General features: G+C 65.5%; 60 protein-coding genes and 1 pseudogene (1 of these 61 only partly in view). 31 read left to right on the plus strand and 30 right to left on the minus strand.

Annotated elements, in window-relative coordinates; all coding sequences use genetic code 11:
• Positions 1–96 precede the first annotated feature (96 nt).
• Positions 97–1,503: an amidase gene (locus CXY91_RS11680; RefSeq protein WP_100961446.1), complete on the minus strand. Its 1,407-nt coding sequence runs from the start codon at positions 1,501–1,503 to the stop codon at positions 97–99.
• A 105-nt stretch (positions 1,504–1,608) separates the two neighbouring features.
• Between CXY91_RS11680 and CXY91_RS11685 the strand changes: the two genes are divergently transcribed.
• Complete coding sequence (locus CXY91_RS11685) at positions 1,609–2,172, plus strand: TetR/AcrR family transcriptional regulator (protein WP_091843615.1); 564 nt, start codon at positions 1,609–1,611, stop codon at positions 2,170–2,172.
• A 67-nt stretch (positions 2,173–2,239) separates the two neighbouring features.
• On the opposite strand, the gene CXY91_RS11690 is transcribed toward CXY91_RS11685, so the two are convergent.
• Complete coding sequence (locus CXY91_RS11690; protein ID WP_100961447.1) at positions 2,240–3,145, minus strand: LysR family transcriptional regulator; 906 nt, start codon at positions 3,143–3,145, stop codon at positions 2,240–2,242.
• Between the two features lie 155 nt (positions 3,146–3,300).
• On the opposite strand from CXY91_RS11690, the gene CXY91_RS11695 reads away from it, so the two are divergent.
• The 7 genes from CXY91_RS11695 to CXY91_RS11725 are packed head-to-tail and all read left to right on the plus strand — an operon-like array spanning position 3,301 to position 9,878.
• On the plus strand, positions 3,301–3,879 hold the full coding sequence (locus CXY91_RS11695) for a VOC family protein (RefSeq protein WP_100961449.1): 579 nt from the start codon (positions 3,301–3,303) through the stop codon (positions 3,877–3,879).
• Positions 3,876–4,316 (plus strand): nuclear transport factor 2 family protein, encoded by a 441-nt coding sequence (locus CXY91_RS11700; protein WP_100961451.1) that lies wholly within the window; start codon positions 3,876–3,878, stop codon positions 4,314–4,316. Before CXY91_RS11695 ends, CXY91_RS11700 begins: the two co-directional genes overlap by 4 nt.
• A gap of 59 nt (positions 4,317–4,375) precedes the next feature.
• Positions 4,376–5,260, plus strand: a complete 885-nt coding sequence (locus tag CXY91_RS11705; protein ID WP_100961910.1) for a fumarylacetoacetate hydrolase family protein — start codon at positions 4,376–4,378, stop codon at positions 5,258–5,260.
• A gap of 26 nt (positions 5,261–5,286) precedes the next feature.
• Positions 5,287–6,948: an FAD-dependent monooxygenase gene (locus tag CXY91_RS11710; RefSeq protein ID WP_199777412.1), complete on the plus strand. Its 1,662-nt coding sequence runs from the start codon at positions 5,287–5,289 to the stop codon at positions 6,946–6,948.
• Between the two features lie 43 nt (positions 6,949–6,991).
• Positions 6,992–8,029, plus strand: a complete 1,038-nt coding sequence (locus tag CXY91_RS11715; RefSeq protein WP_100961455.1) for a TRAP transporter substrate-binding protein — start codon at positions 6,992–6,994, stop codon at positions 8,027–8,029.
• The gene (locus CXY91_RS11720) at positions 8,026–8,574 is read left to right on the plus strand and encodes a TRAP transporter small permease (protein WP_100961457.1); all 549 of its coding nucleotides are present in this window, start codon (positions 8,026–8,028) and stop codon (positions 8,572–8,574) included. Before CXY91_RS11715 ends, CXY91_RS11720 begins: the two co-directional genes overlap by 4 nt.
• A complete protein-coding gene (locus tag CXY91_RS11725; protein ID WP_100961459.1) occupies positions 8,571–9,878 on the plus strand; it encodes a TRAP transporter large permease in 1,308 nt (435 codons plus the stop codon). Before CXY91_RS11720 ends, CXY91_RS11725 begins: the two co-directional genes overlap by 4 nt.
• Positions 9,879–10,123: 245 nt before the next feature.
• On the opposite strand, the gene CXY91_RS11730 is transcribed toward CXY91_RS11725, so the two are convergent.
• From CXY91_RS11730 to CXY91_RS11760, 7 genes are all read right to left on the minus strand, one after another.
• Complete coding sequence (locus CXY91_RS11730) at positions 10,124–10,627, minus strand: YciE/YciF ferroxidase family protein (RefSeq protein ID WP_100961461.1); 504 nt, start codon at positions 10,625–10,627, stop codon at positions 10,124–10,126.
• Positions 10,628–10,717: 90 nt separating this feature from the next.
• On the minus strand, positions 10,718–10,969 hold the full coding sequence (locus CXY91_RS11735) for a hypothetical protein (RefSeq protein WP_100961463.1): 252 nt from the start codon (positions 10,967–10,969) through the stop codon (positions 10,718–10,720).
• 316 nt (positions 10,970–11,285) lie between these two features.
• Positions 11,286–11,816, minus strand: a complete 531-nt coding sequence (locus CXY91_RS11740; protein ID WP_100961465.1) for a general stress protein — start codon at positions 11,814–11,816, stop codon at positions 11,286–11,288.
• A gap of 36 nt (positions 11,817–11,852) precedes the next feature.
• On the minus strand, positions 11,853–12,152 hold the full coding sequence (locus tag CXY91_RS11745) for a PepSY domain-containing protein (RefSeq protein ID WP_100961467.1): 300 nt from the start codon (positions 12,150–12,152) through the stop codon (positions 11,853–11,855).
• A gap of 255 nt (positions 12,153–12,407) precedes the next feature.
• Positions 12,408–12,635 carry a DUF6894 family protein gene (locus CXY91_RS11750; protein ID WP_091843657.1) on the minus strand — a complete coding sequence of 76 codons (228 nt, stop codon included), beginning with the start codon at positions 12,633–12,635 and terminating at the stop codon, positions 12,408–12,410.
• A gap of 42 nt (positions 12,636–12,677) precedes the next feature.
• Complete coding sequence (locus CXY91_RS11755) at positions 12,678–13,418, minus strand: Crp/Fnr family transcriptional regulator (RefSeq protein ID WP_091843660.1); 741 nt, start codon at positions 13,416–13,418, stop codon at positions 12,678–12,680.
• A gap of 12 nt (positions 13,419–13,430) precedes the next feature.
• Positions 13,431–13,682, minus strand: a complete 252-nt coding sequence (locus tag CXY91_RS11760; RefSeq protein ID WP_248307471.1) for a SemiSWEET family sugar transporter — start codon at positions 13,680–13,682, stop codon at positions 13,431–13,433.
• Between CXY91_RS11760 and CXY91_RS30895 the strand changes: the two genes are divergently transcribed.
• Complete coding sequence (locus CXY91_RS30895) at positions 13,612–13,761, plus strand: hypothetical protein (protein WP_248307478.1); 150 nt, start codon at positions 13,612–13,614, stop codon at positions 13,759–13,761. The genes CXY91_RS11760 and CXY91_RS30895 overlap by 71 nt on opposite strands.
• A gap of 271 nt (positions 13,762–14,032) precedes the next feature.
• Here the strand turns inward: CXY91_RS30895 and CXY91_RS11765 are convergent, their stop codons facing one another.
• From CXY91_RS11765 to CXY91_RS11775, 3 genes are read right to left on the minus strand one after another with little or no spacing between them, the layout of a single operon-like run.
• A complete protein-coding gene (locus CXY91_RS11765; protein WP_100961471.1) occupies positions 14,033–15,079 on the minus strand; it encodes a sensor histidine kinase in 1,047 nt (348 codons plus the stop codon).
• Between the two features lie 22 nt (positions 15,080–15,101).
• Positions 15,102–15,515: a response regulator gene (locus CXY91_RS11770; RefSeq protein ID WP_091843740.1), complete on the minus strand. Its 414-nt coding sequence runs from the start codon at positions 15,513–15,515 to the stop codon at positions 15,102–15,104.
• Positions 15,516–15,541: 26 nt separating this feature from the next.
• Positions 15,542–16,897 (minus strand): sensor histidine kinase, encoded by a 1,356-nt coding sequence (locus tag CXY91_RS11775; RefSeq protein WP_158673383.1) that lies wholly within the window; start codon positions 16,895–16,897, stop codon positions 15,542–15,544.
• Positions 16,898–17,185: 288 nt separating this feature from the next.
• Between CXY91_RS11775 and CXY91_RS11780 the strand changes: the two genes are divergently transcribed.
• Positions 17,186–17,395 (plus strand): cold-shock protein, encoded by a 210-nt coding sequence (locus tag CXY91_RS11780; RefSeq protein WP_091843677.1) that lies wholly within the window; start codon positions 17,186–17,188, stop codon positions 17,393–17,395.
• Positions 17,396–17,502: 107 nt separating this feature from the next.
• On the plus strand, positions 17,503–17,739 hold the full coding sequence (locus CXY91_RS11785) for a hypothetical protein (protein WP_100961475.1): 237 nt from the start codon (positions 17,503–17,505) through the stop codon (positions 17,737–17,739).
• Between the two features lie 24 nt (positions 17,740–17,763).
• Here CXY91_RS11785 and CXY91_RS11790 read toward each other — a convergent pair whose 3' ends face one another.
• The 10 genes from CXY91_RS11790 to CXY91_RS11840 form a co-directional block, all read right to left on the minus strand.
• Positions 17,764–18,042 carry a hypothetical protein gene (locus tag CXY91_RS11790; protein WP_100961477.1) on the minus strand — a complete coding sequence of 93 codons (279 nt, stop codon included), beginning with the start codon at positions 18,040–18,042 and terminating at the stop codon, positions 17,764–17,766.
• A gap of 39 nt (positions 18,043–18,081) precedes the next feature.
• Complete coding sequence (locus tag CXY91_RS11795; RefSeq protein ID WP_100961479.1) at positions 18,082–18,573, minus strand: pyridoxamine 5'-phosphate oxidase family protein; 492 nt, start codon at positions 18,571–18,573, stop codon at positions 18,082–18,084.
• Positions 18,574–18,726: 153 nt separating this feature from the next.
• Positions 18,727–19,239, minus strand: a complete 513-nt coding sequence (locus CXY91_RS11800) for a cupin (protein ID WP_465246853.1) — start codon at positions 19,237–19,239, stop codon at positions 18,727–18,729.
• 52 nt (positions 19,240–19,291) lie between these two features.
• Positions 19,292–20,179, minus strand: coding sequence for a hypothetical protein (locus tag CXY91_RS11805; protein ID WP_100961481.1), 888 nt, complete (start codon positions 20,177–20,179; stop codon positions 19,292–19,294).
• A 419-nt stretch (positions 20,180–20,598) separates the two neighbouring features.
• Positions 20,599–20,898 carry a PRC-barrel domain-containing protein gene (locus tag CXY91_RS11815; protein WP_091843699.1) on the minus strand — a complete coding sequence of 100 codons (300 nt, stop codon included), beginning with the start codon at positions 20,896–20,898 and terminating at the stop codon, positions 20,599–20,601.
• A 417-nt stretch (positions 20,899–21,315) separates the two neighbouring features.
• The gene (locus CXY91_RS11820; protein ID WP_100961485.1) at positions 21,316–22,719 is read right to left on the minus strand and encodes a M24 family metallopeptidase; all 1,404 of its coding nucleotides are present in this window, start codon (positions 22,717–22,719) and stop codon (positions 21,316–21,318) included.
• A 44-nt stretch (positions 22,720–22,763) separates the two neighbouring features.
• Positions 22,764–23,579: an ABC transporter permease gene (locus CXY91_RS11825; RefSeq protein ID WP_100961487.1), complete on the minus strand. Its 816-nt coding sequence runs from the start codon at positions 23,577–23,579 to the stop codon at positions 22,764–22,766.
• On the minus strand, positions 23,572–24,402 hold the full coding sequence (locus CXY91_RS11830; protein ID WP_091843711.1) for an ABC transporter permease: 831 nt from the start codon (positions 24,400–24,402) through the stop codon (positions 23,572–23,574). The genes CXY91_RS11825 and CXY91_RS11830 overlap by 8 nt, the downstream gene beginning before the upstream one ends.
• A gap of 36 nt (positions 24,403–24,438) precedes the next feature.
• Positions 24,439–25,476, minus strand: coding sequence for an extracellular solute-binding protein (locus tag CXY91_RS11835; protein ID WP_100961489.1), 1,038 nt, complete (start codon positions 25,474–25,476; stop codon positions 24,439–24,441).
• A gap of 21 nt (positions 25,477–25,497) precedes the next feature.
• Positions 25,498–26,598: an ABC transporter ATP-binding protein gene (locus CXY91_RS11840; RefSeq protein WP_100961491.1), complete on the minus strand. Its 1,101-nt coding sequence runs from the start codon at positions 26,596–26,598 to the stop codon at positions 25,498–25,500.
• Between the two features lie 284 nt (positions 26,599–26,882).
• Here CXY91_RS11840 and CXY91_RS11845 point away from each other — a divergent pair, with 284 nt between their 5' ends.
• Positions 26,883–27,596, plus strand: coding sequence for a GntR family transcriptional regulator (locus CXY91_RS11845; RefSeq protein ID WP_248307447.1), 714 nt, complete (start codon positions 26,883–26,885; stop codon positions 27,594–27,596).
• Positions 27,597–27,839: 243 nt separating this feature from the next.
• Here CXY91_RS11845 and CXY91_RS11850 read toward each other — a convergent pair whose 3' ends face one another.
• A complete protein-coding gene (locus CXY91_RS11850; protein WP_100961495.1) occupies positions 27,840–28,775 on the minus strand; it encodes a LysR family transcriptional regulator in 936 nt (311 codons plus the stop codon).
• Between the two features lie 159 nt (positions 28,776–28,934).
• Here CXY91_RS11850 and CXY91_RS11855 point away from each other — a divergent pair, with 159 nt between their 5' ends.
• On the plus strand, positions 28,935–29,264 hold the full coding sequence (locus CXY91_RS11855; RefSeq protein WP_100961497.1) for a nuclear transport factor 2 family protein: 330 nt from the start codon (positions 28,935–28,937) through the stop codon (positions 29,262–29,264).
• Positions 29,261–30,040, plus strand: coding sequence for an SDR family oxidoreductase (locus CXY91_RS11860; protein ID WP_100961499.1), 780 nt, complete (start codon positions 29,261–29,263; stop codon positions 30,038–30,040). The genes CXY91_RS11855 and CXY91_RS11860 overlap by 4 nt, the downstream gene beginning before the upstream one ends.
• Positions 30,041–30,047: 7 nt before the next feature.
• Here the strand turns inward: CXY91_RS11860 and CXY91_RS11865 are convergent, their stop codons facing one another.
• Complete coding sequence (locus tag CXY91_RS11865; RefSeq protein WP_100961501.1) at positions 30,048–30,557, minus strand: MarR family winged helix-turn-helix transcriptional regulator; 510 nt, start codon at positions 30,555–30,557, stop codon at positions 30,048–30,050.
• A 145-nt stretch (positions 30,558–30,702) separates the two neighbouring features.
• Between CXY91_RS11865 and CXY91_RS11870 the strand changes: the two genes are divergently transcribed.
• The 6 genes from CXY91_RS11870 to CXY91_RS11895 all read left to right on the plus strand — a co-directional run bounded on the left by CXY91_RS11870 (position 30,703) and on the right by CXY91_RS11895 (position 36,772).
• Entirely contained in the window at positions 30,703–31,488 is a 786-nt protein-coding gene (locus tag CXY91_RS11870; RefSeq protein WP_100961509.1) for an alpha/beta fold hydrolase, read from the plus strand.
• A 378-nt stretch (positions 31,489–31,866) separates the two neighbouring features.
• Positions 31,867–32,637: an SDR family NAD(P)-dependent oxidoreductase gene (locus CXY91_RS11875; protein WP_100961511.1), complete on the plus strand. Its 771-nt coding sequence runs from the start codon at positions 31,867–31,869 to the stop codon at positions 32,635–32,637.
• A gap of 41 nt (positions 32,638–32,678) precedes the next feature.
• Positions 32,679–33,602: a 2-hydroxyacid dehydrogenase gene (locus tag CXY91_RS11880; RefSeq protein WP_100961513.1), complete on the plus strand. Its 924-nt coding sequence runs from the start codon at positions 32,679–32,681 to the stop codon at positions 33,600–33,602.
• Positions 33,599–34,918 (plus strand): NAD(P)/FAD-dependent oxidoreductase, encoded by a 1,320-nt coding sequence (locus tag CXY91_RS11885; RefSeq protein WP_100961515.1) that lies wholly within the window; start codon positions 33,599–33,601, stop codon positions 34,916–34,918. Before CXY91_RS11880 ends, CXY91_RS11885 begins: the two co-directional genes overlap by 4 nt.
• A gap of 10 nt (positions 34,919–34,928) precedes the next feature.
• Positions 34,929–35,720 (plus strand): 4-hydroxy-tetrahydrodipicolinate reductase, encoded by a 792-nt coding sequence (gene dapB / locus CXY91_RS11890; RefSeq protein WP_100961517.1) that lies wholly within the window; start codon positions 34,929–34,931, stop codon positions 35,718–35,720.
• The gene (locus tag CXY91_RS11895) at positions 35,717–36,772 is read left to right on the plus strand and encodes a threonine aldolase family protein (protein WP_100961519.1); all 1,056 of its coding nucleotides are present in this window, start codon (positions 35,717–35,719) and stop codon (positions 36,770–36,772) included. Before dapB ends, CXY91_RS11895 begins: the two co-directional genes overlap by 4 nt.
• A 29-nt stretch (positions 36,773–36,801) precedes the next feature.
• Here the strand turns inward: CXY91_RS11895 and CXY91_RS31295 are convergent.
• The 3 genes and pseudogenes from CXY91_RS31295 to CXY91_RS11910 form a co-directional block, all read right to left on the minus strand.
• Positions 36,802–37,898: pseudogene (locus CXY91_RS31295) on the minus strand (threonine aldolase family protein).
• Complete coding sequence (locus CXY91_RS11905; RefSeq protein WP_100961522.1) at positions 37,852–39,060, minus strand: aminotransferase-like domain-containing protein; 1,209 nt, start codon at positions 39,058–39,060, stop codon at positions 37,852–37,854. The pseudogene CXY91_RS31295 and the gene CXY91_RS11905 overlap by 47 nt, the downstream one beginning before the upstream one ends.
• 4 nt (positions 39,061–39,064) lie before the next feature.
• The gene (locus CXY91_RS11910) at positions 39,065–40,261 is read right to left on the minus strand and encodes a M14 family metallopeptidase (protein ID WP_100961524.1); all 1,197 of its coding nucleotides are present in this window, start codon (positions 40,259–40,261) and stop codon (positions 39,065–39,067) included.
• A 133-nt stretch (positions 40,262–40,394) separates the two neighbouring features.
• Between CXY91_RS11910 and CXY91_RS11915 the strand changes: the two genes are divergently transcribed.
• From CXY91_RS11915 to CXY91_RS11965, 11 genes are all read left to right on the plus strand, one after another.
• The gene (locus tag CXY91_RS11915; RefSeq protein ID WP_091837196.1) at positions 40,395–40,898 is read left to right on the plus strand and encodes an Lrp/AsnC family transcriptional regulator; all 504 of its coding nucleotides are present in this window, start codon (positions 40,395–40,397) and stop codon (positions 40,896–40,898) included.
• Between the two features lie 102 nt (positions 40,899–41,000).
• Entirely contained in the window at positions 41,001–42,326 is a 1,326-nt protein-coding gene (locus tag CXY91_RS11920; RefSeq protein ID WP_100961526.1) for an amidase, read from the plus strand.
• A 147-nt stretch (positions 42,327–42,473) separates the two neighbouring features.
• On the plus strand, positions 42,474–43,523 hold the full coding sequence (locus CXY91_RS11925; protein ID WP_100961528.1) for an ABC transporter substrate-binding protein: 1,050 nt from the start codon (positions 42,474–42,476) through the stop codon (positions 43,521–43,523).
• Positions 43,524–43,627: 104 nt separating this feature from the next.
• Positions 43,628–44,482, plus strand: coding sequence for an ABC transporter permease (locus CXY91_RS11930; RefSeq protein WP_199777413.1), 855 nt, complete (start codon positions 43,628–43,630; stop codon positions 44,480–44,482).
• Positions 44,482–45,276 carry an ABC transporter permease gene (locus tag CXY91_RS11935; RefSeq protein ID WP_100961530.1) on the plus strand — a complete coding sequence of 265 codons (795 nt, stop codon included), beginning with the start codon at positions 44,482–44,484 and terminating at the stop codon, positions 45,274–45,276. The genes CXY91_RS11930 and CXY91_RS11935 overlap by 1 nt, the downstream gene beginning before the upstream one ends.
• Positions 45,269–46,369, plus strand: a complete 1,101-nt coding sequence (locus CXY91_RS11940) for an ABC transporter ATP-binding protein (protein ID WP_349236590.1) — start codon at positions 45,269–45,271, stop codon at positions 46,367–46,369. Before CXY91_RS11935 ends, CXY91_RS11940 begins: the two co-directional genes overlap by 8 nt.
• Positions 46,370–46,443: 74 nt before the next feature.
• Positions 46,444–47,499: an ABC transporter substrate-binding protein gene (locus CXY91_RS11945; RefSeq protein ID WP_158673385.1), complete on the plus strand. Its 1,056-nt coding sequence runs from the start codon at positions 46,444–46,446 to the stop codon at positions 47,497–47,499.
• 10 nt (positions 47,500–47,509) lie between these two features.
• Positions 47,510–48,280: a creatininase family protein gene (locus CXY91_RS11950; protein WP_100961538.1), complete on the plus strand. Its 771-nt coding sequence runs from the start codon at positions 47,510–47,512 to the stop codon at positions 48,278–48,280.
• A 7-nt stretch (positions 48,281–48,287) separates the two neighbouring features.
• Entirely contained in the window at positions 48,288–48,887 is a 600-nt protein-coding gene (locus CXY91_RS11955; RefSeq protein ID WP_100961540.1) for a glutathione S-transferase N-terminal domain-containing protein, read from the plus strand.
• Between the two features lie 2 nt (positions 48,888–48,889).
• Entirely contained in the window at positions 48,890–49,474 is a 585-nt protein-coding gene (locus CXY91_RS11960; protein ID WP_100961542.1) for a hypothetical protein, read from the plus strand.
• 157 nt (positions 49,475–49,631) lie between these two features.
• Positions 49,632–51,422: a thiamine pyrophosphate-binding protein gene (locus CXY91_RS11965; protein ID WP_100961544.1), complete on the plus strand. Its 1,791-nt coding sequence runs from the start codon at positions 49,632–49,634 to the stop codon at positions 51,420–51,422.
• A gap of 120 nt (positions 51,423–51,542) precedes the next feature.
• On the opposite strand, the gene hpaI is transcribed toward CXY91_RS11965, so the two are convergent.
• The 3 genes in view from hpaI to CXY91_RS11980 are tightly spaced (at most 35 nt apart) and all read right to left on the minus strand, a layout consistent with a single transcriptional unit that may run on beyond the window.
• A complete protein-coding gene (gene hpaI / locus CXY91_RS11970; protein ID WP_100961546.1) occupies positions 51,543–52,310 on the minus strand; it encodes a 4-hydroxy-2-oxoheptanedioate aldolase in 768 nt (255 codons plus the stop codon).
• 9 nt (positions 52,311–52,319) lie between these two features.
• Entirely contained in the window at positions 52,320–53,102 is a 783-nt protein-coding gene (hpaH, locus tag CXY91_RS11975; protein ID WP_091837219.1) for a 2-oxo-hept-4-ene-1,7-dioate hydratase, read from the minus strand.
• Between the two features lie 35 nt (positions 53,103–53,137).
• Positions 53,138–53,857, minus strand: partial view of a dioxygenase family protein gene (locus tag CXY91_RS11980; protein WP_100961548.1) — the 3' portion only. The gene runs 174 nt beyond the window's last position; the window shows 720 of its 894 coding nt (coding positions 175–894); its start codon lies beyond the right edge, outside the window; the stop codon is at positions 53,138–53,140.

Genomic DNA, 53,857 nt, shown 5'->3' on the forward strand with positions numbered 1-53,857 from the left:
CTCCACCCCGCTCGCCATCGCCCACTGATCCCACGCGTCCATGATCTGACGATAGCAATGGCGGCGCCCGTCTCCGGACGCCGCCTGCCCGTTGCATCAGATATCAGGAAAGAGGTTCTTGACCGGGCTCACTCCCTCCAGGAGCGAAGCAATGTGCAGGATGGTCGCCTCCGCCTGCCAGGCTCCGACGACCTGCACGTTGATCGGCATGCCATCCCGGCTCGTCCCGAACCGCATCGCGAGTCCGGGCAGCCCGGTGACGTTGAGGGGAACGGTCGCGCCCTGAAGGTAGGTTGCGTCCACGTCATAGCCGTCGATGGTGAATCGGTCGACGCCGTGCTTGTGCGCTGGGATCGGCAGTACATGGGTGATCAGAGCATCAAAGCGCGTGAAGTAATCGGCGTAGCCGTCGCGTAACCTCTCGGCCGCCTGCTCTGCGTCGATGAAGTCGACCATCGACGTGTCGGGCAGCGACAGCATGGTCGTCGCCATCTTGTACATCTCGCCCTCGTGGCCGGCCGTCGCCTCACGGAACGCCGGCTTCATCTCCATGACGTGGAGCCGGTTGAAAACGTCGAGCGCGAAATCGCGCTCCAGTGCCGGAATGCCGACATGCTCGACATGGACGCCGAGGTCTTTCAGCGCCTCAGCCGCCGATCGGACGGTCGCGGCAACTTCGGAATCGACGGGACCGAAGCCGGGTCCGACCATCCAACCCACGCGCAGCGGGCGGGCGTTTGGCCGGGCGCCCCCCGCGTCGAACCCGCCGATGATCGTCGAGAACGCGTCCTGACCATCCGGACCCATCAGCTGCGAGAACGCCAGCGCGACGTCGCGAACCGAACGCGCCATCGGACCGACATGCCAGAAGCGGCGCGGCGCCCGAGGCCAGATTCCCGTCATCGGGACCCGCCCATGCGTCGCTTTCATGGAGGTGATGCCGGTCTGGGCGGCCGGACCGCGCACGGAGATGGCGAGGTCGGTGCCGAGGCCGAGCGGCGACATGCCCGCCGCGATGGCGGCCGACTCGCCTCCACTCGACCCGCCCGGCGTCCTGGTCAAATCCCACGGATTGTTCGAGCGGCCGGACAGGAGGTTGTCACTCTCGATCCAGTAGGAGAACTCCGGAAGATTGGTCTTCGCCAGAAGGATGCCGCCGGCCTGTTTCAGCCGGGCGACGCTGGTGGCGTCCTGCGCCGGCATCCGGCCCCGGAAGATCGGAGAACCGCGCTGCGTAAGGACCCCAGCGGTATCGATCGAGTCCTTCGCCGTGAACGGCACACCATGAAGGGGTCCCAATGCTTCGCCTGCCATGACGGCGTCCTCGGCGGCCTTGGCCGCTGCAAGCGCCCCTTCCGCGACCGTCACGATGGCGTTGATCTTCGGGTCGACAGCCTCGATGCGATCCAGGTGCGCTTTCACGATCTCCACCGGTGATAGCTCGCGATTGCGGACGAGTTCGGCGAGCCTGGTGGCGTCGAAACGGGTGATCTGCTCGGACATCTTCAAATCCTCTATCTATCAGTTGATAGAGAATCGCTACAGCTTCACAAACCGGACGTCAACCTCTATCTATCACTTGATAGAGACTCATGATGGAGATCTGCGATGGGTTCGAATGTGAGGGAGGAGGTGATGGCGGCGGCCAAGCGTGCAGCACAGTCACATGGCTATACGGGCCTCAACTTTCGGGAGCTGGCGGCCGAGGTCGGCATCAAGAGCGCGACGATCCACTACTATTTCCCGACCAAGGTCGATCTCGGCGCCGCCATCGCCAAGCGTTACTGGGAGGACTCGCAGGTCTTGCTGGATAGCCTGTGGAACGGCGGCAACGATCCCGCGCGGGCGTTGATGGAATACCCCAACACGTTCCGCGTTTCCCTGGAACAGGACAACCGCATCTGCCTGTGCAGCTTCATGTCGGCCGAGCACGACGACCTTCCCGACCCGGTCAAACGGGAGGTGTCCGCCTTTGCCGACATCAACATCGCTTGGCTGACGCGCGTTCTCTCCGCCGCGACCGACATGGACACCGCCGCTAGCGAGCGGCGCGCGCGTGCGATCTTTGCAGCTGTCGCGGGAGCCCAACTCATGGCGCGCAGCCGATCCGACATCTCCGTCTTCGACGCTTTGATCGACAGCTATCGGGAGGCGGGCCTGCTTCCAGGCTGATGTAATCACCGGCCGACCGACGACGGGACCATACCGGATGGCAGTGGGGGGGTAGCGCTGTCGACACCTATGATTCTGCAGCCAATCGCGACGTTGCGCGGCGCATTAGGTCGAGCAGGGACAGCGCGGCCGGAGTCAACGGCAGGTCGGAGCGCCGGACCAAGACAAGCGGCGGTGCGGTCAGCTCTTCCTCGACTTTGATCGTGGTCAGCGCCTTTCCGGTCATCTCGAAGCGCTCCCACTGCGCCGGGACCATGGCCAGCAGGTCGCTGTTGGCGAGGCAGGTCAGCAATGTCAGCGCCGACTGGCTGCGCACCGCCAAGCGCGGGGGCGGCAGGCCATGGCGGGCGAAGAAGGCGTTGATCTCGTCGCCGGCATCGGCGGTGATCGAGGTCGTCACCCAGTCCTCGCCGACAAGTTCGCGCAGCGAGGTCGCAGCCGCCAACGGGTGCCCGGCGCGGCAGAGCACGATGCGGCGGTTGTGGAACAGCACCTCCCGGCTGAGCTGCGGCACCGGTTGCGCGCCGCCGTCGGGGCCGATGTAGAAATCGACCGAGCCGTCGCGCAGCCGCTCCTCGAGCGTCGGATAGAAACCCTCGATGATGTGCAGCCTGATGTCGGGATAACGAGCGCGGAACGGCCGCAGGCTCGGCGGCAGCAAAGCGAGATGCGCCGCGATCGACAGCCCGACCGTCACCGTGCCGGTGCCGGCACCCCTCAGTTGCTCGACCTCTTCGCGCGTGCGCCGGATCTCGGTCAGGATCGACCTGGCGCGGGCGACAAAGGCATCGCCGAGCGGCGTCGCCACCACGCCCCGCGCCCGACGTTCGAACAGCGGCGCGCCGAGCTCGCGCTCCAGCAGAGCCAGGCTGCGGGTCAGCGCCGGCTGGGCGATCTGCAGATGCCGCGCCGCGGCCCGCATGCTGCCGCGCTCGGCGATCGCCACCACCTCCTCGAAGTGATCGAGCTTCATTGCTGCGGCCTCCCGACGCCATTCATCGATACCGATTTGCTATCGCTCCTGCAATTTTTCCATCTGTTCAGGTATCTGTGCCGACGTTAGCCATTCCTCACGAACAAGCAGCGGCCGCCCCGGAGAACGGGAGATGGCCCTTTCGGGAGGACGGCATGGAGATCATCAAGCCCGCATTCCATCACGTCACCTTCAAGACGAGCCGGCTCGCCGAGATGGTGGCGTGGTATGGCACGGTCGTCGGGGCACGGCCGACCTTCCAGGACACCAGCAACGCCTGGACGACCAATGACGAGGCCAATCACCGTGTCGCTTTCCTCTCGGCGCCGGGCCTCGGCGACGATCCCGACAAGCGCAACCATAACGGCATCCATCACAGCGCCTTCGAATACGAGAGCTTCGCCGACCTGATGTCGTCCTATGCCCGCCTGCGCGACGAAGGCATCGAGCCCGCCTTCAGCCTCGACCACGGCATGACGATCTCGATCTACTACAAGGACCCCGAGGGCAATTTCGTCGAGCTGCAATGCGACAGCTATGGCGACTGGCGGCTGTCGAGCGAATGGATGCGCTCCTCACCGGATTTCGCCGCCAACCCGATCGGCACCTTCTTCGATCCGGAGCGAGTCTATCAGGCGCACAAGGCCGGCCAGGGCTTCGACGAGCTGCATGTCGCGATGCGCCGCGGCGACTACCAGCCCGCCGGCACGCCCGATCTCGGACTGCCGGCGTGAGCAGCGCCGTGCGCATCGTTGCTGGTCTTTCGCCGCAGGACCGCCTCGCGATCGAGCAATTGATCCAGCGCCATGCCTGGCTGATCGACCATGGCGAGGCAGACAAGGTCGGCGAGCTCTTCGCGGAGGAGGGAGCGCTCTACGGGATCGGCCCCGACAAGGTCGGCCGCAAGGCCATCGCCGAATGGGGCCGCCAGCGTGCTGCCATGGCCGAGCGCCGCTCGCGCCATCTCCAGAGCAACATCCTGATCGAGCCCCTCGCTGCGGATGCGGCCCGCGGCTGGGTCCCGCTGACGCTCTACCGCCATGACGGGCCGGGCGAGGGCTCGGCCACCCCGCTGCTCATCGCCGAATACGCGGATCGCTATGTCAAGGGGCCGGACGGCACCTGGCTCTTCACCGAACGGCGGCTGACCGTCCTGTTCGGCGCCGCCTGACGAACCCGACATGCATTGCCTCGCCGCCCTGGTTGGAGGCAACCGAGAAGGAGGACACCATGCGTCTCGCCACCATCCTGAGCGGCGGCAAGCCTGCTCTCGCCGCCTATCGCGGCGCCGATCTGATCGATCTCGGCAAGGCCGGTCCGGGCTTGCCGGGTGACATCCTCGCCTTCATCGCCGGTGGCGATGCGGCCCGTGCGGCGATCGCCCGGGCACTTGAAAGCGCGCCTGCCACGGCGGTGCTCGATCCTGAGCGCACGACCTTCCTGCCGGTGGTGCCGCGCCCCGGGAAGATCATCTGCGTGGGGCTGAACTATGCCGACCATTCGGCCGAGAGCGGCTTCAAGCAGCCGGATTATCCGACATTGTTCGGCCGCTTCGCCACCAGCCTGATCGGCCACAAGGCGCCCCTGATCCGCCCGAGCCTGTCCGACCAGCTCGACTATGAGGGCGAGATTGCGGCAGTGATCGGCCGGCGCGGCAAGCATGTGCCGAAGGCGAATGCGCTCGACCATGTCGCCGGCTATGCCGTCTTCAATGAGGGCTCGGTGCGCGACTATCAGTTCAAGGCGCCGCAATGGACCGTCGGCAAGAACTTCGACGGCACCGGCGCCTTCGGTCCGGCCCTGGTCACGGCCGACGAGCTGCCGCCCGGCGCACGCGGTCTCAGGCTTACGACCAGGCTGAACGGTGAGACCGTGCAGAGCGCGAGCACCGACGACATGGTCTTCGACGTCGCCAGCCTGATCTCGATCATCAGCGAGGCAATCACGCTGGAGCCCGGCGACGTCATCGTCACCGGCACGCCCGCCGGCGTCGGGGTCGCGCGCAAGCCGCAGCTCTTCATGAAGCCCGGCGATGTCTGCGAGGTCGAGGTCGAGGGCATCGGCCTGCTCGTCAACCCGATCGCGCAGGAAGCGGCCGAACGGGCCGCGGCCTGACCGCGGATCAAGGGGAGCTGAGAACAGTGAGTCGGACCGGCAAGGACATAGAGGTACTGATCGCCGGCGCCGGGCCAGTCGGCCTCGCGGCTGCGATCGAGCTCGGTCAGCGCGGCATCCGCTGCCTCGTGGTCGAGCGCAACGACCGCGTCGGCTATTCGCCGCGCGCCAAGACCACCAATGTCCGCAGCCGCGAGCACCTGCGTCGCTGGGGCATCGCCGACGCCTTGCGCGCGGCCTCGCCGATCCCGCCGGACTATCCCTCCAACGTCGTCTTCGCGACGCGGATGAACGGTCCCGAGCTCGCCCGCTTCGGCAATGCGCTGAACGGCAGCCGCGCCCGCAACGACCTCTATTCGGAAGAGGCGCAATGGGTGCCGCAATATGTGCTGGAGGAAGTGCTGCGCCAGCATGCGGCCTCGCTGCCCGGGGTCGAGATCCGCTTCAACACCGAGCTGACTTCCTTTGTCGATGATGGCCGCGACGTGGTTTCGCGTCTGAAGGATGTGACCAGCGGCGCGGAGCGTGAGGTCGCGAGCGCCTATCTGATCGGCGCAGACGGCGCGCGCAGCTCGGTGCGCGAGGCGATCGGCGCCCGGATGGAGGGCGAAGGCGCCTTCTCGAAGAACTACAACATCATCTTCCGCGCGCCGGAGCTGGCATCGCGCCACGCCCACGGGCCGGCGATCATGTACTGGATGGTCAACGAGGAGGTACCCTCGCTGCTCGGCCCGATGGACAGCGAGGGCCTGTGGTTCTTCATGGCAACCAAGCTGGCCAACGACGTCGACCCGGCCAGCGTCGATCCGGTCGAGCTCATTCGCCGTGGCACCGGCCTCTCCGACCTCGCCATCGAGATCGTCGGCCGCGATCCCTGGGTCGCGCATCGCCTCGTCGCCGACCGCTACGAGAAGGGCCGGGTCTTCCTCGCCGGCGATGCCTGCCATCTGCATCCGCCCTTCGGCGGCTTCGGCATGAACATGGGCATCGGCGACGCCGTCGATCTCGGCTGGAAGCTGGCGGCGGTCCTGCAGGGCTGGGGCGGAAGCGAGCTGCTCGCGAGCTATGCGGCGGAGCGGCGCAGGGTGCATGAGCGCACCATCGCCGAGGCGGTGATCAACTACGGCGCCGTCGGCAACCAGCTCGTCCGTCAGGGGCTGGAGGAGCCGGGACCGCTCGGCGATGCCACAAGGCGCGAGGTCGGCGAGCTCATCGAGGCGACCAAGCTGCGGGAGTTCCGCACGCTCGGCATTGTGCTCGGCACGCGCTACGAGGATTCCCCGATCATCGTGCCCGATGGCAGCGCGCCGCCTGTCGAGCATTTCATGCTCTATGTGCCCTCAGCCCATCCGGGGTGCCTGGCGCCGCATCTCTGGCTCGCGGACGGCTCCTCGCTCTACGACCATTTCGGCCAGGGCTTCACCTTGCTCGCCACGGCTGGCGATGGCGCAGACGCGACGCCGCTGATCGCCACGGCAGCCCGTCTCGGCGTGCCGCTGAAGCTGCTGCTGCCCGGCGATAAGCGCCTGCCCGCTCGCTATGGCGCCCGCTTCGCCCTGATCCGGCCGGACCAGCATGTCGCCTGGCGCGGCGATGCGCTCCCGGCCGACTGCGAGGCGCTGCTTTCCATCGTCACCGGCCGGATGAAGTTGGACGCCTCAATCGGGATAGCCGCTACGGCAGCCTAGGGACGACGCACAAGAAACAAGACCAACGAATGGGGAGGATAAGATGAAACGGGGAGTGATCGGAGCCTTGCTCGGCGCGGTGCTGGCGGTCTCGCTGGCCACCGGAGCCATCGCGCAGACGGTCGAGCTCAAGGTCTCGCATTACCTGCCGCCGAACCACCAGATGCACAAGCAGCTGGAAGCCTGGAGCGCCGAGCTGGCGGAGCGCTCCAATGGCCGGCTCAAGCTCGCCATCTTCCCGGCCGCGCAGATGGGGCCGATGCCGCGGCAATACGACCTCGCCCGCACCGGCGTCGCCGACATCGCCTTCTTCCTGCACGGCGCCCTCCCCGGCCGCTTCCCGCTGACCGAGATCTCGCACCTGCCCTACGCCTTCAATCGCGGCGAAGGGGCAAGTGCAAAGGCGCTCAGCACGGCCGAGGCCTCGGGCATCCTGACCGAGCTCTCGGGCAAGCTCGCCGCCGAGCACGAGGGCACGAAGCCGCTCTATTTCATCGCGACGCCGACGCTCAGCCTGTTCTTCAACCGCCCGGCGGTGAGGAGCCCGGCCGGAATGCGCGGGCTGCGCATGCGCCATAACGGGCCGATCGCCTCGGCGATGCTCGAAGCCTGGGGCGCGACGCCTGCCGCCATCCCGCCGGCGGAGCTGGCGGACTCGCTCTCCAAGGGCACGATCGCCGGCATGTTCTTCAATTACGAGGCGGCGAAATCCTTCCAGATGGCCGAGAGCGTGAAATCCGTGACGCAGCTCGATGCCGCGGCCGGCACCTTCGCGCTGGTGATGAACGCCGAGAAGTACAAGTCCCTGCCCGAGGACCTGCGCAAGCTGATCGACGACACGACGGGTCCGGCCGCCGCTCGCAAGGTCGGCGCGATCTATGACCAGGCCGAGGCGGAAGGCCGTGCCTATCTGCGCGCCGCCAATGCCGAGATCCCCGAGCTCAGTGGCGCCGAGCGGGCCGCCTTCGAGGAGCTGGCCAAGCCGATCACCGCGAGCTTCATCGCAAGGGTCGAGGCCAAGGGCATCAAGGCGAAGCCGTTCTATGACGAGCTGCGCGCCGCTGTGGGTGCCGCCAAATGAGCCCCGGCAAGCTCCGCCGCCTCGACCCGGTGCGGCTGCTGACGATCGCCGGAGCACTGGCGCTCGCCGTCATGGTGCTCTGGACGATGATCGACATCGGCGCCCGGCTCGCCTTCAACAAGCCGCTGCACGGCACGCTAGATCTGGTCGAGGTCACCCTTGTACTGGTCGCCTTCCTCGCCCTGCCGGAATGCTTCCGCCGCGACGAGCAGATCAAGGTCGACCTGTTCGACACCATGGTGCGCCGGCGCACGCTGGCGGCGATGCGGCTCGCCGGCGAGATCGCGACGCTTGCGTTCCTCGTCCTGCTGGCGGTGACCTTGATCCAGCCGCTCGCCGACGCCTATCGCTTCGGCGACCAGAAGCCGGATCTGCCGGTGCCGATCTTCGTGTTGCTGCTGGCGATCGAGCTGGCGCTGGTCGTCTCGGTCTTCGTCGTGCTCGGCCGCGCGGTCGGACAGGTCCGCGCCTTCCCGCGCGCTGCGGCTGGCACTGCTGATCCCCATCCCCCGGCCCTGCACAGCAGCAATGGAGCCGCCTCATGAGCGCGACCTCCATCGGCCTGATCGGCATGGCGACGCTGGTCGGCATGATCCTGGCGCGCATCCCGGTCGGCGTCGCGCTCGGGCTGACCGGCTTCGTCGGCTATGCCGCAATCGACGGTTTCGCCAAGGCCCGCCTCGTCTTCGGCGCGGTGCCGCTCGAGCTTTCCTCCGCCTATGCGCTCTCGGTGCTGCCGCTGTTCACGCTGATGGGGGCGCTGGCGACGATGGCCGGGCTCTCCGGGGACCTGTTCCGGGCAAGCAATGCGATCTTCGCCGGCATGCGCGGCTCGCTCGCCATGGCCGCGGTCGGCGCCTCCGCCGCCTTCGGCGCGGTCTGCGGCTCGTCGCTGGCGACGGCGGCGACGATGAGCCGGATCTCGATCCCGCAAATGCTGAAAGCCGGCTATTCGCCGGCGCTCGCTGCCGGCGTGGTGGCGGCCGGCGGCACGCTCGGCATCCTGATCCCGCCCTCGCTGATCCTGATGATCTACGGCATCATCGCCCAGCTCTCGATCATCAAGCTCTTCGCCGCCGCGCTGATCCCCGGCCTCGTCCTGACCGGGCTCTATCTGCTGACGGTCTGGCTCTGGGTGCGCATTCGCCCAGAGACGGCGCCGAAGCTGCCGAACGAAAGCAAGGCGCAGGCGTTCCGGCTCGTCCTGAGTATCTGGGACGTGGCGGCGCTCTTTCTCGTCACCTTCGGCGGCATCTATCTCGGCTGGTTCAGCCCGACGGAAGCTGCCGCCGTCGGCGCCTTCGGCGCGCTATTGCTCGGCCTGCTGCGCAGGGGGTTCGCCCACGGCGACGTCACGACTGCCTTCACCGAGACGACGCGGATCACCGCCAATCTCGTGCTGATCGTGCTGGGCTCGACGATCTTCTCCTATTTCGTCGTGCAGACCGGCATGGCCCAATCCGTAGTGAAGTCGATCGCGGCACTGGGCCTGTCGCCGCTCGCGGTGATGCTGCTGCTGATCGGCTTCTACGTCTTCCTCGGCTGCTTTCTCGAAGGCATCGGCATGGTGCTGGTCACGGTGCCGGTCCTGCTGCCGCTGGTCATATCGACCGGATATGATCCGATCTGGTTCGGGGTGCTGCTCGTCATTGTCGTCGAGATCGGGCTGATCCACCCGCCGGTCGGGATGAACCTCTTCGTCATCCGTACCCAGGCGCCGGAGATCAGCTTGGGGGCGATGTATCGTGGCGTGCTGCCGTTCCTGGTCGCGCCCTTTCTGCTGATCGCGATGCTGCTGGCCTGGCCGGAGCTGGCGCTCTGGCTGCCGCGGTCGATCTCGCTGAACTGACCGCTTGTTGCCACTTGGTGTCCGGTGCGAAACGCGCCGATACCGTTGACGAAGTCGGTGTTGCTGGGGTGTGACGTCCTGATCCAGTCGCTTCTGGATGGAGGGCGGGTCGTCTTGCTCGTCAGCGCCCGATCCTCTCGGGAGTTGCGGCCTCCGACACACCCGGGGCGGTTCAACACGATGCCTCCAGCGGATCATGAGAAGAGTGCCGGAAGCGAGAGAACCCCGCTCCCGGCTTGCAAGCATCACGCCGCCTGCCGGTTGATCACGCTCGTTGCGAGCTTGGTCAGCTTTGCATCCGTGGCAGATTCTTCATCGAGATTCTGCTTGAGAAGAGCCGCGCAATCCTCGCGGCCGAGCAGCTTGGCCCAGGCAACCAATGTGCCGTACCGGGTTATTTCGTAGTGCTCGACCGCCTGGGCGGCAGCGATCAGCGCCGCATCGAGCACCTGCTTGTCGTCGACATCGGAGGCGATGTCGCTCGCTTCCGACAGAATTCCATCGATCGCCGGACAGGTGACGGCTTTCTCCTCGGCGCCATGCTGTTTGAAGACCTGCTTCAACCGGGCGATGTGCCCGTCGGTCTGCTGAAGATGCGCTTGAAAGCCTTGCTGCAGCTCCGGGCTCGTCGCCTTCTCGATCATGTCGGGAAGCGACTTTTTGATCTGGTGCTCGGCGTAGTAGATATCCTGGAGCGTATGGACGAACAGATCATCCATGGTCTTGATATCTTTGGTGAACCATCCCATCGGGGAGCCTCCTCGCGCGGTGACCCCCAGCCGTAGATTCCAGAAACGAGAGCGAGACTGCCAGGTTCCCGACAAACGCAAGGGCAGTCCCTATGCAGCGACGGAAAGCACGCGGCCGTGCACCGCCAGGTGCCTGTCACTGCGGTTCATGACTACCAAAACGATGGACGCGCCATCCTCGCATTCGAGCACCAGTCGGTGGCAGAACTGGCTGTCGTCGCACTCTCTTGTGTCGAAGAGCAGGTAGCCGGCCCGGCGATCGTCATAGTCGCCTGCGAACTGGTACAGAACATCGATCCTGCGCTTGTCGCGCAGGTTAAGCCGGCCTTTGCCCGTAAGCATGGCATCGCTCCGCTTGGGGGCGTCAAAATGCGCCGCACGCGGTCATTTCCAGAAGCGGTTTGGAGACAACGGCAGGGTTAGTAGGTGCCTTTCCAAGCCGCTTGTCGATGTCAAATGACAGGATGCTGCCGGCGTTTCTGAACGGCCGCTCTCGTCTCCCGGTCCAGATTCGTCGCCTTCGGCGCGCTTTGCCGACGTTGGCGCGGCTGATCAATCACCGGCAGCAAACGAGTCGCGCGGCGTCAGGATCCTGGTCGTTCAGACGAAAAATGCCCCGCCGGCGCGACCCGGCGGGGCAGGTTCAACCAAGGCGAACTCAGATGAGCGGGCGGTACGGCTCGCCGCGATCGTCGAACCGCGACCAGCCCTCCTTCCTGTAGTCCGCCAGCCGTGCGTCGCGATCGATCGGAGCCGCACCATCCATGATGGCTTCCGCCGCCGGCGCCTTGTCCTCATCGGCCTTCACCGAAACGACGCTGCCGCCACGCCGCACCGTTTCGGCGTAGTAGTTGGCGCTCGCCTCGTCCTCGCCGGCGCTCGTGAAGGCGCCGATGATTCCGCCGGTCACGCCGCCCGCCGCCGCTCCAGCTGCGGTGGACGCAAGCCAGCCCGCCGCGACAACCGGGCCAATCCCGGGGATGGCGAGCAGGCCGAGCCCGGCGAGCAGGCCCGCCGCGCCGCCGAGAGCCGCACCGATGCCGGCGCCTTCCCCGGCATTGCTGTCGTCGGTGCTCGTATGGCGGCCGATCAGGCTGATGTCCGTCGCGGGAAACCCGGCAGCCTCGAGATCGTCGACCACCCGGCGCGCAGCATCGTAGGTGTCATAGGAACGGGTGATGGTACGCATGAGAATTCTCCTCGTCTTGAGATGGAGGGGCGGCGATCAGTTGCGGGTGATGTTGCCGCGATAGTCGACCGACACGGTGACCTGTGCGCCGGAATGCGTCGCGGTGCCCTTCCAGACGCCGTTGTCGTCCTTCTTGAGGCTGCTGACATTGGAATAGCCGTTGGCCTCGAGGCGGCTCTTGGCCTGCCCCTCGGTGAAGCTGTTGGCGCCCGGCAGCGGCGCGTTCGCATCAGCTGGAGCGTTCGGCGAAGGCGTTGGAGCCGTGGTCGACGTTTGCGCGATGGCCGCCGTCGACATCAAGGCGCAGAAAAGGGACGTGAGAACCACGTTTCGCATCGAAATCTCCTTATGTGGCAGATAGTTAGCCAAGTGCTATAGATAACGGCAGCAGCGAGGAGAAGTTCCGCATCGGCGTCCAGAACGTGTCTGGTTTGGATGCCTTTTGGATGCGGCAGTTTGCTGCAGCGATCGAGCAGGAGCGGGACGCGCTATAGCATCCGACCGAAAGGCGGAATCCACTTTTCGGAAAAATCCGATGCGATCACAGAGTGATAGATCATCGTGATCGTGTCGATTCGGACGCGCGATGATCTAATGGCCGTCGAGATTCAGTGTGACCGTATAGATGTCAGCACCGGCGTCATCCTTGACGACGACCGCCAATTCCATGTGGTCGCCATTGGGAAGCTTTTCGAGATTGAGTCCGGCAAGGAGCTCCTTTGCAGCGTCCTTGGCGGCTTTTTCATTGGGCAGCTCCGTGCCCTCGTCGTCCAATTCGACGTTCTCGCCATCGCGCGTGTGGAAGAAGTACCGTGGCATGACAGTCCAATTCCGCTCGCCGTCCGGTGTTCCGGCACAAACTCACTTTCTGGGGTGGGTTTCACGCAGATGCAGATAGTCGGGATCGAATTCAGCCAGTCTGCACAGACCTGCCCAATCAAGGATCGTCAGCCTGTTAGCCCGTAGGCGTACCAGCCCGGCCTGCCTGATCTCGCGCAGCTTCTTGTTCATGTGAACGGTGGAGAGTCCGAGGGCGTCGGCTATTTCTGGCTGTGTGAGAGGCAGCTCGCAGGTCTTGCCGTCGGAAAGGCCGATCGCCGTCATCTTGGTGATGAATTCGCAGAAGAGGTGGGCGATGCGGCTCGGCGCGGAGCGTCGGCCGATCCCCACCATCCATTCGCGATAGATCGCGGCCTCAACGAGCGTCTCGCGCCAGAATGCCTCAGCGATCCGGTAATAGGAGCGGGTCAGGGAGCGAACAGCCTCGTGGGGAATGAGGCCAACGGTCGCGGGCGTGAGCGTTCCGAGATTGTGATCCATCACCTCGATGAGAAGCGAGTGGATATCGGGGATGTCGCCCGGAAGGTGCAAGGACAGAATCTGGCGCTGCCCGTCGCCCACGATCTTGTAACGGCAAACCAGCCCCTCGGCGACGAGGCAGCATTGCTTCGTACGCTCACCCTCGCTGACAATGTCGAGCCCGCTCTCGAACTGCTTGAGGGTCAGCGGCAGCCGGAGCAGTTGGTCTCGCTCCTCGGACTGCAAGGGCGAACTCGTCTCGAGCTTGCGAACGAGCCCGTGAAGATAAAGGTCCTTGTCCATCAGCCCTCGATCTTACGCATCAGGGTCCACGGTATCAGCCATTGCGTCCTTCTCGGCCTGCGGCAGCAACGTCATCAGAAGAATGAAGGATGCAAGCAGCAGACAGACGCTGTTCGTCACGATCAAGGGCCATTCGCCGAGTCCAACTCCGTAGACGGTCCAGAGCGCGAAACCCGCCACGGTGAAGCTGTACATGGCAGGCGAGATCGCACTGGTGTCGCGAGATCTGACGATGCGCCAGGCTTGCGGCACGAAGCTGACCATCGAGCAAAGCGCGGCAATGGCGCCGGCGGCTGTTATCCAGTTCATCGGTATGGCCTGCATGCTGGGCGAGCGCAACTGAAGAAGGGCTGAGGCGCACTCGCAGAGTCCGATGCCGGCGATGGCAATAAAGTGTTCACCAACATCGCCGGCATTTTCATCAAATCCCCCAGAACGCGGAACGATCCATCGAACGCGGAATTTCCCCGCTGCAAGTCCGGAGCCTTCTGATGCAGTGCAGTGTCCCCCTTGAGTTTTGGATCTACTTGGCTTTGGCGCTCAATCTGGCGTTGGCGCTGGCGATCAATCTCTAGTTCAATGGCGATCGCCGGGCATGAGTCATCCATGCGTCGTCAACATCCCAGCTTTTCATCGAATGTGATGGACGCCAGCGTACCGACAGGCTGGCTGTGATATTCCAAGCTCGCGCCTAGACTTTTCGACATCGCAGCGATGATCTTGCCGCCGAGCCCGCTGCCCTTTGCCGTCCCGTCACCAGTCCAGCCGATCCCATCGTCCGCGACACTGAGCATGATCTGATTGGACGGCGTCCGCGAAACGCTGACGCGAACCTCGCCTTCTCCAACCGGATAGGCGTATTTCAGGGCATTGGTGACGAGCTCCGTCGCAATCATGCCGACGGAAACGGCGCGATCGGTCTTGATTGAGACAGGTTCGGCATCGAGCTTGACGATCGGCGTCTTGCCCGAAGCCGTGATCGAGTTGCCCAATTCGCCGACGAGCGTTTCGAGATAGGCTGCAAGATCGACCTGCTGGACATCCGTGGAGGTGTAGAGGCTGCGGTGCAGGTTCGCGATGGCCGTGATGCGCGCCTGCGTCTCCGCCAGCGCGGCCTTCGCGCCTGTGTCCTTGACCGCGCCAGCCTGCATCCGGACCAGCGAACCGACGAGCGCCAGGCTGTTGGCGACGCGGTGGTTGACCTCCGCCAGCAGCATCTCGGCACGATCCTTGGCCTGGCGGACCTGCTGCTCGGCCTCTTCCTTCGCTCGCATCAACCGAGCACGTTCTACGGCCTGCTCGAGCGCGGCCACCAGCAGCACCTCAAAGTCATCGCCGATAGCCTTCACGACATAGTCGACAGCACCAGCCTTGAGTGCCTGGACCGCGATGGAAAGCTCGGTAGAGGCTGTGACGTAGACGACCGGAGGCGCGTGCTCGCGCGCTCGCAAATCCTCCAGGACGGCGAGGCCCGACGTCGTGCCGAGGTCGTGATCGAGAATGACCACGTCGATACCGCCCTCGGCCAGGCGAGCGAGCCCGGCTTCAGCCGTCGTAACATGCTCGACCTCGTAGCCCCGGCGTCCAAGGATGCGTTGGACGAGGCGCCCGAGAGCGGCGTCATCGTCGATATAAAGCGCCTTGATGATGCGATGGGACATTACCGCGTCGTCGCCGATTGCATCATTCGGTTTCCGGGACCTGCATCACCGAGAAGAACAAGCCCAACTGCTTGATGGCATTGGCGAAGCCTTCATAGTCGACCGGCTTGGTAATATAGACGTTGGCGCCCAGATCGTAGCAGCGCTGGATCTCGCGGCTGTCGTCGGTGGTGGTCAGGACGATGACGGGCGAGCGCCGCGTATGCTGGTTCGCCTTGACCTTTTCCAGGATATCGACGCCGGCCATGTCGGGCAGGTTCAGGTCGAGCAGGATGAGCAGCTGCCGGCGGGAGCTGGCTTCGCCCGTACCGTCCGCGCCGAAGAGGAAGGCGAGAGCGTCCGTGCCGTTCTGGAACGGGATGATCTCGTTGTTGACACCCGCTCGGCGGATGTTCTTCTCGATGAGACGGGCATGACCTTCGTCATCCTCGATCATCACAATCGAGACCGGTTTCGCATTGCTCACGTGATGGCACTCCGCTGAACCGCGCTGAGATCAGGCGGCAACAAGATCGAGAAGGTCGTGCCAGCGTCCAGTTCGGACCTGACGGTGATGTCGCCGCCGAGATTGCGCACGATCGTCCGGACATGCGCCAGGCCGATGCCTTCGCCCGGCTTGTCCTGCGCACCCGATCGACGAAAGAGCTCGAAAATGCGCTCGTGGTCCGTTGACGCGATGCCGCGGCCATTGTCTTCGATGTCGATGACAACCCAGCCGGACTTCTCCCGCTTCGCGCGCATCACCACCTTGAGCTCGCGATTGGGCGATCGATACTTGATCGCGTTGTCCAAAAGGTTCCCCAACACCTGCTCCATCGACAGGCGGTCGCTGCGGATCTTGAGCGGCGGACAGTCGACAGTGATGCCACCTCCGTTCTCGTTCGCCTGATGGTGTACCGCCGCCGCCGCTGCGTCGAGCGCTGATTGAAGATCGATCGCTTCGGCGCGCAGGACGCGCTTGCCCTCGCGCGAGATCTTCAGGATGGCGTTGATCAGCCCATCCATCTTGCGCGTCGACGAACGTATGAAACCGATCGCTTCCGGCAGGTCCACGTCGACCGCCGTGCGGGCCTCGTCCAGCACCGCTGGGGTAGCTGCTTCGCCGGCATCGAAATAGGCCTTGATCGGTGCAGCTGTCGCTTCGAGCTCGCTCGTGAAGCCCATGATGTTCACGAGCGGTGCCCGCAGGTCATGGGTCACGATATAGGCGAAGCGCTGGATTTCCTCGTTGGCTCGGGTGAGCGCTTCGGTGCGCTGTTGCACGCGCGCTTCCAGCCCGATGTTGAGGGCGGCGACCTCGGTTCTGGCCAGGATGATCTCGCGCGTATATCGCGCGATCGTCCAGAAGGCCGCCGCCGCGAAGAGGAGGATGACGAGCGCACCGAGCACGATGGTCCAGCGCAACCGCGCCGATGCGGATTCCTGGTCGGCGATCGCCTGTCGAAGCCGCTGCTCGGATTGCGCGATGATCTTGCCGAGCCCGGCACGAGCCTCGTCCATGAAGTTGCGACCCGAGCCCTGGCGAAGCGCAGCGATTGCATCGTCCCAGCCGCCGCGCTGCGCCAAGGCGATGGTTTCCGCCAACTCCGCCAGCTTGCCACGCAATGCGCTTTCCAGGCGCGCGACCTCGGCCTGAGTTAGCTCGGCCGCGCCAGCGGAGGCCTTCACCCGCTGCAGCGTCGACTCGAACTTGGCCACGGCATCGGTGTAAGGGCCGAGATAGGCTGCGTCTCGCGACAGCAGGTAGCCGCGCTGCCCCGTCTCCGCATCCTGCGCGAGAGAGAGAAGATCGGCCGTCGCGCTGCGGGTCTCGCGCACGGCGACCACCTCGTCGAACTGGCGTTCCGAAGCCCGTGTCAGCCAGAAGGCCGCGATGACGATGACCAACAGCGCAATCGCCCCTCCGGCGAGCAACAGGAGGTTCGATCTGAGGAATTGCGTGGGCGATATGGGCATCAGCTGACTCTAGGGGCCGGCCTCCATGGCTGGAGCCCTAGAGCGATGCAATAGCAAATGACAGGGTTCTGAAAATTTAAAGCGCTCTCCGGACAGTTGCCCTCCAGCGCGACGGCAGCCATGCTCGCGTTCCCAACAAGGAGGCAGGGAATGGCGACCGGCACGGTGAAATGGTTCAACACCACGAAAGGCTTCGGCTTCATTCAGCCGGACGGCGGCGGTCAGGACGTGTTCGTCCATATCAGCGCGGTGCAGCGCGCAGGGCTGCGGGAGCTGCACGACGGACAGAAGATTTCCTACGAGGTCGTTGCGGACAAGCGGTCCGGCAAGTCGTCAGCGGAAAATCTCAAGGCCGAGTAGGCCGTCTCCGCAACGCAAACTCGCCACCAGCCCGCTGGCCGGTGGCTCTCCTGAGCCAGGGAACAACCAGGCTCCACCCCGGTTGCAACGCAAACGGAGGAAAAGCCATGGCCAAGCAACCCGAAGCTCTCGCCACCTTTGCCGCCAGCGCCAGGAACGCGGGCAAGAAGCCGAAGGATATCGGCCTGGAGGCGACGCCCGAGACGAAGGGCATCCCGACGGATTCTCGAAAGAAGGACGCAGCAGCGCGAAAGGTGCTGAGGGAAGGCGTGCTCCACAAGGATCAGGGCGCCGACGAAGCGATCGATGCACTGCCTGATCGGACGCGGACGAAAAAGCGCTGACGCGACATAGCGGTTCAGCGTCGTTCAGCTCCGGGCCTTGCCGCGGCTGCGAGTCCCGGTCGAAGGCGCTTTCCTCGGTGCCGAGCGCCGGCGTTGCGGCGTGACGTCCTTGGCGCGACGGGCTCGCGCTTCAAGCTTGAGTCGATAGAGGCCGTAACCGATCGCTCCAACAACCAGGATCGGGGCCGGGAGCCTTGCCGCGAGCAACGTCAATGGAACGGTCATTCCCTCAGGAATGTCTCCGCGCTCGGCATCGCGCGCGATCCAGGCTGTCGCGACGCTGTTGAGGATGGCTTTGATCATGTCGCGCGCTCGGCTTATGTCAGTGGTGCGGCCAAATGGTCAGGCGAGCCTTATGTTGGCTGTCTTGTCCGCATAGTCCTTCTTGGGGTCGGAGCCGAAGAGCAACTGGATGCCCGCAATCAGGCTCCACTCGTTCTCCCAGATTTCCGCCTGGCGCGGGTCGAAGCGGAGCAAGGCGAGCTTGGGGTCATCCTTCCCCTGCTCGTACCACGCCGCAACGAAGCGGTTCCAAAGCCGGTCGATGACCGCCCGATCATTGTCGAGCACCAGGGTGCCATTGATCCTGGCGAAGAGGTCATGACCCTTGTCGGCGAAGGACATGAAGGCGTTCTCGCTTCCGGTCAGCGCCTTCACCAGTTCGGTATCCGATGCGGAGAAAATCCATAGCGGCCCACGGTCGGCATCGCCATCGAGCTGGACCGTCATCGGCCGCATCAGATTGTCGCCTGATCTGTCGAGTCCGAGCATGACGGTCATGTCGGATCGCAGCGCCTTCCAGAGTTTGGCTTCAAGCTCGTTCGGTGTTGGCATGACGGCTCCAATGCGTTTCGCGGACAACCCGCGAGCAGAGACTGAAGTTCCGAAACCGGCCGCGGGTAAGGACGCGGCACGTGGTCGCTGAAGCGAGTAGCCATCGGCGCCTGCCGCTCGTCGACCTTGGGCAGGCTGCAGCCGAGCGCATCTCTAAAGCCCGTCGCGCCAATGATCGAGCATCGGTCCCTGGCGCCCTGACAGGGGATCGCTCGCAGGCCTTGCTAGCCGGCTGATGGCTGCCCTGATGTCCGGAGTGGGAGGATCCCGCAGAATGTCCCCGCTCTGACCAGGCGGGTACGCGCCCACCACCAGGAAATCGCTGCTGGCTGTGAGCCGGCAATGCCCGGTGCCGGCGGGCAGCAGGAGTACGTCTCCCGCACGGACTCCGATCTCGCGACCGCGATCGCCGCCCAGGACCAGCTCGGCAGACCCCTTGGCAATGCCCAGCACTTCGTGGCCCTTTGAGTGATAGTGGTGGAAATCGTAGATGCCGTTGCGCCAGGCCGGCGGCCAGCCATTCTCCTCGAACCGCCGCTCCATGGCGGTGGCCAGGTCGGCCTGGTCAGACGCAAGCGCCTGTCGATAGACGAGCGCCGGGAAGCGCTGATTGTTCGGGATCGGCCCCCGCTCATCGAAAGGTAAGACGAGTATCATCGTCGCCATGCTTTCCGATAACCGGGATCGAGGTCGTTTCGATCTCGATCCCGGCATTTGCCTAGGCTCCGCGCGTCCCCCACAAGGCGGACAGATCCAGTTCCTCGTCGCGGTGCTTGCCGCCGAGTTGAGCCGCCATCCAGGCAGCGGCAGCCCCCACCAGTAGCGCCGCGGCGGTCAGGAAGGCCGACAGAACGCCGACCTTTCGCGCTCGCTCGGCCGCCTGCTTCGCGCTTTCCTTTGCCTGATTGAGGCGGGCGACGGCATCGTCGATCCGTTTCTCAGCCTCGGGCTGCGCGATGTTCATCCGCGCTGCCATCCTGCTTGCAATGTAGGAGCGATCGGCCGGATCGAGCTGCCCGCTGGCGAGGCTTCGAACCAGTATGCGGGAGGCCTCGTCACGCTCGGCCTGGGTCACGGGTGCGGTGCCGGTGGAGCGGGTCACCGTGTCGGCGGCGACGGAAAGCGGGTCTGGCTGCTGGCTGAGCGCAGTACCGGCAGCGCTCGTGACCGCGGCAGCACCGGAGGCTGCTGTCTTGGCCAAGCCTGCGACGGACGATGCCGCGAGACCCGCGATCAGCAACGCGCCGACAGCCCAGACGACCAGACCGTGCGAACCATCGCGCACATGGCGCTCGTGCTGGCTGGCATCGGCGGCAGGACGCCGCATCCGGCCGGCGAGATAGCCGCCCGCGGCGGAAGCCATCACGCTCACCCATAGCGCCCACAGCGCGCCCGCGATGGCCAGCGCGGTGAGGCCAGTCGATCTGGAAGGCTCGAACGAGACGAGCGAAAGCCCGATCGCCGAGCCGAAGGTGGTGAGAAGCGTGGTGATGGCAGCCGAGAGCGTCGCGCCGCCGAATATTGCGCCCCATTCGAGATAGGAGCCGGAATGCGGTGCGGTTTGGGTCGGCGCAACGACGACGACGTCAGTGGTTTCGCTTGCCATGAAACGCTCCTATCGCAGGCCGAAGAAGGAGAGGATCGCCATGACCACGACCACGAGGCCGACCAGATATATGATGTCGTCCATGGAAGTTCTCCGGGTGGCGCGCTTGGCGGGACTGCCGGGAGAACTGCGAAGAGGATCGGGAGTTCCGTCGCCTCGTGTGCGTGACAGATCGCGCTCCACTCGCTCGCTGGTCATATCGGGAGACGAGTGCCGACCACACCGAACGCATGAACCCCGCCGGCAAGCCGGCGGGGTTCATTGGGCCTCCAGCCCGTTGCCCAGCTGCGAACGTGGGCACTACCGCGAATTCGGGAGGCTTAACACCGCAAGCCCCGGCAGGTTCCACGCCAACTGATCAGGCTGAGCTGCGATATCGCTTATCGGTCAGGCCTTGCTTGAATCGGGCCGGGCTGAGGCTATGGCTCGGCATGTTCGGGCATGGCCTTCAGCTGATCCTTCGTCCAGCTCGTCACCGCATGGACGTCACCGTCCTCGTCACGCATGAACTCGAGCTCATGCATCGGGACCGCCACGGGCTTCGCGCCGATCCCCAAAAAACCACCGACGTCGATGACGACCTGTGCGCTCGGGCCGGTCCCGTGCAGATGAGAGACCGAACCGATCTTGTCGTCACCGGGCCCATAGATGGTCGCGCCGTCGAGGGCCACGGCAGTGAGATCGGAGTCGGCAAGACGGATGTGCTTCGAATGATCCATGGTTTCCTCCTCATCCAGATGTTCAATGAACGGGAGGCGGCACTCAGGGTTCCGCACCAAAAAAGCCCGCCGGCGCGAGCCGACGGGCTGGGATAGCTGAGCGGGCCGGGACGCAACCCCCTGCTTGCGAGCGGACGCTGAGATGTCAGCATTCCCTTATCTCGGCTTGGCGCAACCGCCACCGCGGTCGCAAAATAGCTGGCGCTTCATGCTCTCGGAACGGACCCGCCGAGGTTATCAACAGGCTCGTTGCGGCCGACCCAGCGCGCTCGATTTTCCAGCAGAACTTGGATCGAGCGGTCATCTCGCAGCGGTTCCCTCCATGTGAGAGATGGCCTGCCTCCACCGCTCTGGCAGAACGGGCTCTCAGCTTGCGAAGGAGCCGAGAGCCCTGTTGGGAAGCTGCGCCGCCTTCCCTCAGGCCGCGACGCGATGTGTCGAGAGTGGCGTGTGGCAGCTCAGGTTCTCGAAGCCATCCTTGGTGACGGCGTAGAAGTCGCCGAGATTGGCGCCGGCCGAGAGTGGCTCCAGCCATTGCGCGTGCAGCACGAAGACCATGCCCTCTTCGAGCCTGTCGTAGTTGTGCGAGGCCAGGTTGAAGCTGTTGTCGGCGCCCGCCATGCCGACTGCGTGGCCGATGTTCGGGTTATGCGGTCCGTGCGTCGCTGGGTAGACATGCATGAGCTTGCGGCCCTGCGCCTCCCAGTCGATGTCGCGGACATACTGACGCTTGATCAGGCGCGGGCCACCATCGTCGGCCGTGCTCCAGTTGTAAGGCATGGTCCGCGTCTCGGGCGAGGTCAGCAAGCCCTTTTCGATGAAGGGCTCGAAAGCGGCGTTGTTGATGTCGCGCATCAGAGCGCCAGGCCGGATCAGCTTCTCGGCGCGCTTCACCCCATCCTCGCAGGCGGAGAGAACGAGCTCCTGCCGGGCCGTGATGTCGCCGACCGCGATCATGCGCGAGGTCTGGGCGTTGTAGCCGCGCCAGGTTACGTTCGAGATGTAGAGATTGGCGATGTCGCCCGGACGCAGCACATGGCCATAGGGCTTGCCGCAATGCGTGCCGAACTCGTTGACGCCGATCTGGTAGCCGTCGGCGGATTCGCCGCCACGCGCGAGCTGCGCGAAGGTGAAGGCCGCGAAGATCTCAGCGTCCGTCACGCCCGGCCTGGCCACGTGGTAAGCGGCCTGGATACCGGTATCGATGAGCTGGCAGGCGGCGCGGAACATGCCGATCTCGCGCGGTGACCGAACGCGCTGCATCCGGTCGACGATGCCGTTCTCGCGAACGTATTCTGCGTTCGGCACCAGCTCCTTCAGGAAGCCGAAGAAGTCCGCGGACTTGGCGTCGCCGAAGCAGGCGATCTGCGGCCGCGGACCGACGAGCCCGGCCATCAGCTTGGCGCAGGCCTCGGCGGTCTTGTAGACCGACGAGCCCGGCCGATCGGCATATTCGCGGCCGATGGCGCCGACCTGCCAGATGTCCTCGACCAGAACGGGCTCACCACCCGGTGGCAGAATAACAGCCTGGGTGAAGAACGAGATCAGCGTCAGCGGCTTGTCCTCGTCCATGGGGACGATCAGCACGCCCTCGCGCATCCAATCGACGAGATAGCGCAGATAGCAGTTCGAGGTGTGGAACCAGCCGATCATGTCGGTGTGGACGATCGCGATGTCGTGGCCTGCGACGACGCATTCGCGGCGCACGCGCCTGAGCCTTTCCTCGAACTCCTCGACAGGCAGCGGAGGCGGCGGATCGAAGTGGAAATCCGGCTCGAAATCGGCGAGCAGGGCCTCCACGCGGCGGCTGGCAGCGAGCATGGGCGTCACTTTTCTTGCTTCCTGAGGGTGATTGGTTTGGGCGGTCAGTGCTGGCGCCTGGGTTCGAGGACGCGCCAGGAGACGAGCAGGCAAAGGAACACGGTCCCGATCAGCAGACCGGAGATCGCCGCGACGCGGACGTCGAGCGATTCCTCGATCATCTGGAACATGCGCAGCGGCAACACGGTGGTGCGCGGATCGGCGAGGAAGAGCGTGACCGAGACGTTGTCGAGCGACTGCATGAAGACGAGGAACATGCCGGCGAAGATGCCGGGCAGCATCAGCGGCAGGGTCACGCGCAGGAAGGTCCTGAACTGCCCGACGCCGAGCAGCGCGGAGGCCTCCTCCAGGCTGGGATCGAGCCGCTGCGTGATCGCGGCGCAGGCGCGGTACATCAACGGCCCGAACACGACGATATGGCCGAGGACGACGAGGCCGAAGGAAGGGCTCAGGCCCGCGCGGCCCGAGGCGATCAGGGCGGCGAGGCCATAGACCAGGCTCGGCAGGACCAGCGGCGCGAGCATCAGCGGCTCGACGGCAGCGGATGCCGCAGGCTTCAGCCGCGTCACGCCATAGGCGGCCGGCGCCGCGAGCAGGACCGTGCCGACGACCGCGAGCACCGCGATCTGGAGGGAATGCGAGATCGCGGTATGGATCGGGGCCGATTGCTCGGGGTCGAGCAGCGCCCGGTACCAGCGAAGGGAGAAGCCGTCCGGCGGAAACTTCAGCGTCTGGCCGGAGGTGAAGGACATCGCGAGGCCGACCGCGACCGGCGCGACCATGAACAGGATGGCGAGGCCGCCGACGCCATAGACGAAGAGGCGGTAAGCCCAATCGGAAGGGCGATGAGCTTCAAGCATGGCCGGCGAGCCTCGGATGGCGGGCCGCGGCCGTCATGGCGAGCATGATCAGGCTCGTGGCCGCGAGCAGGACGAAGGCGACGGCCGCTGCGGACGGCCATTGGAAGAGCACGCCGACCTCGCGGTAGACGAACTGCGGCAGGTAGATCAGGCGGGCGCCGCCGATCACCGACTGGGTGACGTAGGAGGTGGTGGCGCCAGCGAAGACCAGCACCCAGCCGGCAAGGAAGCCCGGCGCCATCATCGGCAGCAGCACCGTGACGAGGATGCGCCACGGCCCTGCGCCAAGCGTCTGCGCCGCGGCCGAAAGCGCGCCGTCGCTGCGGGCGATGACCGCCATCACCGGCAGGACCAGTAGCGGCAGTTCGATCTGGGCGAGCACGACGACGAGCGCAGTCTCGTTAAAGAGCAGGCTTCGCGGGGCCGGCGCCAGCCCAAGCTCGACCAGCGCCTGGCTGATCGGACCCTGCCGGCCGAGAATGACGATCCAGGCGAAAGTGCGCACAACGTTGCTGGTCAGCATCGGCAGCAGCGTCAGGAACACGATCACGCGGCGTAAGGCCGGGCTGGCATGCCAGTAGAGCAGCGTGATCGGCAGGGCGATCAGCGTCGTCAGCGCGACCACCTTGAAGCCGAGCGCGATCGTATCGACGAGAACGCTCAGCACGAAGGGGTCTGCGAACAGGCGCTGATAATTGGCGAGCGTCGGCGAGCCGGAGGTATCGACGAAGCTGAACACGCCCAGCAGAGCGAGCGGCAACACAAAGCCCGCCAGCGACAGGGCAAGCATCGGCAGCAGGAACGGAAGGCCGTTGCGGTTCATTGCGCGCCTCGCTCGAGGGATCGCCTGAGAAGAGGCCTACTTGCGGACCACCCGGTCGAATTCCGCGGTCCAGGCAGCGCGCTTGGCGTTGATCTTGGCCCAGTCCGGGTAGACCAGCTTCTTCAGGTCGTCCTCGGACACGAAGGACTTGATGCCGGGCGTCAGCGGCACGTCGCTGTTGGTCGGGATCATCTCGGTCGGCGGCAAGGCGAGCTTGGACTGGGCCTCGGCCGAGATCGCCGCGTCCATGTACTGGTAGACGCCCTCGGGATTGGCCGCGCCCTTGGCGAGGTGGATGGTGACCGGAACGCTCGGCGAGCCGCTGATGGGATGAACGAACTCGCAGGGCACGCCGAGCGATTTAAGCCGCGCGACATTGCCGGTGCTGGCCATGAAGACGCCGATCTCGCCCTGCTGGAACATCGTCATCTGGGCGCTGCCATTGTTGGCGATGGCACCGACCTTGGGCATGTGCGAGGCGAGCAGCTTGAAGACCGGCTCCATATTGTCCTCGCCGCCGCCATAGAGCTTGGCGATCTCGACCCAGGCCATCGCAGCGGTGTTCGAGCCGAAGCCGATCCAGGCGACCTTGCCGTCATAGGCCTTGTTCTCGAACAGATCCTTGTAGCCGGCGGGCTTGGGCACCATCGTCGGATTGTAGGCGATGCCGTTGATCTCGACCGTGACGTTCGGGCCGTATTCGGTGCGGGCCGATGCCTCGAGCTTGTCCCAGTTCTTCAGCTTCGACGGATCGATCTTCTCGATCAGCCCGCGCGACACCGCTTCCGCCGTCTGGCCAGGCGACATCAGCACGGCGTCGAAGGAGGGCTTGCCGGGGCTCGCCAGCAGCTTGGCGAGCTGGTCCTGCGCCAGGGCCGGCGAGACGACGAGCTGCGTGCCCTGGGCTGCGACGAGCGGCGCCACGATCTTGCGATAGGCGTCCTCCCAGGCGTTGGGGAAGGCGGCGGCGACGACCGAGCCGGCGGCGCGCGCCTGTCGGATGGAAAACACGCCGAGAGCCGGGAAGCTGGCGAGGCCGGCGGTGAACTGGCGGCGGCTGAGAGCGCTGGTCATGGCGGCGATCCTTTCGGAAGATCAGGGAGCAGGGAAAAGGCGGCAGCGATCGAGCGCGAAGCTGACGAAGACGTCGCGCGGCAGTTCGGTGGAGTCGGAGGCGCGGTCCGCGATCGCCCTGACGGGCGTCGCACCCTCGACCAGCAGGTCGTGGACCATCAGATGGCCGAGCGGCACCGACAGCACGCGCTTGGCCGGCAGCGCGCCGGGCGTGGGCGACGCGGCGAGCTTCACATGCTCCGGGCGGACGGCGAGGACGACGTCCGAAGTCGGCACAAAGCCGACGGGGCCCGGCATCGCCAGTTGCGAACCCGATGCGAGGCGCAACAGGCCGTTCCCGTCGTCAGCCCTGGCGACCGTCGCCTTCAACAGCGAGGCGTGGCCGACGAAGCCGTTGACGAAGAGATTGGCGGGCTTGTCGTAGAGTTCCGCCGGCGGACCCGACTGCTCGACCCGGCCCTTGTTCATGACGATGAGCTGTTCGGCGACCGACTGCGCCTCTTCCTGGTCGTGCGTCACGATGATCGCCGTGATGCCGAGGCTGCGCTGGAGCTGTACGAACTCGAACTGGAGGTCGGCGCGCAGCGAGCGGTCCAGCGCCGCGAAAGGTTCGTCGAGGAGCAGCAGGGCCGGACGCGGCGCCAGCGCACGGGCAACCGCGACCCGCTGCTGCTGCCCGCCCGACATCTGCCGCGGCAGGCGGTTCGCAAAGGGCTCCAGCCGCACGATCGACATCATCTGCGCGACGCGCTCGCGGCGTTCCTCGCGCGGCAGGCCGGACAGCCCATAGGCGATGTTCTCGGCGACCGTCATGTGCGGGAACAGCGCATAGTTCTGGAAGACCATGCCGACCTTGCGTTCGCGAGCCGGCACGTCCGTCACGTCACGGTCGCCGATCATGACCTTGCCGACGCCCGGCCTCAGCAGCCCGCAGACGATCCGCAGCATGGTCGACTTGCCGCAGCCGCTCGGCCCGAGGATGGCGGCGATGCTGCCGGCCGGCACGACGAAATTGACATCATCGACGGCCTGGGCACCGGCATAACTGTGGCTGACGCCGCTGACGGCCAAAGTTTGGCCGAGCGGCGAGGTCGAAACCGGCTTCTCCATGATCGCTTGCATGCGCCGCCCGCTTCTGTGGCCAACGAAAGATCGCTGCTCCACGTGCTGGCAAGTGGCGTGCCAAGAGCGCGTACACCTCGCAGAGGACTTCACAAGGGTTTGATATATCTAAGAATTTTATGATTCATGATCGGTTTCATATCTGCGGAATAAATTGCTTTCAGTTTTGCTTTCAGTTTTGAATGCTTAAATGATAGCGCTGTCTGCACACATAATGGCCTATCGAGATGACGCCTCGGCGAGATAGAATCGCGGTATCGATTTGCTTCGAGGATTGAATGCGCATGGCCGAGCGCAATGGTGATGCAACGGGCGACGACATCGTCGAGCGCATCTGCGACACGCTCGCGGAAGCCATCGCCGAAGGAGCGCTGCGCCCTGGCATGAAGCTTCCCGAGGATGTCGTCGGGGGGCATTTCGGTGTCAGCCGCACGGTCGTGCGCGGCGCCATCGCGGTGCTTCAGCGCGACCGGCTGGTCGAGCGCAAGCGCAACCGCGGCGCCTTCGTCGCCGAGCCCGGCATCGACGAGGCGCGCGCCCTGCTGGAGGCGAGGCGCTCGCTCGAAATGCTGATGCTGGACCATGCCTTCGAGCGCGCCTCCGCAGAGAAGCTTGAGGCACTACGAGCGCTGACGATCGAGGAGGACCGGATCCACGCCGCGCCCGATGATGCCGCCAAGGAAAAGCTGTCAGGGCGCTTCCATGTCGAACTGGCAAAGCTCGCCGGCAACCCCGTCCTGCTCGAGGCGCTGGAAAAGGTGCTCGCCCGCATCTCGCTGGTCAACGCGATGTACCGCCGCGATCACGGCGACCAGTGCGGCGCCAACCATCATCGCGACATCATCGAGGCCGTCGCCGCCGGTGATCAGCCGGCCGCGCGCAGGCTGATGAGCCAGCATCTCGACGATCTCGAACACCGGCTCATCCTCGACGAGGCGCAGGGCGACAGCCACAGCCTGACATCGGTGCTGGAGCGATTCTCGGCTCGGGCCGGGTGAATTGAAGGCGTGACCGCGCCCGAGCGAACGCGAGGCACGTCCTGCTCCCGCGATGCAATCAAGGACGGATATAGGGTGACGGAACGGGTTCAGCCGCAGGCTCCATGCAGTCACGACGCCGTCGACATCGCGACTTTCGACATCCTCGTCCGGATGCCGCATCCGCCGAGACCATAGCAGTCCTCATCAGTGCTCGGCGCCACGAGCTGCCATTCGCTGCCCGCCGACACCGGACTTTCAGAATTAGGAGGCCGAACCGCGGCGTGGTCCGGGATCAGCGCTTGATGCCGCGGTAAACTCGCGTGCGAGAGTGATGAATGCCTTGAACGCAGCGGATGGGTTCTTCCGGCCGGGGTAATAGAGGCACAGCGGCGCGACCGGTTTCATCCAGTCCTCGAGGACTTTGATCAGGCGGCCTGCATCGATGTCGTCACGGACGTCCGACTCCATGAACAGGCCCAGGCCGATCCCGTGGAGTACCGCGGTACGTGAGAGGCTGGCCTCATCGAGGGTGATCGGTCCTTTGACGTCGATCTGGATCGGCTCGCCATCCTTCTCGAAGTGCCATTTATAGATGCCGCCATCGGGCAGTCGGATGCGGATGCAGGTCTGATTGAGCAGATCGAGGGGAACGCGCGGCTTGCCGTGCATCTCCAGATAGGCTGGCGACGCCACCACGACGTAGGATCGGGCGTGGCCGATCGGGACGGCGATCATGTCGCTGGGCACGAAATCGGCGCTTCTGACGCCGAGATCGAAGCCGTCTGCCACGACATCGAGCAGACGACCTTCCGTCACGAGATCGATATGAACCTGCGGATATCGGCGCAGGTATTCCAGGATCACCGGCTCCAGGATCTCGCGGGCGGCGGTCGGAAACGCGTTGATCCTGATTGTCCCGGACGGCACCTCTTGTTGGGACATGGCGCTGTCCATCGCGCTGTGAATCTCGACAAGAGCGGGCCCGATCTGTTCGACGAAGTTTCGTCCTGCATCGGTGAGCGAAACGCTCCGTGTCGTCCGATTGAACAGGCGTACGCCGAGCTGCTTTTCAAACTTCGCGATGAGATTGCTCAGAGCCGTCGTGGAAATCTGCAGTTCCATCGCCGCCGCCCGGAACGACTTGCGCCGCGCGACCGCCATCACGGCGTCGAGCTCGATGAGGTTATGGCCGATCATTGTCCCGAATTTCGAAACGTTTCATCCCACTTTATCCCAGTTATCCCCCTGACTGTCCATCGCTACGTTCGACTCCGTAGAAGCAATCGCAGACGTCATATCCAAGAGGATGGGCTTGCGAGAAAAATTACGGACTCCGTTCTGTAAGGATGATGAAACATGTCACTCGAATTTCCTGAACCGATCGCGCGCTATTTTACCGCCGAACTTGATCCCAACCCTCAGACCATGGCCGATTGCTTTTCGGATCGAGCGATTGTCCGGGACGAAAACAATATCCATACAGGCCGAGACAAAATTCGTCAGTGGAAAGTCGATTATTCCAAGAAGTATACGGCTCAGTCGACGCCTGTTTCGGTCGCCCAGGATCGCGGCCGGACGGTCGTCACCTGCCATGTCGAAGGGGATTTCCCAGGCAGCCCGATCGATCTCAGATTCTTCTTTCGGGTGGAAGGCGGCCTGATCAGCGAGCTGGAGATTACCGTATGAGCCCGTTCATCAGCCTCGAGGGCAAGCGGGCGCTCGTGACGTCCGGCACGCGTGGCGCAGGCGCCGCAACCGTCAAGCTCTTTCGAGAGCTGGGCGCCGAGGTCCTGACCAGCGCCAGGTCGAGACCGGAGGACCTGCCGGAAGAGATGTTCGTCGGCGTCGACCTCACGACTCCGGAGGGCTGTGCGCAGCTCGCAGAGACCGTGCGGCAGCGCCTCGGCGGCGTCGATATCATCGTGCACATGTTGGGCGGGTCTTCCGCCCCGGCGGGCGGATACGAGGCCCTGACCGACGAGGAATGGCGCAAGGAGCTCGACCTCAACCTGATGCCGGCCGTCCGCCTGGATCGCGAGCTGGTGCCGGCGATGACCGCGCAAGGCAGCGGTGTCATCGTCCACGTCACGTCCATCCAGCGTGTCATGCCCTTGCCAGAGTCGACGATCGGCTACGCTGCAGCGAAGGCCGCACTCTCGTCCTACAGCAAGAGCCTCTCCAAGCTCGTCTCGCCCAAAGGGATAAGGGTCGTCCGCGTCTCGCCGGGATGGATCGCCACGGAGGGTTCTATCGCGTTCGCAGAGCGCCTCTCGGGGCAACACGGCGTCAGTGTCGAGGCCGGCAGGAAGATGATCATGGATGCGCTCGGCGGCATTCCGATCGGCCGCCCGGCCAGCACCGACGAGGTTGCGAACCTGATCGCGTTCGTCTCCTCGGATCGAGCAGGAAGCATCACCGGGACCGAGTACGTCATCGATGGCGGGACCGTGCCGACGGTCTAGGTGAAGCTTACGACGACGTTGTGCTCTCCGGGGCGGCGACCGGCCCCGGCGCTGCCCCTGCCGCGCCGCCGGCATGGCTGTAGATCGCGTCGCGAAGCTGCCTGACCAGGCGATTGAGCTCGGCGAGGCGGCCGGGCGTCTCTCCGGAGGCCAGGAGCAGTTTTTCGTTCAGGCAGCCCGCACGGAAACGAAGGCTGTCGCCGTCCGGGGTGAGCGCGATGATCACCTGGCGCTCGTTCTCGGGATTGCGGGTGCGATGCAGCAGGCCGGCTGCTTCCATCCGCTTGAGCAGCGGCGTCAGCGTGCTGGACTCCAAGGCCAGCTGCTGAGCGATGCCGCCGACGGTCTGGGCATCCTCGCGCCAGAGCACGTTGAGCACGAGATACTGCGGGTAGGTCAGGCCGAGGTCATCCAGCAGAGGCTTATAGGCCCGCTGGATCGCGATCTCCGCGGAGTAGATCGAGAAGCAGAGCTGATCCTCCAGCGGTACTGGCGGAGCGGTAGTGGCTTCGGTCATCGGCGGGCCTCCCGTTACGGTTCACGGAACCGTGATCTCGAAAACATATATCGCGACAAATGTCTGATTGACAAGGATGGCGGTAATCGGCATAACTATTATCGCAATAACAATTAGCGCAACAATCGATCAAAGGAACGCTGTCATGACCAAATCCATCCGCAACACCCTTCTCGCCGCAGCCGCTATCGGCAGCCTGTCGCAAGCCGCTCTCGCCCAGCCCGCAACCACGGCGCAGCCTGCCAAGAACGTCGTCCTGGTTCACGGCGCTTTCGCGGACGGATCGGGATGGCGGGGCGTTTATGACCTGCTGACGGCGCGCGGCTATCGCGTGACGATCGTCCAGAACCCGCTGACCTCGCTCGAAGACGACGTCGGAGCCACCAAGCGGGCACTCGAGCGGCAGGACGGCCCCACGATCCTCGTCGGCCATTCCTGGGGCGGCACTGTCATCACGGAAGCTGGCGTCGATCCGAAGGTCACAGGGCTCGTCTACGTCTCGGCCCTGTCGCCGGATGCCGGCGAGACGACGGCCCAGCAATACGAAGGCTTCGCCCCGGCGACCGAGTTCGTGCTCGACAAGACGCAGGACGGCTTCGCCTTCGTCGACCGCGCCAAGTTCAAGGCCGGCTTCGCTCACGATGTCTCCGATGCGGATGTCGCCTTCATGCGGGACTCGCAGGTGCCCATCAACCTGTCCGCCTTCGGCACCAAGCTGAAGAACGCCGCCTGGCGGACCAAGCCGAGCTGGGCTGTGATCGCCAGCGAGGACAAGGCCTTCGACCAGGCGATGCTCGACCACATGGCCAAGCGCATCGGCGCCAAGGTCACGAAGGTCTCGGCCAGTCATGCACTCTTCATGACCCAGCCGAAGGTCGTGGCCGATGTGATCGACCAGGCCGCTCGGCAGGCGGCGTCTGCCGCAAAGTAACCGGCCAGCCGCGAGCCGCGGTCCTCGAAACGGCCCAGCGTCGAACTGGCAAGATCGAACCATGACTGACGGCTCCGCCCCCGGCGGTGAACGCGTCAGCATGGCAGTGGCACCGCGAAATCACTCAGGAGCCCTCGGCGGTCGGTGTGCATGCATTTGGGCGACCTATGCATCAAAGCAGCGACCGCCGCACCGAGGTGGATCAGGACAATGGGAGGCGCTGACGGTGGATCGCACAAAGTTGAGTGATTCCACCGCCAGAATGACGGGTTTTCCGGCCCAGCGCCTCATTCTGAGGGTGTCATCCGTACGGCAACTGAGCTGACCTAGCGCTGAGGGCCGAAACCTGGCCCGATCTCAAGCGCACCTCGTCACGACATGGACGGCATCGCACGCGTCACACTGATTACAGGCGCCGCCTCCGGCATCGGCGCCGCATTGGCGCGGCGCCTTGCTGCTCCTTCGGTCGGCATCGTCCTGCATAGCGGTGGAAGCACTGCGGAGAGCCGATCGCGCCTCGATGGCGTGATCGCAGCCTGTCGCGAACTGGGAGCGCAGTGCCTGATCACACACGGCAACCTGATGGAGGCCGGACATGGCGAGCTCGCCGTCAGGGCGGCCATCGACCATTTTGGACGGCTCGACCAGCTGGTCCATTGCGCCGGCCATGTCGACAAGACGCCGATCGGCGAGCTGACGCGGGGCGGCCTTGATCGCAGCATCGCTCTGATGCCGGGAGCGTTGCTGGAGCTGGCGACAGCGGCCCTCCCCGCTTTGGCGTCCAGCGGTGCCGGTCGCATCGTCGCCGTGAGCTCGTTCATCGCTCACAAATTCGAGCCGCGGACGCTGGCACCGGCATCGGCCATCGCCAAGGCAGCGATGGAAACCCTGGTCCGCTGCCTGGCATTGTCGCTGGCGAACCAGGACATCACCGTCAACGCGGTCGTTCCCGGCTTCACCCGCAAGGACGCCGGAAAAGCCGGAACGCTCTCGGCTCAGGGCTGGATCGAAGCAGCGGCCAGGACCCCGACCGGCCGGCTCAATGAGACTGAGGAGGTCGCGGCGGCGATCCAGTTCCTGCTGTCTGCCGAAGCTCGCCAGATCACCGGCGCGCTGCTGCATGTCGATGGCGGCCTGACGCTCGGTTGAGCACGCCTCGTGATCAGCGCCGAACCACGAAGGACGAAAGCATGCGTGCGAAATATATCGATTGCGGGCCCAACCAGATCCCATTGTGGCGCACAGCGCTCGCCGATTTCGACATAGAGGTCGACGTCAACACCGAGCCGTTCTCCGTCGAGGATCTGCCTGCGATGCTCGATGGCTACGACATCTGCATCGATGATCACACGAAGATTCCGCAAGAGGTTCTCTCGCGCTGCACCGACCTGCGCCATTTCGTCTATTTCGGAACAGGCGCGGCCAGCATTCTTGATCTGGCGCTCGCCGGCCAGATGGGCATCGAGGTCCATACCATCCGGAACTACGGCGACACGACCGTGGCCGAGCTCGCCGCCGGGCTCATGCTCGGCGCAGCGCGCCAGATCGCGGCGCAGCACCACATCATCCGTGGTGGCGGCTGGACAAAGCTGCAGGGCATCGAGCTGCGCGGCCGACGGATCGGCTTGATCGGGCTCGGCGGCATCGGCCGCGAAATGGCACGAATCTGCGCCGGCATCGGCCTCGACGTCGTTGCCTGGAACCGCTCGCCCATTGCCGACGCACATGCCGCCAGCGTCTCACTGGACGAACTTCTCGCCACCTCCGACGTGATCAGCCTGCATCTGGCGTTGAACGACGATACACGCGGCTTTCTCGATGCCGACAGGATCGCCGCGATGAAGCGCGGCGTCCTGCTGGTCAACACAGCGCGCGGAGCATTGCTGGACGAGGCGGCTCTGGTCGGCGCGCTGGAAAGCGGCCAGATCGGCCATGCCGCCCTCGACGTCTTCGAGACCGAGCCCCTGCCCGAGCATCATCCTTTGCGCACGGCACCGAATGTGACACTGACCGCGCATTGCGGCTTCTGGACCGAGGCCTCGACCATCAATCAGGTGCGCCTGGTCATGGGTATCGTCGAAGCAATCCAGTCGCCGCTGCGGCGCTCGGCATGAGCCTGCCTGCGCAGACGCAGACGTCCGTCGCCGTCATCGGGGCCGGCATCATCGGCGTCACCACGGCGATCGCCTTGCAGCAGGCAGGTTTCGAGGTTCGTCTGATCGAGGCCGCCGAACCGGGCGGCCAGCAGGCCGCCAGCTATGGCAATGCAGGCTGGTTCAGTCCTGCATCGGTCGTGCCCATGTCGATGCCGGGGCTATGGCGCAAGGTGCCTGGCATGCTGACCGATCCGCTCGGACCTCTGACCATCCGCTGGACTGCATTGCCTCGCCTGCTGCCCTGGCTGTTGCGCTTCCTCTATGCCGGAGCGACGACTTCGCGCGTCGAGGCGACGGCGCGTGCCTTGCGGCCACTGCTGGAGCCGGGGCCCGCTATGCATGCCGAGCTCGCCGCCGCCGCCGGCGTGCCTGAGCTGGTCTGCAGGAGCGGCGCGATCTACGCCTATCCGACACGCGCCGACTTCGAGGCCGAAACCTTGGCCTGGCGGCTGCGCCGCGACAACGGCGTGTCATGGACCGAGCTGCAAGGCGATGCGCTGCGGCGGGCCGTTCCGGCGCTCTCACCGCGATACGCCTTCGGTGTTCTGGTCGGCGCGACCGGACATTGCCTGGATCCGGGTGCCTACGTCCGGGCCCTGGCGGACCATGCGATCCGTCTCGGCGCCCGGCGCATCCGGGCACGAGCGAGCGGGTTCGACCTCCGGCAGGGGCGGCTCGCTGCCGTTCTGACCGATTCCGGCCTCGTGCCAGCCCACAGGGCGGTGATCTGCACCGGCATCCAGTCCCGCGACCTCGCCCGGAAGGCCGGCGACCGGGTCTCGCTGGAGAGCGAAAGAGGTTACCATGTCGTCGTCGCTGCGCCCGAGGCGATGCCGACGCTGCCGGTCCAGACCAGCGACAGCCGGATCGGCACGACACCGGTTGCCGCCGGTCTCCGCGGGGCCGGTCAGGTCGAACTCTGCAGCATAGGCGCGCCGCCGGACTGGCGCCGCGCAGACATCGTCCAGGCCCATCTGAAACGCTCATACCCCGGGCTGCCGGAGACGCTGGCGGAGGATCGGCTCCAGCGCTGGATGGGGCACCGCCCCTCGACGCCGGATGGGCTACCGGTCATCGGCCCGTCCAGCGCCAGTCCCGATATTCTCCACGCCTATGGTCACGGGCATGTCGGCATGGCCAGCGCGCCGATGACGGCTCAGATCGTTCGCGACCTGCTTCTGGGCCGGGCTGGCCAATGGAATCTGGGACCCTACTCACCCCGACGATTCAACGGCTTCTGGCCGCGGAGCGCGGCGAGCCTGGAAAGACGATAAGGGATCGCAAATGCGCGTCGGAATTCTTGGGATCGCCGGCAGGATGGGCCAGGAACTGGTCGCGCAAGCGCGGGCCGCGGGTCACGACGTCATCGGCGGGACGCTGAATCCGGCGTCCGCTCGCGCCTATCGAAACGACATTCCGGCTCTGGGCCTGCCTCATCTGGCCGGGCAGAGCGATGTCGTGATCGACTTCACCCATGCCGATGCGGTGGCCGAGCATGCGAGGGTCCTGTCCACCGGGCGGGCGGCATGGGTTCTGGGAACGACCGGAATCGCGCCGGAACAGCAGCTGCAGGTGGAGGCGGCCTCGCACCGCATCGCCGTCCTGCAGGCGGCTCATTTCGGGCTCGGCATCAATCTCCTGATGACCGTGGCACGCCAGCTCGCGGCGATCCTGCCTGCGGAGACCTACGACGCCGAAATCGTCGAGATGCACCATCGCCAAAAGGTCGATGCCCCCTCGGGCAGCGCTCTGCTGCTGGGCCAGGCGGTCGCGGAGGGGCGCGGCACGACGCTCGCTGCAGTCATGGAAAGCGGTCGCGACGGCCATTGCGGCGCGCGTGCGACCGGCGCCATCGGCTTCGCATCCTTGCGGGGTGGCCAGATCGTCGGCGAGCATTCGTTGAGCTTCACCGCGCTCGGCGAGCAGATCACGCTGTCGCATCGTGCCTTCGATCGCAATATCTTTGCTGCAGGAGCCATGCGCGCCGCGGCCTGGCTGGTCGGCAGGCCGCCAGGGTTGTACGGCATCGACGAGATGCTGGACCTGCGCCCAGCCCGGGGGCACGACCGCCAATGACCGAGATCCTCTTCGGCTCCGACAATCAGGCCGGTGTCAGCCCCCAGGTCATGGACGCGATCCGGCGGGCGGACGACGGGATCGCGGTCGCCTATGGCGACGACATCCATAGCGGGCGGCTGAATGCCGCCTTCTCGGAGGTGTTCGAGCACGAAGCCTTCGTCTTTTCCGCTGCGACCGGAACCGCCGCCAACGCGCTCGGCCTCGCGGCCATCACCCCGCCCTATGGCGAGACGATCTGCCATGAAGCGGCACATATCCTCACGACCGAAGGCGGCGCGCCGGAATTCTATGCGGGCGGCTCGCGGCTGGTCGGTATCCCCGGCGGCAACGGCAAGATCGCAGCCGATGACCTGCGCCGCGTACTGGACGAGCGCATGCGGCCGAGCCGTCACCATCTCGCTTGCTCGTCCCTGTCGCTGACCCAGGCGACGGAGTTCGGCACGCTCTATACGCTCGCCGAGCTCGAGGCCTTGTCGGAAACCGCCCATGCGCGCGGTCTGCGCGTGCATATGGACGGCGCACGTTTCACCAATGCGCTCGTCGCCCTGGGGGCGAGGCCGGCCGCGATGAGCTGGCGGGCCGGCATCGACGTGCTGAGCCTCGGCACCACCAAGAACGGGACCATGAATGCCGAGGCCGTGATCGTCTTCGACCAGACGCTCGCCCGCGATCTCGCCTACCGGCAGAAGCGAGCCGGGCTGCTGACGTCCAAGATGCGCTATGTCTCTGCCCAGCTGCACGCCTTTCTCGCAGATGGGCTCTGGCTACGAAATGCGCGGCACGCCAACGACATGGCGAGAGCCGTCGCTGCGCTCCTCGCAAGGGTTCCGGGCGTCCGTCTGAGCCATCCGGTCGAGACCAACCAGATCTTCGCCGATATCGACCCGCACGTCACGGCGCTGCTGGAGACATCGGGCGTCCGGTTCCGGGCCTGGGATCACCGGCACCCGACGCGGCATCGCCTAGTGATGTCCTTCCGCGATGATGAGCGGTCGATCGAGCAGGTCAGGGCCGCGCTGGCTCCGGCCTTCGCCCGCGCCTCGGCCTGAGCTCCGCGACGGCCATGGCCAGACGCGCGCTACGCCGCCCGCTCGACAACGATCTCGCGGATCTGGCGAGCGGCTGTCTCGATGTCGGCGCGGCCGACATCGCAATAGGTGACAGCCCGGATCGTCGTTCCGCGCCAGCGCGCTCCGACCCTCGTGCCGCGCAGGCATAGCGCATCGGCAAGGTCCTGCCCCGTCATGCCGGTCGCGGCGACGTCGAAGAAGACGATGTTGGTCTCGACCTCGGCGGGATCGATCGCGATGCCGGGAATCTCCGACAGCAGGCGCGCCAGCAGTCGCGCATTCTCGTGATCCTCGGCCAGTCTTTCGACATTGTTGTCGAGCGCGAAGAGCCCCGCGCCCGCGATGATGCCGGCCTGGCGCATGGCGCCGCCGAAGAGATGCTTGTAGCGGCGCGCTTCCCCGATGAAGTCCTTGCTACCCGCCAGCAGGGCGCCGACCGGGCAGCCTAGCCCCTTGCTCAGGCAGAGACGGAATCGAAATCCTGCGCATGGCGATGCGCGGGAATCGCCGAGGCGACCGCGGCGTTGATCAGCCGGGCCCCGTCCATATGCGTCGCGAGCCCGTATTGCCGAGCCATGGCGACGACCTCGCGAAGCCGCTGTTGCGGCCAGACGGCGCCGCCGCCCAGATTGGTCGTCTGCTCGACGCAGACAAGGCTCGTCCGCGGATAGTGCGGACCGTCGGGAAGGATCGCCTGTTCGACCTGCGCGGCATCGAAGATGCCCCGCTTGCCGCCCAGGCGACACATCATCACGCCGGAGAGAAAAGCCGGGCCGCCAGCTTCCGCGGTAACGAAATGAGCATAAGCTTCGACGATCACCTCGTCGCCCGGCCGCGTATGAACCTTCAGCGCGATCTCGTTCGCCATCGTCGCCGACGGCAGGAACAGGGCCGCGTTCATGCCGACAAGCGTGGCGACCCGGTCCTGCAGCCGGTTGACCGTGGGGTCTTCCTGCTTCTGATCGTCGCCGACGGGGCAGCCAATCATGAAGGCGAGCATGGCCTTGCTCGGCCTGGTCGCCGTGTCGCTGCCGAGATCGATGCGGATCTCTATCGCCTCACGCTGAAACGCGCGTCTCCTCGGCACTGGCGCGCATGGCGGCATAGACACGCCCGATGCGCTTCACACCTTCGGTGATCTGCCGGGGCGTGCTGAAACTGTAGGCCAGCCGGAGGAACTGGCCCGGAGGCTCCTCGGCGAAGCAGAGCTTGCCGGTGAAGATCGCGACGCCCTCCTTGCCTGCCCGGCGGACGAGTTCATCCGCATCCACCCCCTCGGGCAGCTCCACCCAGAGGAAATAGCCGCCATTGGGCTTGCGAACCTTCGCGCCGGGCAGCTCGCGGCCGATCGCCTCGACCATGGCGTCGCGATGCTCCCGCAGGACATGCGACAGCGTCTCGATGTGATGCGCGACCTTTCCGTTGCGAAAGAGCTGCGCGACGATCCGCTGCAGCAGGGGACTGGTGCCGTGGTCGGATTTGTGCGCCGCCATGCGCCGGACGATCGCCGGATCGGCATTGACCCAGCCGATACGCAAGCCCGGCGCCAGGATCTTCGAGACCGTTCCCAGGCCGATGACGCGGCCAGCGGTATCGAAGGTCTTGATCGGCGGAACCGGCTCGCCCTCGAAACGGATGCGGCGATAGGGGTCGTCCTCGATGATGATGAAATCGAACGTCTCGGCCAGCTCCACCAGCTTCCTGCGGCGATCGGCCGACATGGTGATGCCGCTGGGATTGTGGAAATCGGGGATGTCGAAGAGGAATTTCGGCATGGCGAGGCCGTTCTCGCGGCGAGCCAGCAGAATCTCCTCGAGGACCTGCGTCTGCATTCCCGCGTCATCCATCGGCACGGAGATGAAGGTCGCTTCGGCAGCCTTCAGGATCGAGATCGCCGTGAGGTAGCTGGGAGCCGCCACGATCACCGCATCGCCCTGCTCGAGGAAGACGCGGCAGGCGAGATCGAGCCCGTGCTTGGCGCCGTTGACGATCAGGATGTTCTCGCGAGTGGCCGTGATCCCGTCATCGCGCAGATAGTCGACGATTGCGTCGCGCAGGTCGTCGAGCCCATAGAGCGGGCCGTATTGCAGGGTTTCCTCTCGGGCATTGCCGGCCTCGATCGCTTCGGTGACGATATCCGGCAATTCGTCGGGAAAGCCGTAGCCCCCGCCGAGCTGGATGATGTTCCCGTGCGCCGTTGCGGGCGCTGCCGAAGCGACGGTGTTCTGGGCTCGATCAGCCCAGCGATAGGCCGGCATCTGCGTCATGACCTTATTCCTCTTGATGGGTCGTCTTGTTCGGCTTTCGGCCGGCCTTGGCGGCAGGCTGAGCGCGTGCGCCGCCACGGGATCGCTTGGCCGCCGGCGCAACCTGCGTGCTCAGCCAGCGCAGATCGGCGGCGGCATCCAGCTCTGCCCGGGCTTCCGCATCTGCGTCGGCAGCCAGGTGAACGAGGCAGTCGCCGCGCGACGCATGGCCCCGGCCGCGCGTGCAGATCACGACGCCGGGCAGGGCGAAGGTGACGGCGATCGGCACCGCGAAGGGCCGGGTCAGGTCGTGGATGTGTCCCGCGAGATCGCCGGCCGCGACCTCGTCGCCGAGCTGCACAGCCGGCTCGAAGACACCGTCGGCCAAAGCGTAGACGAAATCATCCTCGCGCTGGGTGACGAGCAGCCGCGCATCGCCGGACGCAGGCATGAGCTGCGGTATCATGCCCGCCCATGCGAGCACCCGCATGATGCCGTCCATGATCGTGGTCACGGGCTGCGCGCCGCCGATCTCGGTACCGATCCTCGTCGCGCCTGCCCGGCGCGCCGCGCCCGACGTGCTTCGATCTTCGAAGCTGCGGAAGCGCAACAGATTCTCGCCCCCGAAGGCCCGGGCCATGGCGAGTCGCCGGCTCTGGACGTCCGGATCCGGATGATCGACCAGGGTGACGCAAGGCAGGTAGCCGAGAGAGCGCCCGTCGCTGTGAAGATCGATGACGAGGTCGGACAGCGACATCAGATGGCGTTCGATATACTCGGCGATCATGCTGGTCGGGCTGCCGAAGACATCGCCCGGGAACGACTTGTTCAGATTCCGGCCGTCGATCGGCGAATTCCGTGTGCCGGAGATCGCGGCTGGCAGGTTCGCCATCGTCATCGCGATGACGCGTCCGTTCATCGTTTTCGGATCGAGCAATCGCAGCAGCCGCGCGACGGCGATCTGCGTATCGACCTCATCGCCGAAGACGCCGCCCAGAAGGAGCATCGTCGGTCCTGCCCCGCCGCCGACAATGGCCAGCGGCACGGGCACGAATCCGTAGGCGGAACGGTCCGAGGAATGCGGGATCTTCACGAAGCCCGCATGCCGACCGGTGGTCGGAAGGTCTTCGGTCAGCCCGAAAATGCGATCGGCAGAGATGTCCGTCACGACAGCGGAAATACCTAGCTTCGATGCCGAAAATCCATCACGCGGCCGCTTCATTTGACAGGCTCCAATTCGACAGGGTTCGCCGAAATTCCGGCGATACGACGGGATAATCCGGCATTTTTAACATGCCGGCTTTTCGGCGTGCTTGCAGCGGGTTACTTTGAGCCATCGAGTTCACGAGAAACTCATGGCACGAGACAACGACGCTACCGACCGTCGGCTGCTGGCGCTGCTCCAGACCAATGCGCGTGCGAGTGTCGCTACGCTCGCACGCAAGCTCGGCGTCGCACGAACGACGGTGCAGGAGCGGATCACCCGCATGGAGCGGAACGGCACGATCGCCGGATACTCCGTCGTCCTGCGGCGCGACCCGTTCAACCAATATGTCGAAGTCGTGGTGCTCATCGGGACCGCCCATCGCAAGGCCAAGCTGGTCGTCGAGAAGCTGCAGGAATTTCCGGAAGTTGTCCTCTGCCAGATGACAAGCGGCGATCTGGAGCTGATCTGTCGTATTCGCGTCCCGCACATGGAAGACGTGCAGCCCGTGCTGGACAGCATCGACGAGATCGCAGGGATCGAGCGTGTGCGCTCGATCGTGGTCCTTTCCACCGTGTTCGATCATAGCCACGCGGAGCCGCAGACCCTGGCCACCAAGCAGGCAACCGCGCTCGGCCGCGGCGAGCTGGGCTGAGGAACCGGCAGGCGGACTGCGGCAGCCGGCGATCTGCCGGGGCCAAAGGCCCCCCGGGCCGCGCATCGGGTTGTCCGACTCCAGGATATGAAAGGTGGAATCATGGCAGACACGCTGTCGCGTCCAGGGGTGGGAACGGAGCCCTGCTTCCTGACCGCGAGCCAGGCCTCCGCGAGCATCCGCTCCCGCCGGCTCGGCTGCGAGGAACTGCTCCGCTCGTGCCTCGAACGCATCGAGGAGCGGGAGCGCGACGTTCGTGCCTGGCTGCACATCGAGCCGGAGCGGGCCCTGCGCGCGGCGCGCGAATGCGACAAGGTGGCCCCCCGCCACGCGCTGCATGGCCTGCCATGGGGCGTGAAGGATGTTTTCGACACCGCGGACCTGCCGACCACGCAGAACTCGCAGATCTACCCGGCGACACGAGCCGGCCGCGATGCGGCTTGCGTTGCCACGGTCCGAAGTTCCGGCGGCTTGATCCTCGGCAAGACCGATACCGTGGAATTCGCCGCGAACGGACGCAAGGCTCTGACGCGCAACCCCTTTGACCTGTCCCGAACGCCGGGAGGGTCCTCGTCCGGCTCCGCAGCGGCCGTTGCCGACTTCCACGTGCCGCTGGCCTTCGGATCGCAGACGATCGGGTCCCATCTGCGACCGGCTTCCTTCACCGGAATCTACGCTTTCAAGCCGAGCTGGGGGGCCGTCAGTCGCGAGGGCCTCAAGATGAATGCCGCCTCGATGGACACTGTCGGCTGGTACGGTCGCTCGGTCGCCGACCTGAATCTGGTCGCGAGCGCATTCCGTTTCCTGGCCGACGACACGCCCCGGATTCGAACGCTTCGCGGCTTGCGCGTCGGGCTTTGCCGGACGCCGTCCTGGGCCAGGATCGAGCCGGCCGGAGAGGAAGCCTTGCTCAACGCCGCCTCGCGGCTCGCGGCGGCCGGCGTCGTCGTGGAAGACCTCGCTCTGCCGGACGTCTTCGATGGATTGTTCGAGGCGTATCTCGACATCTACTACAGTGAGGGCGGCCGGTCGTTTCAGCCCGAGTTGCTGGCAGCGCCGTCACTGCTGGCCGAGCCGCTCCGCGGTCAGGCGGAAAACCGGCGTGCGCTGACGAAAGACCGCCTGCGCGAGGCCTATGCCGTGGCTGATCGGTGCCGGCTCTCGTTCGATGGGCTGTTCGGGGAGGCGCTCGATGTTGTCTTGACGCCGAGCGCCCCCGGCGAGGCGCCCATGGGTCTGGAGAACACCGGAAGCTCGGTTTTCAACGGCTACTGGTCGATCCTGCACGCTCCCTGTGTCGGCATACCGGCCGGCTGCGGCCGCCATGGAATGCCGGTAGGCGTGACGCTCGCCGCAAGACGGCTCGACGATACCGTCCTTCTGCAGATCGCGGAGTTGCTTTCGCCAGTGATCGACGCACCGGGCTGACGCTCCGCATGGAAGATCGGCCGTTGATATGACGGTCGCAGCCGTCGATTCAACGGAAGTTGTGCCGAAACCCACTATTCAGTCCGTGGATTTCGATGCTGCGGCGCGAGACCCTGCGGCATCAAACAAAAAACAGGGGATCGTCAAATGCCGGACCTGCAGCCGCTTTCCCGCCGTTCCGTGATCGGTGGCCTCACTGCGACCGCCATCGCCAGCCCGGCCTATATCCGCCCGGGCTGGGCGCAGGGCAAACGCATCGTCATCGTGAATTCCGGTGGCGCCATGGGCGATGCCAAGCGCAAGGCGCTCTACGACCCCTTCACCAAAGCGACCGGCATCGAGATCGTGACCGCCTCGGGCCCCGATCTCGCAAAGATCAAGGCGCAGGTCGAGCGCAAGGATGTCGAATGGGACATCACCGACCTCAACGATGCCTGGGTGCCGGCCGCCGCGCGGCTCGGCCTGCTCGAAAAGATCGACGAAAGCATCGTCAATCGCGCCGACGCCATTCCGCAGTCCAAGCACGACTATGCCGTCGGCGGCACCGTCTATGCCGCCGGCATCGCCTTTCCGACCAACCGGCTGGGCGGCAAGGCGCCGAAGACCTGGCCGGAATTCTGGGATGCGAAGGGATTTCCGGGCCGGCGCGGCTTGCGTAACCGGGTGACGGACACGCTGGAGATCGCCTTGATGGGCGACGGGGTGCCCGCTTCCCAGGTCTATCCCTGCGACGTCGAACGGGCTTTCAGGGCGCTGGAGCGGATCAAGCCCGCCGTCTCCCACTGGATCGCCCAGACCGCTCAGACGGTTGCCCTCATCCAGGGCAACGAGACGGACTTCACCTACACCTACACGACGCGCGTGAAGGACCTGCAGGCGGTCAACGTTCCGATCGACTATTCCTTCAAGCAGAATATCCTCGGCATCGGTTGGATCGGCGCGCTGAAGGGCACACGGAACCGCGACGCGGCGATGCGCTTCCTCGCCTTCACCATGGACAAGGACCGGCAGGTCGAGCTCTCCAACCTGTCGGGCGACGCGCCGACCTATGCCGACGCCCTCGCCAAGGTCGATCCAGCGACCCGGAAATGGCTGCCGAACATCGCCGACCCCGATAATCTCTTCGTCAACGCCGCCTGGTGGGACAGCCGGATCGAGGAGCTCAACACCCGCTTCAAGGAATGGCTGCTGACCTGACCGACAGGGTCCAACGCCCTTGAGATGGCCGTCCGGAGCGTAGCGGATCTCCTCGCGAACCGCTTACGCTGCCGGCACGGCAGGTGACAGGTCGGGGTGCTGACATGCAAATTCGCACGACAAACGCGCACGTCCGCGACGCAGCCTATGCGATGCCGGCGGCATTGTTCATGGCGCTGCTCTTCGCTCTGCCGCTCTTCAGCGTCCTGCATCAGAGCCTGCAGCAGGAGAATGGCGGCGGGCTGACGATCCAGGCCTATGCCAAGATCTTCACGACCCCGCTGTTCCTCCGCGTCGCTTATACGACGCTCGAGGTCAGCATCAGCGCGACCGTCTTCTCGCTGCTGCTGGCCTATCCGATCGCCTATTTCCTGGCGAAGCAGTCGCCGCGTCGGCGGGCTCTCTACATGATACTCGTCCTCGTGCCGTTCTGGACGAGTTCGCTGGTCAAGAGCTTCTCCTTCATGGTGCTGCTCGGCCAGTCCGGAATCATCAACCAGATGCTCGGCGCGTTCGGCATCGCGCCTGTGAAGATGCTGTTCAACCGCTTCGGCGTGATGGTCGGCATGAGCCATTTCCTCATCCCGTTCTTCGTCTTCCCGATCCTGACCAGCCTGCGCAGCCAGCCGCCGGAGCTCGCCAAGGCGGCTGCGATCATGGGGGCTGGAAAACTCAGGATCTTCCTGCGTGTCACCTTGCCGCTGAGCCTGCCCGGCGTCATGGCCGGAGCGCTGCTCGTCTTCATCCTGAGTCTCGGCTTCTACATCATCCCGGCCCTGCTCGGCGGGCGGCAGGACATGATGTTCGCCAATCTCGTCGACTTCTATACCCGCGAGGCGCTGAACTGGCCGATGGCCTCCGCGGTCGCGGTGCTGCTGGTCGCCGCCGCCGCGCTCGCCGCCATGCTGCTGTCGAAGGTCAGGGGCGGCTCCTCGATCCTCTCGGAGGAGGGCCACTGATGGAAACGCGCATCAGCGGCTGGCGCATCGCCTTGGGCGCCGTGGTCACGGTCATCCTGGCCTTTCTGCTCCTGCCGAGCCTCATCACCGCCGTGATTTCCTTCGGCTCGTCCAATCAGATCGTTTTCCCGCCGACGGGGTTCTCACTGAATTTGTTCAGGCGCTTCTTTGCCGAGGAGGGCTGGGTCGCATCGACCTGGCTGAGCTTCCGCGTCGCGATCTGGTCGACGCTGCTCGCACTCCTCCTCGGCATCCCGGCCGCCTATGCCCTGACGCGCGGCAGCTTCCCGGGTCGGAGGATCCTCGCGCTGTTCCTCCTCAGCCCGGTGATGGTGCCGCATGTCGCCGTCGCGCTGGCGCTCTACATCTATTTCACCGAGATCAGGCTGACGAATGGCGAGTTGCGCCTCGTCTTCGCCCACGCCATCGCGACCCTGCCCTTTGTTGTCGTCACCGCGAGCGCCGGCTTGCGCCATATCGACCCGGCGCTGGAACGCGCGGCGACCGTCATGGGCGCCTCGCGCCTCACCGTGCTGCGACGCGTGACGCTGCCCCTGCTCACGCCCTCGATCATAGCGAGCGGCCTGTTCGCCTTCCTAATCTCCTTCGACGAGGTGGTGATCTCCTGGTTCGTCGCCAGAGCTGGCGACACCACGCTGCCGATCAAGATGTTCTCGTCGATCCAGTTCGAGGTCTCGCCGGTCCTGGCCGCGATCTCGACGATGCTGACGGCGCTCTCGATCGTCGTCTGCGTGATCGTCGCCACCGTTCAGAAGGAAGCGCGCAGTGACTGACAGCAGCGGAACCAAAGCCGCGATGATCGAGATCAGCGGCCTGCGCAAGGATTACGGCTCCGTCGTCGCCCTGCACGACACCGAGCTGTCGGTCCCGACGGGCGAGTTCCTGACGCTGCTCGGGCCATCGGGCTCGGGCAAGACGACGCTGCTCAACCTGATCGCGGGAATGGCGTCGCCGACGCGCGGCCGCATCGTGATCAATGGTCGCGACGTCACCGAGGTGCCAGCCGAGAAGCGCGGCCTCGGCATGGTCTTCCAGAACTACGCGCTGATGCCGCACATGACGGTATCCGAGAACATCGCGTTCCCCCTGGAGATCCGCAAGGTGCCACGGGCCGAGATCCGGCGACGGGTCGCCGAGGTGCTGGATCTCGTCCGGCTTCCGCATGTCGGTGATCGCAAGCCGAAGGAGCTGTCGGGCGGGCAGCAGCAGCGCATCTCGATCGCGCGCTGCATCGTCTACAAACCGGATCTCATCCTCATGGACGAGCCGCTCGGCGCCCTCGACAAGAAACTGCGCGAGCAGATGCAGCTCGAGATCCGGCGCATCCACAAGGAGCTCGGCATCACCATGCTTTATGTGACGCACGATCAGGAGGAGGCGCTCAACATGTCCGACCGGATCATGTTGATGAATGCCGGCCGGGTCGAGCAGATCGGCACGCCGGACCAGCTCTATTTCGCGCCGCGCACCCAGTTCGCGGCGGACTTCATCGGTGCCTCGACCCTGCTCGACGCAACGGTTGCCGAGACCGGCGAGCCGGCCCTCCTGCGCCTCTCCGCAAGCGAGAGCTGCCGTGTCCGCCTGCACAGCGCCGCACCGGTCGGAACCGTGGGCAAGCTGCTGCTCCGTCCGGAAGCCCTGCGTCTCGTGCAAAACGGTCAGGTGACGGCGGGGCACAACGTCCTGCACGGCCATCTCGACAATACGCTCGTCACCGGCGCGACCTCGAAGCATTTCGTCACCCTCGACAACGGCGCGACGCTGGCCATCCAGGAACTCACCGACCCCTCGACGACGCGGCTGGAGCCCGGCCTGCGCATGCAGGTTTCCTGGCCTCCGGAGACGGGACGCTTCCTCGAAAACTGATCATCGATGCCTGGCCCAAACCGGCGCTCTGCGGGATGCCGGCCCCATCCTCGAGCTTGGAAAGGCCCGCCCACATGCCAGCCTTCAAATCCAGCGCACTCGACCGTCGCACCCTCCTGAAAGGCGCGGCCGCCGCTCTCGCGGCACCGGCCGTCATCATCCCCGGCCGGGCGTTCGGCGCCACGCGACTCGTCGTCGGCAATTCCGGCGGCGCGATGGGCGATGCCAAGCAACGCGCGATCTACACCCCCTTCACCCAGGAAACCGGCATCGAGATCCTGACCACGCCGGCACCCGACATCTCGAAGATCAGGGCGCAGGTCCGCACCGGGGATGTCGAGATCGACGTGACCGACCTCCTCGACGGCTGGGTTCCCGCTGCCGCCCGGCTCGGGCTCGTCGAGCGGATCGACGACGGCATCGTCAACCGCGAGGGCAGCATCCCCGAGACGCGGCACGACTACGCCGTGGCCGCCAGCATCTATTCGGGCGGCATCGCCTTTCCGACCGACAGGCTCGGAGACAAGGTGCCGCGCGACTGGAAGGATTTCTGGGATGTCAAGGCGCTGCCCGGCCGCCGAGGCTTGCGAAACCGCGTCGGCGACATCCTCGAGATCGCGCTGATGGCCGATGGCGTTCCGGCCTCCGAGGTCTATCCCTGCGATGTCGAGCGCGCCTTCAAATCCCTCGACAGGATCAAGCCCCATGTCGTGCAGTGGATCGGCGCCACCGAGCAGACGGTGTCGCTGATCCAGCGAAACGAGCTCGATTTCACCTACACCTATACGATCCGCGTCAAGACGATGCAGGAAGCGGGCGTGCCGATGGGCTATTCCTTCCGGCAGAACATCATGGGCGTCGGCTGGGCCGGCATCGTGAAGGGCACCAGGCGCAAGGATGCCGCGATGCAGTTCTGCGCCTATATGTGCCGCCCGGACGTGCAGGTGAGGCTGTCCAATCTCGCGACCACCGCGCCCTGCTATGTCGATGCACTCCAAAAGGTCGATCCGGCGATCCGGAAATGGATTCCCGACCTCGCCGATCGCAACAACCTCTTCATCAACCCGGCCTGGTGGGACTCGCGCGTCGACGAACTGACGCAGCGCTTCCGCGAATGGCTGCTGACCTGAGAGCGGTACGATGGCTGAAGTCGAATGGCGGCGCATGCGTGCCGAGGAACTTAACGTTCTCGCAAAGCGCGATCCGATCGCGATCGTCCCGATCGGTGCGCTGGAACAGCATGGACCGCACCTCCCGGTCGAGGTCGACGCATTGCTCGGTGAGGAGGTGGCGCTTCGGACGGCGCGTTTGCTGGACCAACAAGGCATAGCTGTCACGGTGCTCCCCATGCTCTGGGCCGGCGTCTCCGAGCATCACATGAGCCTCGGCGGCACGATCACCCTGTCCCAGGCCGCGATGACCGCAGTGGTCGGCGACATCTGCCGATCTCTCGCACGCCAGGGCTTCCGCCGGATCGTGCTGTTCAACGCCCATGGCGGCAACGAGGCGCCGCTGCGCGTCATCGCGCGCGACCTTTCTCCCAATCTCGGCGCCGCGCTGGTCCAGCTGACCTACTCGCTGGCCGCCGCGGAGGTCGTCAAACCGCTCCTGAAAAGCCAATCCAATGTCGGGCATGCCTGCGAGGCCGAAACCTCGCTGATGATGGCGCTGCGCCCCGAGCTTGTCGCACATGACCGCATCGTGTCGGGCCTCGATGCATCCGATTCCAAGGAAAGCGCTGCGTCGGCCGGCCTCTATCGCTGGCGCAGCATGGCAGCCAGCACGGGTTCCGGCGTGCTCGGTCGCCCCGAGGCTGCAACCCGAGAAACGGGCGAGGCGCTGCTCGAGGCGCTTCCGCGCCGGCTGGCGGAGCGATTGGCTGAGCCCGTCCTGTGGTCGATGGCCGCCTGAGACCGCCATGCTGCTGCGCTGTTCGCTGACATCGCCATTCGGTCGCAAGGTTCAGGTCGCGGCGCATCATCTCGGCCTTATCGACCGGATCGAATTCGTCGCGGCCGACACGCTGGACCCCGCTGACCCGCTGCGGCAGGACAACCCGCTCGGCAAGATGCCGGTTATGATCCTCGACGATGGCCGTCGCATCTACGATAGCCGTGTCATCCTCGAACATCTCGACCATCTCGCCGGTGGCGGGCGCATCCTGCCGGCCGACTGGGAGGAGCGGCTGGCCTGCCTGACTTTGCAGGCCCTCGCCGACGGCATCCTCGATGCCTCGCTGCTCGTGCTCTACGAAGAACGCCGCCCCGAGGCCGAGCGAAGCCCGGCCTGGCTGGAACGCCAGCGCGGCAAAATCCGGCGTGGACTCGCCGCGCTCGATGCCACGCCGCCGCACCTGCTCGTCGATGCCGGAACGATCACCGTCGCCTGCATGCTGAACCAGCTCGACCGGCGCAAGCCGCTGGAGTGGCGCGGCGACCATCCGGCGCTGCTCGCCTGGTTCGCGGCGTTCGCGCAGGCGGCCCCGGCCTTCACGGCAACCATAGCTTCCAGGGGCTGAGAATGTGGCTTGAAGCCGAGGATACGATCTACGAGCTGTCGGCGGAGGAGCTGGAGGTTCTGCGGCGTTCCGCCGCCGAGCGCGGCCAGCCCGCACCGGCCGGCACCCGCCATACGAAGGCCCAGCTCGTGGCGGCCGGCCTGGTCCGGGAAGCCTTCAATCGCGCCGAGCTGGCAGAAGCGGGCTTCACGCCGGGCTTCGCGAGCTCGAAGGATGCAGCCAGCGAAAGCGCGCGGCAGGCGCTGGCGGTGGGGTCGCCCCATCCCAGCAAGATCGAGAAATGGCAATTGCCCGTCGACATGCTGCCGTTCAGGCCCGTCATGATCTCGTTCCCTCCCGGATCCCGCCTCGCACGCAAAATGCAGCCGCTGGTCTCGGAGGAAGAGCCTGGCGGTGCGCTGCGCGTCGTGCTGTCAGGATCGCTGGTTTGCAACGGTGTCCGCTTCGGCCCGGGCGACTGGTTCTTCGTGCCGAACAGGACGCCATACCAGCTCGAGTCCGACCCTGAAGCAGAGACGCGGGTGCTTTATCTCTATCGCTTCCCCTTCTGCGATCGCGGCGGCCGCTTCTCATATGACGCGGTATAACCTTCCCCAGGTGGCTCAGGGCGACGGTCCGGCGCGCCCGTCGTTCTGTCGACTTGCTTGGAGATTTCGCCGGACGAAGGCCGTTCTGGCGGCGTTGTGACGGTAGGCGTCGTCACCGGCTTTCCGCACCTTGCACGCCAGAGCAAGGAGCAAGCAGATGAACGGTGCCACCGCCCTGGTTTCGATGCTGCGTGACTACGGAGTCGAGGTGATCTTCGGCGTTCCCGGCGACACCAACGTCGCGTTCTACGAAGCACTCCGCAACACGCCCGGCGCGCCGCGCCACATCGTCTGCCGCGACGAGCGCTCGGCTGTCTTCATGGCCGACTGCTATGCGCGCATCTCGGGCAAGCCCGGTCTCGCCGAGGTTCCTAGCGGTGCGGGCGCAATGTACGGGCTGCCGGGTGTGGCAGAGGCAAACAGGTCGTCGGTTCCGCTGATCCTGCTGGTCAACGACATCCCCCAACCCGGCGTTGGCCGCGGGACGCTGACGGAACTGCCGGTCGAGGCGCTGTTCGCGCCGATCGCGAAGCACACGGAAACGCTGGGTCATGTCGGCAAGCTGCCGGAGCTTGTGCGGCGGGCTTTCAGGCAGGCGACGGCCGGCTGCCCCGGCGCCGTCGTGCTGGCTCTGCCTGAGAACGTTCTCTACGAGGACGTGCCTGCGAGCGGCGTCTCGCTCCATGTCGAGGCCTCATGCTCGCGCGCTCCGGCGTTTCGCACCCGCCCCGCCGATGCGGAGATCGCGGCGGCGCTCGATGCCATCCTGGCGGCGGAGCGGCCCCTGATCGTCGCCGGCGGCGGCGCCAATCGCTCCCAGGCCGGCGAGGCGATCGTCGCGCTGGCCGAGAAGCTCGGCATTCCCGTCGTGACGACAATCACAGGTCAGGGCGTGATCCGGGACGATCATCGCCTCGGCATCGGCATCATCGGGGACAACGGCTTCCACCCGCACGCGCTCTGGGCGCTCGGCCGGGCCGACCTTGCGATCTATGTCGGCTGCCGCATGGGATCGGTCGCCACCATGAACTGGCGCTGGCCGGACCCGGCGGGCGAGACGCGCATCATCCAGATCGATGTCGACCCCGAAATCATGGGCAACACCTATCCTATCGATTTTCCGTTGGCCGGCGACGCGAAGGCCGTGGTCGAAGCGCTCCTGGCACGTGCGCCGACATCCGGCGCCGGCAGGACCGCCCGGTGGATCGGCCAGATCAACGAGCGGCGCGAGCAGTTCTGGACCGTGCTCTCCGGGCGCCTTCAGGACAACGCCACGCCGCTTCGGCCCGAGCGGATCATCGAGACCCTGAACCGGCATCTGCCGACGCCGTCCCACGTCGTCTCGGATGCAGGTACGCCCACGCCCTATGCCACGCGCTATCTGCGCCAGCGCGACGCGGTGTCGAAGCTCGTCATCCCGCGCTTCTTCGGCGGCCTTGGTTATGCCATTCCGGCGGCGGTCGGCGCCTGGCTCGCGGCTCCCGCTGTGAGGCCCGTCGCCCTGTTCGGTGACGGATCGCTCGGCATGTCGGCGGGCGAGCTTGAAACGCTGTCGCGTCTTCAGGTGCCTGTCGTCATGCTGCATTTCAACAATGCCTGCTTCGGCTGGATCAAGGCCCTTCAGCGTGTGACGGACCGACACCACGCGGCCGAGAGAAAGCAAGATGCGCTGCAAACTGCGCAGACCAATGATCCGACTTTCGGGGTCGATTTCGGTCGCTACGACATGAGCCGCCTGGCGCAGGTTTATGGAATCCGCGGCTACCGCGTCGAAACCGCCGACCAGCTCGAGCAGGCTTTCTCGGAAGCCTTTGCCCTCGAGGAGCCGGTCTTCATCGACATCGTCGTCGAGTCGATTGCAGATCGGCTCCCGCCGGTGTTCTCGTGGCTACAGAAAGTCGGCGAGGATCCCGAAGCCATCGAGGCCGAAGCTCTCGTTGGACACTGACCCTTCATCATCTGGGGGATGGCATCGAGACGAGTCTTGTCGGCCATCATCTCGGTGCGCCGGTTACCTTGCGGTTGCACCCTCGGGATTCTCACCAGCTTGGTTTCGGAATCCGAACTGTCAGCTCGGTTTGAATTGGCGCGCTACGGCCTCGGTGCCACGTGCCAGGATGCCGACGTCGATCGCGACGGCGGTGAAGAGGGTGCCGATCTCGATGCAGCGCTGGGCGAAGGCCGTGTCCGGTGTCAGGATGCCTGCAGGCTTCCCAATGGTCCGGATCCGGCGGATCGCGTCCTCGACGGCAGCGACAACATTTGGATGTCCGGGCTCGCCGACATGGCCCAGGCTCGCGGCGAGGTCCGCCGGCCCGATGAACACACCATCGACGCCCTCGACCGAGGCGATCTCCTCGAGCCGATCGAGCGCTTCGCCGGTCTCGACCTGCACGAGCAGGCAGAGCTCCTCCGAGGCCTTTCTGGCATAGCCGGCAACCCGGCCGAAGCGCGTTGCCCGGGTCAGGCCGGAGACGCCGCGAACACCGTCAGGCGCATAACGCATCGCCGCGACGGCGGCGCGCGCTTCGTCGGCGTTCTGCACATAGGGGATCAGCAGGGTCTGTGCGCCAAGGTCAAGGAAGCGCTTGATCAGGACGGTGTCGTTGCTCGCAGGGCGGACTACCGCCGAGACATCATAGGGCGCCACGGCCTGGAGCTGGGCCAGGACCGTCAGCGGATCGCCGGGCGAATGCTCGGTGTCGAAGAGCAGCCAGTCGTAGCCGGATCCGGCAACGGCCTCCGCCGCATAGCTGCCTGGCAGGCTGCACCAGAGGCCGATCTGCTGGCGGCCTTCGCGCAGGGCGCGCTTGAAGCGGTTTTCCGGCAGGTTCATGTCGGCACCTCAGATGAACGACACGCCGATGGCGCCGAGCGGACCGTAATCGGCATGGATGACGTCGCCCGTCTTGATGTCGACCGGCCGGGTGAAGGAGCCGCCGAGCACGATCTGGCCCTTCTTCAATCCTGCTCCGACGTCGTGCAGCTTGTTGACCAGCCAGGCGATGCCCGCGGCGGGATGGCCCATGATGGCTGCCGAGACGCCTGATTCCTCGATGATGCCGTTCTGCGAGAGCGTCGCGCCGATCCAGCGCACGTCGACGTCGAAGGGGCGGATCGTGCGGCCGCCGAGGACGATGGCGCCGAAGGCGGCGTTGTCGGCGATCGTGTCGACGATGGCTCGCGGAACCTCGGTGCGGTAGTCGATGATCTCCAGCGCCGGAACGACGAATTCGGTCGCGCGCATCACGTCGTGGACCCGGCAGGCCGGGCCGGAGAGGTCTTCGCCCATGATGAAGGCGAGTTCGACCTCGAGCCGGGGCTTGATGAAGCTGTCGGCCTTGATCCGGGCGCCATCATTGTAGAGCGCGTCGTCGAGGATGCGGCCGTAATCGGGCTCGGTGATCTTGGAGGCCATCTGCATGGCGCGCGAGGTCAGGCCGATCTTGTGGCCCGCGAGCCGGGCGCCATTGGCGATCCGCGCTTCAGCCCAGAGATCCTGCACGCGATAGGCGTCGGCGATCTCCATCCCGGGAAATGTCTTTGAAAGCTGGGGGCATGGCACTCGCTCGCGCTCGGCCTTCAGGATGGCTTCGGCGGCCTTGCGGTGGTCTTCGTCGGTCAACACGGCAGCGCTTCCTTCCGGACTTCGAGCGATGGGGCTTACTTGATCGGCGGCCGGGGCAGCACCGCTTCGCCCGGTTCCATGACGTAGGTGTAGTCGAGCGAATACCAGGGAGCGCTCACGCCGGGCTCGACAGGATGCGGCTCGTCATGCCGAACAAAATCGCCGAGCAGCGCCTTCGTCACGCCGAACTGGACGTCTGACTCAATGTGAGGATCGTTGGAGTCGTAGACCTGCGAGATCAGCACCTTGAAGCCCGGCTTGAAGATCAGCGCATGCAGATGCGCCGGCCGCATGGGGTGGCGGTCCTGTGCCTTCAGCAGGCGGCCGACCACCCCGTCCGTCGGAATGGGATAACCGACCATCATCACCGAGCTGAACCAGAAGCGGCCGTCGGCGTCGGTCGTGAACTTGCCGCGCAGGTTCATCTCCGCTTGCTCGGGATCCTGGTTCTCGTAGAGCCCGACTGGCGAGGCGTGCCAGACGTCGACCTCGGCGCCCGCGATCGGGCGGCCTGCCCCATCGACGACGCGGGCATTGACGAACAAGGGGTGCCCGGGCGTGTCCGATCTGACGATCGTGCCGCCATTGGCCACCCGCGGCGAATTCAGCCGCCAGAACGGACCCAGAAGGGACTGCGACGTCTCCGTGTTGCCGCCATCGCCATTGTTGAGCAGGCAGACGAGAGAGGACACGCCGAGCGAGCCGGACATCAGGACGAATTCGTTGTGGGTGTCGGATGCGAGCGCGCCGATCTC

Source organism: Allobosea sp. FBZP-16 (genome assembly GCF_002831785.1).
Classification (GTDB): Bacteria; Pseudomonadota; Alphaproteobacteria; order Rhizobiales; family Beijerinckiaceae; genus Allobosea; species Allobosea lupini.

What these genes read in the sequence shown, in the direction of transcription:
- CXY91_RS11865 (WP_100961501.1), bottom strand. Translation starts at nt 30,557, where the DNA reads ATGACCGAAGCCACTACCGCTCCGCCAGTACCGCTGGAGGATCAGCTC.
- CXY91_RS11850 (WP_100961495.1), bottom strand. Translation starts at nt 28,775, where the DNA reads ATGATCGGCCATAACCTCATCGAGCTCGACGCCGTGATGGCGGTCGCG.
- CXY91_RS11930 (WP_199777413.1), top strand. Translation starts at nt 43,628, where the DNA reads ATGCAAATTCGCACGACAAACGCGCACGTCCGCGACGCAGCCTATGCG.
- CXY91_RS11695 (WP_100961449.1), top strand. Translation starts at nt 3,301, where the DNA reads ATGGAGATCATCAAGCCCGCATTCCATCACGTCACCTTCAAGACGAGC.
- CXY91_RS30895 (WP_248307478.1), top strand. Translation starts at nt 13,612, where the DNA reads ATGGCAGGCGAGATCGCACTGGTGTCGCGAGATCTGACGATGCGCCAG.
- CXY91_RS11945 (WP_158673385.1), top strand. Translation starts at nt 46,444, where the DNA reads ATGCCAGCCTTCAAATCCAGCGCACTCGACCGTCGCACCCTCCTGAAA.
- CXY91_RS11690 (WP_100961447.1), bottom strand. Translation starts at nt 3,145, where the DNA reads ATGAAGCTCGATCACTTCGAGGAGGTGGTGGCGATCGCCGAGCGCGGC.
- CXY91_RS11740 (WP_100961465.1), bottom strand. Translation starts at nt 11,816, where the DNA reads ATGCGTACCATCACCCGTTCCTATGACACCTACGATGCTGCGCGCCGG.
- CXY91_RS11795 (WP_100961479.1), bottom strand. Translation starts at nt 18,573, where the DNA reads ATGCCAACACCGAACGAGCTTGAAGCCAAACTCTGGAAGGCGCTGCGA.
- CXY91_RS11950 (WP_100961538.1), top strand. Translation starts at nt 47,510, where the DNA reads ATGGCTGAAGTCGAATGGCGGCGCATGCGTGCCGAGGAACTTAACGTT.
- CXY91_RS11680 (WP_100961446.1), bottom strand. Translation starts at nt 1,503, where the DNA reads ATGTCCGAGCAGATCACCCGTTTCGACGCCACCAGGCTCGCCGAACTC.
- CXY91_RS11895 (WP_100961519.1), top strand. Translation starts at nt 35,717, where the DNA reads ATGACCGAGATCCTCTTCGGCTCCGACAATCAGGCCGGTGTCAGCCCC.
- CXY91_RS11875 (WP_100961511.1), top strand. Translation starts at nt 31,867, where the DNA reads ATGGACGGCATCGCACGCGTCACACTGATTACAGGCGCCGCCTCCGGC.
- CXY91_RS11855 (WP_100961497.1), top strand. Translation starts at nt 28,935, where the DNA reads ATGTCACTCGAATTTCCTGAACCGATCGCGCGCTATTTTACCGCCGAA.
- CXY91_RS11905 (WP_100961522.1), bottom strand. Translation starts at nt 39,060, where the DNA reads ATGACGCAGATGCCGGCCTATCGCTGGGCTGATCGAGCCCAGAACACC.
- dapB (WP_100961517.1), top strand. Translation starts at nt 34,929, where the DNA reads ATGCGCGTCGGAATTCTTGGGATCGCCGGCAGGATGGGCCAGGAACTG.
- CXY91_RS11800 (WP_465246853.1), bottom strand. Translation starts at nt 19,239, where the DNA reads ATGGCGACGATGATACTCGTCTTACCTTTCGATGAGCGGGGGCCGATC.
- CXY91_RS11825 (WP_100961487.1), bottom strand. Translation starts at nt 23,579, where the DNA reads ATGCTTGAAGCTCATCGCCCTTCCGATTGGGCTTACCGCCTCTTCGTC.
- CXY91_RS11835 (WP_100961489.1), bottom strand. Translation starts at nt 25,476, where the DNA reads ATGACCAGCGCTCTCAGCCGCCGCCAGTTCACCGCCGGCCTCGCCAGC.
- CXY91_RS11760 (WP_248307471.1), bottom strand. Translation starts at nt 13,682, where the DNA reads ATGGTCAGCTTCGTGCCGCAAGCCTGGCGCATCGTCAGATCTCGCGAC.
- CXY91_RS11725 (WP_100961459.1), top strand. Translation starts at nt 8,571, where the DNA reads ATGAGCGCGACCTCCATCGGCCTGATCGGCATGGCGACGCTGGTCGGC.
- CXY91_RS11735 (WP_100961463.1), bottom strand. Translation starts at nt 10,969, where the DNA reads ATGCTTACGGGCAAAGGCCGGCTTAACCTGCGCGACAAGCGCAGGATC.
- CXY91_RS11955 (WP_100961540.1), top strand. Translation starts at nt 48,288, where the DNA reads ATGCTGCTGCGCTGTTCGCTGACATCGCCATTCGGTCGCAAGGTTCAG.
- CXY91_RS11880 (WP_100961513.1), top strand. Translation starts at nt 32,679, where the DNA reads ATGCGTGCGAAATATATCGATTGCGGGCCCAACCAGATCCCATTGTGG.
- CXY91_RS11770 (WP_091843740.1), bottom strand. Translation starts at nt 15,515, where the DNA reads ATGATCGAGGATGACGAAGGTCATGCCCGTCTCATCGAGAAGAACATC.
- CXY91_RS11730 (WP_100961461.1), bottom strand. Translation starts at nt 10,627, where the DNA reads ATGGGATGGTTCACCAAAGATATCAAGACCATGGATGATCTGTTCGTC.
- CXY91_RS11765 (WP_100961471.1), bottom strand. Translation starts at nt 15,079, where the DNA reads ATGTCCCATCGCATCATCAAGGCGCTTTATATCGACGATGACGCCGCT.
- CXY91_RS11920 (WP_100961526.1), top strand. Translation starts at nt 41,001, where the DNA reads ATGGCAGACACGCTGTCGCGTCCAGGGGTGGGAACGGAGCCCTGCTTC.
- CXY91_RS11790 (WP_100961477.1), bottom strand. Translation starts at nt 18,042, where the DNA reads ATGATCAAAGCCATCCTCAACAGCGTCGCGACAGCCTGGATCGCGCGC.
- CXY91_RS11830 (WP_091843711.1), bottom strand. Translation starts at nt 24,402, where the DNA reads ATGAACCGCAACGGCCTTCCGTTCCTGCTGCCGATGCTTGCCCTGTCG.
- CXY91_RS11780 (WP_091843677.1), top strand. Translation starts at nt 17,186, where the DNA reads ATGGCGACCGGCACGGTGAAATGGTTCAACACCACGAAAGGCTTCGGC.
- CXY91_RS11840 (WP_100961491.1), bottom strand. Translation starts at nt 26,598, where the DNA reads ATGCAAGCGATCATGGAGAAGCCGGTTTCGACCTCGCCGCTCGGCCAA.
- CXY91_RS11705 (WP_100961910.1), top strand. Translation starts at nt 4,376, where the DNA reads ATGCGTCTCGCCACCATCCTGAGCGGCGGCAAGCCTGCTCTCGCCGCC.
- CXY91_RS11925 (WP_100961528.1), top strand. Translation starts at nt 42,474, where the DNA reads ATGCCGGACCTGCAGCCGCTTTCCCGCCGTTCCGTGATCGGTGGCCTC.
- CXY91_RS11965 (WP_100961544.1), top strand. Translation starts at nt 49,632, where the DNA reads ATGAACGGTGCCACCGCCCTGGTTTCGATGCTGCGTGACTACGGAGTC.
- CXY91_RS11745 (WP_100961467.1), bottom strand. Translation starts at nt 12,152, where the DNA reads ATGCGAAACGTGGTTCTCACGTCCCTTTTCTGCGCCTTGATGTCGACG.
- CXY91_RS11910 (WP_100961524.1), bottom strand. Translation starts at nt 40,261, where the DNA reads ATGAAGCGGCCGCGTGATGGATTTTCGGCATCGAAGCTAGGTATTTCC.
- CXY91_RS11685 (WP_091843615.1), top strand. Translation starts at nt 1,609, where the DNA reads ATGGGTTCGAATGTGAGGGAGGAGGTGATGGCGGCGGCCAAGCGTGCA.
- CXY91_RS11720 (WP_100961457.1), top strand. Translation starts at nt 8,026, where the DNA reads ATGAGCCCCGGCAAGCTCCGCCGCCTCGACCCGGTGCGGCTGCTGACG.
- CXY91_RS11715 (WP_100961455.1), top strand. Translation starts at nt 6,992, where the DNA reads ATGAAACGGGGAGTGATCGGAGCCTTGCTCGGCGCGGTGCTGGCGGTC.
- CXY91_RS11750 (WP_091843657.1), bottom strand. Translation starts at nt 12,635, where the DNA reads ATGCCACGGTACTTCTTCCACACGCGCGATGGCGAGAACGTCGAATTG.
- CXY91_RS11820 (WP_100961485.1), bottom strand. Translation starts at nt 22,719, where the DNA reads ATGCTCGCTGCCAGCCGCCGCGTGGAGGCCCTGCTCGCCGATTTCGAG.
- CXY91_RS11960 (WP_100961542.1), top strand. Translation starts at nt 48,890, where the DNA reads ATGTGGCTTGAAGCCGAGGATACGATCTACGAGCTGTCGGCGGAGGAG.
- hpaI (WP_100961546.1), bottom strand. Translation starts at nt 52,310, where the DNA reads ATGAACCTGCCGGAAAACCGCTTCAAGCGCGCCCTGCGCGAAGGCCGC.
- CXY91_RS11785 (WP_100961475.1), top strand. Translation starts at nt 17,503, where the DNA reads ATGGCCAAGCAACCCGAAGCTCTCGCCACCTTTGCCGCCAGCGCCAGG.
- CXY91_RS11805 (WP_100961481.1), bottom strand. Translation starts at nt 20,179, where the DNA reads ATGGCAAGCGAAACCACTGACGTCGTCGTCGTTGCGCCGACCCAAACC.
- CXY91_RS11845 (WP_248307447.1), top strand. Translation starts at nt 26,883, where the DNA reads ATGGCCGAGCGCAATGGTGATGCAACGGGCGACGACATCGTCGAGCGC.
- CXY91_RS11860 (WP_100961499.1), top strand. Translation starts at nt 29,261, where the DNA reads ATGAGCCCGTTCATCAGCCTCGAGGGCAAGCGGGCGCTCGTGACGTCC.
- CXY91_RS11915 (WP_091837196.1), top strand. Translation starts at nt 40,395, where the DNA reads ATGGCACGAGACAACGACGCTACCGACCGTCGGCTGCTGGCGCTGCTC.
- CXY91_RS11935 (WP_100961530.1), top strand. Translation starts at nt 44,482, where the DNA reads ATGGAAACGCGCATCAGCGGCTGGCGCATCGCCTTGGGCGCCGTGGTC.
- CXY91_RS11815 (WP_091843699.1), bottom strand. Translation starts at nt 20,898, where the DNA reads ATGGATCATTCGAAGCACATCCGTCTTGCCGACTCCGATCTCACTGCC.
- CXY91_RS11870 (WP_100961509.1), top strand. Translation starts at nt 30,703, where the DNA reads ATGACCAAATCCATCCGCAACACCCTTCTCGCCGCAGCCGCTATCGGC.
- CXY91_RS11755 (WP_091843660.1), bottom strand. Translation starts at nt 13,418, where the DNA reads ATGGACAAGGACCTTTATCTTCACGGGCTCGTTCGCAAGCTCGAGACG.
- CXY91_RS11885 (WP_100961515.1), top strand. Translation starts at nt 33,599, where the DNA reads ATGAGCCTGCCTGCGCAGACGCAGACGTCCGTCGCCGTCATCGGGGCC.